We start from the raw sequence: 57671 nt of genomic DNA, 5'->3' as shown, positions 1-57671 counted from the left end.
CTAATCTTACTCAGTTTAAAAAATTAATGGAAGCTGATAATTTTGAAGAAATTTATAAGGAAATGGAAGATACTAATCATATCAAATCAATCCTTAAAGGAATAAGTTAAAAAATAGAAATAAAACATAAACGATAGAAAATAATAAAAAATGGAGAATAAGAAAGAACTTAGAAACTGGTTGGATGAATACAATTTAGATCATCCATTAGTAATAGGAGGGCCTTGTAGTGCAGAAACCGAAGAGCAAGTTGTAAAAATAGCCCATCAATTGAAAGATTCTGATGCTACAGTGCTAAGAGCTGGAATCTGGAAACCAAGAACAAGACCTGGAAATTTTGAAGGAGTAGGAGCACTTGGATTGAAATGGTTGCAAAGAGCCAAAGAAGAAACCGGGATGAAAATAGCTACTGAAGTAGCAAATCCTCATCATGTAGAGTTGGCGTTAGAACATGGAGTAGATGTATTATGGATTGGTGCTAGAAGTACAGTTTCTCCATTTATAGTTCAGGATATTGCAGAGGCGTGTAAAGGAATTGATAATCCTGTTTTGATTAAGAATCCAATCAACCCTGATCTTTCATTATGGTTAGGTGCTGTTGAACGTTTTTATACTTGTGATGTTAAAAACCTGGGGGTGATTCATAGAGGATTTTCTACTTATGAGAAAACAAAATATCGTAACATTCCTGAGTGGCAGATTCCAATTGATTTGCAGAATCGTTTTCCTGATTTGCCTTTGATTTTGGACCCTTCTCATATTGCAGGAAATAGAGAGTTGATATTCGATTTATCTCAGACTGCATTGGATCTTAATTTTGATGGATTAATTGTAGAAACACATTACGACCCAGATAATGCATGGAGTGATGCTGCACAACAAATTACACCAGACACATTAATTCAACATATGAAAGACTTAAGAATTCGTAAAGAAGTTGGAGTGGATGAAGCTTACCAAAGAACCTTAAGCGAACTACGCGCAAAAATTGATGTAGCTGACAATCAATTGCTAGATGTTTTATCAAAAAGAATGAAAATCTCTGATGAGATAGGTAAAGCAAAAGCTAAACAAAATGTAGCTATTCTTCAGTCTAAGCGTTGGAATGAAATTCTAGGAAAAATGATTCTTGAAGGTGAAGAAAAAGGACTGAGTGAAGAATTTATTTTAAGAATATATAAAGCGATTCATCAAGAGTCTATTAATCACCAGAAAAAAGTGGCTAACGCATAGTATGCACAAGATTTATTTGCATCTTTGTGTTTATGACAGGTACTGTATATAAATCTACCGGAAGTTGGTATATCGTGAAAACCGATAATAATAAGGTATACGAATGCCGTATAAAAGGTAAGTTTAGAATAAAAGGTATAAAAAGTACTAATCCAGTAGCTGTTGGAGATCTTGTTGATTTTACTTTAGAAACTAAAAATGATCAGGAAACAGGAGTTATAGAGCATATTCACGAACGCCAGAATTATATCATTCGTAAGTCCGTGAATTTATCAAAACAAACCCACATTATTGCTTCAAACATTGATGTGGTTTTTTTGTTAGTAACACTTAATAACCCTCCGACATTTACGGCATTTATTGATCGGTTTTTAGTTACAGCAGAAGCTTATGGGATTAAAGCTATATTACTTTTTAATAAGATTGATACTTATGACGAAGAAGAGCTTTTAGAAATAAAATATCTGGCTGCATTATATAGAGAAATTGGATATGAATGTATAGGTATTTCTGCCAAAACAGGAAAAAATGTAGATAAAGTAAAGGAGATGATGATTGATAAGGTGTCTATGTTTTCAGGCCATAGCGGTGTGGGTAAGTCTACTTTGATCAATGCTCTAGAGCCTGGATTGTCTCTAAAAACCGCTGAAATCAGTGATCAACACCAGCAAGGCCAACATACCACAACTTTTGCAGAGATGTTTGATCTCAGCTTCAATGCCAAGATTATAGATACTCCGGGGATAAAGGGTTTTGGAATAGTAGATATGGAGAAGGAAGAATTAGGAGGATATTTTCCAGAATTTTTTGAACTGAAACCAGAATGCAAATTCAATAATTGTTTACATGTTAATGAACCTAAATGTGCTGTGAAAGAAGCACTAGATAATGAGGAAATTGCTTGGTCTAGATATAAAAGTTATTTGCAAATGTTGGAAGGAGAAGAAGAACACTATAGAAAAAACACTTATGATGAGGAATAATTTTTTAAAATAAGGGGTAACAAAGCGTGATCAAATGACACATACTATATAAAAATAACAATGTTTTTTCTTATAATTTGATGATATTTTAATGAGAGCAGTGATTCAAAGAGTTTCTGAAGCTTCGGTAAAAGTAGAAGATAAAGTTGTTTCAAAAATCAATCAAGGACTTCTTGTCTTACTAGGGATTGAAGAGGTAGATACAGGAGAAGATATTAAGTGGTTGTCGGGAAAAATAGCAAGATTAAGAATATTTGGAGATGAAAACGGAGTAATGAATAAAAGTATATTAGATGTAGATGGAGAAGCTATAGTCGTTAGTCAATTTACGTTACACGCTAGCACTAAAAAAGGAAATAGGCCAAGTTATATCAAAGCCGCAAAGCCTGACATAGCTGTTCCTCTTTATGAAGATTTTGTAAAACAATTAGAAGTAGATTTGAAAAAAAAAGTAGGAACAGGTATATTCGGTGCCGATATGAAAGTATCATTACTTAACGATGGCCCAGTTACCATAATTGTTGATACCCAAAACAAGGAATAACAAACCACCCCAAAATAAATTTTATGCAAAAAACAATACAACTGATCTTAGTTGCAGTATTTCTATGTGCTTCAATAAAAATTTCTGCGCAGGATAACATTAATTTACAATCCATTATTATTGATTCAACACTTACCAAAGATGCAAATGCTGTGGTAAGATCAGAAGAAGTTTTAATAGAAATAAACTCCATCAATTCTGTAAGAGTAAAAACTAAAAGAATTGTTACCGTACTAAATAAATTTGGTAAAGGCTATGCAGATTCTTTTGAATGGTATAGTCCATCTACAAAAATAAAGAAACTACAAGCTACTATATATGATGGTTTCGGGAAAGAAGTAAAGAAATATAAAAAGAAAGATTTTAGTGATAGAAGCGTTTATGACGGAATTTCATTAATGAATGATGATCGGATGAAGTATTTTGAGTATACTCCTGTAGATTATCCATATACCTTAGTTTTTGAAAGCGAAGTGGAAAAGTCGTCTTCAGCTTTTATTCAGTCTTGGAAACCAGTTATTGGATATCGACTAAGTGTTGAGGAATCATCATATAAAATTTTAAATCCTACAAAGATACCTTTAAGGTCTAAGGAGACTAATTTTGGAGGCTATGCTATTGGAGTAAATAAATTAGATAGTGAAATTTCATATTCTATTAAGGGAGTAAAAGCAGAACTTCCGGAAGTGAATAGTCCATCATTTTATGAGATTTTTCCAAAAGCTATGTTAGCTTTAGAAAATTTTGCTTTGGAAGGAGTTGAAGGTTCTGCTACAGATTGGAAATCTTTCGGAAAATGGAGATATGACAATCTTTTAGTAGGTCGTGATCAATTGCCTGAAGAAACAATTCAAAAGATTAATAAGTTAGTCTCTAATGTAAATACTAAAGAAGAAAAGGTAAAGTTGATTTATGAGTATGTGCAAAATAAGACAAGGTATATTAGTATTCAGTTGGGTATAGGAGGCTGGGTTCCTTTTCCTGCGAGTGATGTGGATCGATTAGGATATGGGGATTGTAAAGCATTAACAAATTATACCAAAGCTTTATTAAGTACTCAAGGTATTCAATCATATTATACTGTGGTTTATGGCGATAGAAATAAAGAGGATATAGACTTTGATTTTGCTTCAATGCAGGGTAATCATATCATTTTAAATGTTCCAAATGAAGAAGAAGATATATGGTTAGAATGCACAAATCAGACTTTACCTTTTAACTTTATTGGGGATTTTACTGATAACAGAAATGTATTGGTCCTTAAGCCAGAAGGAGGGGAGATTAAAAGAACTAAAAAATATGGACCAGAAGAGAATATTCTTCATACCACTGCTACAGTAAATCTAACAGCTGATAAAGCCATGAATGCTACTATTCGAAGAAAATCAAAAGGTTTAGTATATAATTGGAAATATGGTATTCAGTTCAAAACCCCAAAAGATCAACAGTTACATTATAAAGAACATTGGGGTTATATCAATAATTTGGAGATCAATTCAATTAAGCATGGGGATGATAAAGATGCCATTAAATTTACTGAAGACCTAGAGGTCTCTTGTTCTTCATATACAAAAAAGGCTGGAAGTCGATTACTTGTTGCTCCTAATTTGTTTAGTTGTGATCAGAGTAACTTGCCAAAATATGAAAATAGGCAGACTCCATTAGTGATTTCCAGAGGGTATATAAATACTGATGAGTACGTTATTAACATACCAAAAGAGTATGCTATTGGCAATTTGCCAGAAAAGAAATCTATTGAAACAGAATTTGGAAGTTATACTTACGAATTAGAAAAAATAAATGAATCTCAGATCAAGTTTAAAAGGTTTCTAAAAATTATAGATGGAACTTTTCCTAAAGAAAAGTATGAAGAATACAGAAAGTTTAGATCTGAGATTAAGAAAATTGATAAATCCAAAATAGTACTAAAACAACAATAAAATTAACTGATTAATAAAATGAAAATTTTAAATAAAGTAATATTAGTAATCACTCTAATATTAACCACTAATACTTTTGCTCAGGACTATAAATTTGGTAAGGTATCCAAAGAAGAATTGTTAGAAAAATCTTATCCATTAGATAGTGCTGCAAATGCGGTAGTGCTTTATGAAAACAAGAAAGTGTATTATGAATATAATCCTACCGTAAGATGGTTTCTCTTAATCACTGAAGTGCATCGAAGAGTAAAACTGTATAACAAGAATGGATTTGATTATGCTTCAGATGATTTTTTATTGTATAAAAATACAAAGGCTGAAGAAAAAGTAAGTGACCTGAAAGGGATAACGTATAATATAGATGGGGATAAAATTATAAAGACCAAATTAAAAAAAGAAGGAATATTCGAAAATGAGTTTTCTGAAAATTATGATCAAATTAAATTTACGATGCCCGATTTAAAAGACAATTCGGTTATAGAGTATAAGTATAAAATAACTTCTCCATTTGTATATAATATAGACCGGTTAGTTTTGCAAGATCAGATACCTATTAAAAAGTTAGAAGTTAAAGTTGAATTGCCTGAATATTTTAATTTCAAAAAATTCACTACTGGATATTTACCTATAGATTTAAAAGAAACACCTTCGGATGGAAGTTTTATGTATACTCCAAATAGGGCAAAGTTTTTTGATGTTGAATCAAGATCTTATGGTTCTACAAAACCTAAAGAAAAAACTAGAGCAGTAGACTATAAGATTAATGTTAACACAATTTTATCAACTGATATTCCAGCATTTAAAAAAGAACCTTATTCAGGTAATACAAGTAATTATATATCTTCCCTAGTATATGAATTGCAGTTTACGAAGTTTGGGAATTCAGTAGAAAACTATGCCACCTCCTGGGAAGAAATTATTAGAAAGATATACTCGAATGCTAATTTTGGTGGAGAATTGGATAAGACTAATTACTATAAAGATGATGTCCAAAAATTGATTGGAGGTGTGAGTGATCCTGTAAAAAAAGCAAGTTTGATTTACAATTTTGTAAAAAGCAAAATGAGTTGGAACGGTAAACATAGTGCGGTAAGTAGAGCTGGAGTGCGAAAAGCATATAAGGAGGGAACTGGTAATGCTGCGGAGATAAATCTTATGTTAACCTCGATGTTAAAATATGCAGGAATAAAAGCTAATCCCGTATTGGTAACTTCCAATAGTAAGGTCGTTTCTTTGTTTCCTACATTAGATGGATTTGATTATGTGATTTCTCGTGTTAAATTACCTAATCAAGGTGCAGTTTATTTAGATGCTACAGATAAATATGGTGAGCCTAATGTGTTGCCTACAAGAGTGATACAAGGAGTAGCAAGGGTGATAGAAGAAAATGGAAAGACACAAAACATAAATCTTCGCCCAAGAAACCCATCTCTAAATAGAAATAGTATACAATACGAGATGGATGTCGATGGTATGGTAAAAGGGAAGTCAAATATCTATCATCTTGATTATTTAGCGCATAGTTTTAGAGAAAGATATGGGATATATGACCAAGGATCTCATATAAAAAGAATAAAAGAAAAGTACAAAATAACTGAGTTGTCCAATTATGAAATAAAAGGCACAAGTGAACTGGGAAAACCTGTGAATGAACGGTTCGAATTTATGCTTGATGATCAGGTAGAGGTCATAGATAATGAAATGTTCTTTTCTCCTCTATTATTTTTAAGTCATAAAGAAAACATATTCAAATCTGATGATCGAAAATACCCTGTGGATTTTGGACATGGATTTTCTAATATGTATATGGTCAATATAAAAATACCTGAAGGCTATGAAATTATAGAACTGCCGGAATCAGGAGGATTTAAATTACCAGATGATATGGGGTCTTTTTCATTTAATTCTAAATTAGTGAATGGAATGATTCAAATTTCGGTTACAGAAACCATTAATTCTCCAATTATTCTTCCAAGCTATTATCCTGTAATAAAAGAATACTATAATCAAATTATACAAAAGGAAAGTGATCAGGTAGTACTTAAAAAAATATAACTATGAATATTCAAACCCCACAATAAGCATTTGAATGGATAGATTAAAATTATTGGGTTTGATATTTTGATAAATTAAAGAACAGCCTTAAGTATAATAGACTAAAATAAGAATACACTAAAACAACAATAAAGTTAACTGATTAATAAAATGAAAATTTTAAATAAAGTAATATTAGTAATCACTCTAATATTAACCACTAATACTTTTGCTCAGGACTATAAATTCGGAAAAGTGTCCAAAGAAGAATTGTTAGAAAAATCTTATCCATTAGATAGTGCAGCAAATGCGGTAGTGCTTTATGAAAACAAGAAAGTGCATTTCGCATATATTAATAATCAGTTTCAATTGGTAACTGATGTGTTCAAAAGAATCAAATTGTATAATAAGAATGGTTTCGATGAAGCAAGTGAACAGATTTATTTGTATCAAGGGAGTAATGATAGAGAAAAAGTTAGTGGATTAAAAGCAATGACTTATAGTTTAGCGGGGGATGAAATTATTGAAACTAAACTAAAAAAAGATGGAATCTTCGAAAGTGAATATTCAGAGTATTATAATGAAGTGAAATTTACTATGCCAGCGCTTCAAGAAGGATCAGTGATTGAGTATAAATATAAAATCACTTCACCTTACATAAGAAATATAGATAAAATTTATTTGCAGCAGGATATTCCTATTAAAAAGATTGATATAGAGGTTGAAACTCCTGAGTATTATAATTTTAAAAAATATACCAGGGGGTATCTCCCAATTAGTTTAAAAGAATCTACAAAAAACAATAAGTTAAAAGGTAGAAGGGTAGAGGGTTCTGTATATGTTATAGATTATATATCTAATATGTACTCAATTAATTCTTCTGATATTCCTGCATTTAAAGAAGAGCCTTATTGTGGTAATCTTGAGAATTATCTATCGTCTATAGTTTTTGAACTGCAATTTACTAGGTTTCCTAATAGTGGCACGAAAAGCTATTCAAGTACTTGGGAAGATGTTGCCAAATCTATTTATGATAACCCTAGATTTGGTGATGAATTAAAAAAGAAAAATTATTTTAAAGAAGATATAGATCAATTGATTACGGGTATTAATGATCCTTTAAAGAAAACAACATTGATTTTTGATTTTGTAAAGAAAAAAATGACTTGGAATGACAAGTATAGAGTCGTTACTAGTGATGGTGTAAAAAAAGCGTATAAAGATGCTGTGGGTAATTCTGCTGAGATTAATCTTATGCTAGTTGCAATGCTTAAATATGCTAAGGTCAATGCGAACCCTGTATTAGTTAGTTCTAATAAAAGAACAATATCGTTGTTCCCTACACTAGAAGGTTTTGATTATGTAATTGCTAGAGTGAAGTCTGGTAATACTACAATGTATTTGGATGCAACAGATAAGTATGGTGAACCAAATGTGCTCCCGGATAGAGTTATACACGGATCTGGTAGGGTTTTAGCAGAAAATGGAACCTCACAACTGGTTAATTTTAGACCTGGTAAAGCATCTAGAGTTCAGCGGTCAATTATGTGTCAAATTGATTCTGGAGGTGTTATTAAAGGTAAGCAAAGTACAAGCCGATCATCGTATTTAGCTCATAGTTTTAGAGTTAGACACGGAGAAAAGGACAAAGAAACTCAGATTAAAAGAATTAAAGAAAGGTATGAACTTGATGATCTTAATGCCTATGAACTTAAGGGAGTAAATGAGTTAGGTAAATCTGTGGCTGAGCGTTTCGAGTTTACTCTAGAAAATGAAGCAGAAGTTGTTGATAATGAGATTTTCTTTTCTCCTTTGTTGTTTCTAAGGGATAAAGAGAATATATTCAAATCAGAAGAGCGTAAATACCCGATAGACTTTGGATATGGATATGCTAATACGATGATGGTCTCTATAAAAATACCTGAAGGTTATGAAGTTGTAGAAATTCCTGAGGGCTCAGCATTTAAACTACCAGAAAATATGGGTAAGTTTGTATATAGAACAAATGTAATAATGGGTAATACTATTCAGGTATCGGTTACAGAAACGTTAAATGCACCTTTTATACCGGCAGAATATTATTTAACAATAAAAGAGTTTTATAATCAGATTATTCAAAAGGAAAGTGACCAAGTTGTTTTAAAGAAAGTATAATTATGAACATTCAGAATGCACAACAAGCCGTAGATGAGTGGATTAAAAATCACGGTGTTCGATATTTTAATGAGTTGACTAATATGGCCCAGCTTACTGAAGAAGTAGGAGAGGTAGCAAGAATTATAGCACGACGATATGGGGAGCAAAGTGAAAAAGAAAGTGATAAAAATAAGGATCTTGGCGAGGAATTAGCTGATGTCATGTTTGTTGTATTATGTTTGGCTAACCAAACAGGAGTGAATCTTCAGGAAGCTTTTGATAAAAAACTAGATTTAAAGACGAAACGAGATCACGATCGTCATCATAATAATGAAAAGCTAAAATAATGCTCAAAGCAATCATTTCGTCAAAAAAATATTGGAAATCAGTACTTTTTATAGGTGTTGGTTTTATTATGATTTTCAGTCTTATTGAACATATAATGCAATATGGAGGATTAGCCTGGGAGATCTTTATTGAAGAGAAAATAAGTAATGGTCGTTGGTTGAGATATCTTGTTTCCAGACTTATGGGGGGATTGATGTATGGAATGATAATGGCGTATTATTTTGAATTAAGAAAGCACAAATCAAATCGATAAAATGAATCTTAAATTACCCCGTATTTCTAGTATAGAAAATAGCACATTGCAAATCACAGGGTCTAAAAGTGAAAGCAATAGATTGTTGATTTTACAAGCACTTTATCCTGATGTTAAAATTAAAAACTTATCTAACAGTGATGATTCCGAGGTCATGCAAAAAGCATTGGTCAGTGATGACATATTAATTGATATTCATCATGCCGGCACTGCCATGCGTTTTCTTACTGCTTATTTTGCAATAAAAGAAGGAAGAGAAACAGTACTTACAGGAAGTGAAAGAATGCAAGAAAGACCAATTAAGATTTTGGTAGAAGCATTGCAGCAATTAGGCTGTGACATCTCTTATGAAAAAAATGAAGGCTATCCTCCGATCAGGATTCAAGGAAAACAACCTTGTACAAATAAGGTATCTCTTAAAGCCAATGTTAGTAGTCAATATATATCGGCATTAATGCTTATTGCCTCGTCATTGCCTAATGGATTAGAAATTGTTTTAGAAGGTAAAGTTACTTCAGTTCCTTATATCAATATGACGTTAAGCTTACTTGCTGATATTGAAGTTGAAGGAACTTTTGAAAATAATAAAATAAGTATCAAACCTCAAAAAGGACTTGTTTCTAAAAATGTTGTTGTGGAGTCAGATTGGAGTTCTGCATCCTATTTTTATAGTATTGTAGCTTTAACAGCAAGTAATTCTGTGACATTAGGAAGCTATAAAAAACAAAGTTATCAAGGAGATTCTGCCTTAGCTGAAATTTATAGAAGTCTAGGAGTAGAAACTACCTTTGATAACGATACAATTACTTTATCTCGGATTCCAAATGCTACTCAGAAACTACCAGATGTTCTAGATTTATCGAATTCACCGGATATAGCTCAGACCATAGCAGTTACATGTTTTGGTTTAGGAATAGGGTGTAACCTTACAGGTTTGCATACACTAAAAATTAAAGAAACAGATAGATTAGAGGCACTAAAAACTGAAATCGAAAAGTTTGGAGGAAAAGTTCATATTACAGAAGATACTTTAAAATTAGAACCTTCCTCAATTTATAAAGAGGGTGTTTCTGTGGCTACTTACAATGATCATCGTATGGCTATGGCCTTTGCACCACTTGCATTAAGAACTTCATTTCGGGTGAATGATGCAGATGTGGTATCTAAATCGTATCCTGATTTTTGGTCAGATTTAGAACAATTAGGTTTTAAAGTATTGAAAGCATAAAATTTATATGTCGATTTACTTGACAACCCCTATCACGAGATTGTATATTTGCACCTTCAAAAAATAAACACTGATGAAGTTATCACATTTCAATTTTACCCTTCCACCTGAATTGCTGGCAGAATATCCAGCAGAAAATAGAGACGAAGCTCGTCTTATGGTTCTAAATAGAAAAGAGCAGACTATTGAACATAAAGAGTTCAAGGATCTTATTGATTATTTTGAACCAAACGATGTGATGGTAGTTAATAATACTAAGGTTTTTCCTGCCAGATTATATGGTAATAAAGAAAAAACCGGAGCTAGAATTGAAGTGTTTTTATTACGAGAATTAAATTCTGAAACACGTCTTTGGGATGTATTGGTAGACCCAGCTCGTAAGATACGTATTGGTAATAAGTTATATTTTGGAGATGATGAAAGTTTAGTGGCAGAAGTTATAGATAATACTACTTCCAGAGGGCGTACACTTCGTTTTTTGTATGACGGTTCTTATGATGAGTTTAGACAGAAACTTACTGATTTAGGACAAACTCCATTACCAAAGTATATTAAGAGAGAGACTGAACCAGAAGATGAGGAAAGGTATCAAACTATTTACGCTAAAAATGAGGGTGCTGTAGCAGCTCCTACTGCAGGATTACATTTTTCAAAACATCTAATGAAGCGTTTAGAAATCAAAGGTGTTGATTTTGCAGAAGTTACACTTCATGTAGGATTAGGAACATTTAATCCTGTGGAGGTAGAGGATCTCTCTAAGCATAAAATGGATAGCGAAGAAGCATATATTACGGCTAAGGCTGTAGATACTATTAATAGAGGTATCGAGCAAAAGAAAAGAGTTTGTGCCGTTGGTACTACAGTGATGAGAGCTTTAGAGAGCTCAGTTTCATCCGAAAGAACATTAAATGAATTCAGAGGATGGACAAATAAATTTATTTTCCCCCCTTATGATTTTAGTATTGCTAATTGTATGATTACCAATTTCCATACACCAAAATCCACATTACTAATGATGGTTTCTGCATTTGCAGGACATGATTTTATTAAAGAAGCATATGAACAAGCTGTAAAAGAGAAATACAAGTTCTACTCTTATGGTGATGCAATGCTAATTATATAGGTAATTTAGCAACGATTGAACAACATATAGACTCCATTTTTATATCAAAAAATGGAGTTTTTTTATAAAGTTTTCATAATTAACAGGTTAAATTTATTTTTTATAAAAAAAAAACTATTTTTGCCCCTGTTTTACGGTTAAACCGTAATCTGATTATGTATTTTATCGATAAATTATGTTTTTTGTCGAAAATGCAATTATAGTAAAACAAATAAAATGTAATTTTTGGCTACTAAATTCGTTTTTTTGTCAAGCCTTAAAAATGAACGTTAAAAAAAACCAACTTATGAAAAGAGTATTATACTTTTTTATAGTATTAATGAATACTGTTTCATTTTCTCAAACTAAAGTAGGAAATGTACAATTTAATGATGTAGATGTTTTTGGAGAAACAGAGTTAATGCTTAATGGTGCTGGAGAGCGAGCGAGATTATATGCTGCAGCTTTATATCTTGACCTTGATTTTAATCCTGATGATCTAGAAGATGGGATCAAAGTAGCGGAAAAAGATGCTACTATGGCACTAACCATCAAAATTACCTCCGGAACACTTACAATTGACGAATGGAAAGACCTTATTCGAGTAGGTCTGGAAAGAGCTACAGATGGTAATAGCTATGTTTTTGAAGAACAGATCAGGGATTTTTTAGGTCTAATGCCTAATAAAATTAATAGATTTGATATATTCAAGATAATGTACAAAAAAGGAGGTACAATATATCTTTACAAAAACAGAACTCTTCTTGGGACCGTAAAGAGTATAGAATTTAAAAAAGCATTCTTTAAGATTTGGTTTGGAGAAAATCCGGTTGATGAAGAGTTAAAAGAAGATCTGTTAGGAGGTACTCTAAATACTAATTTGGTGTTAGGTAAATGGAAAACTTTTGATAAAAGAACTGGAGTAGCCATTAATATAGTCCAAATATATATGTTAGATAAGATGGTATATGGAGCTATTGAAAGAATGTTACGTAATTCTGAAAGAGATGATGTCTGTTATGAATGTCAGGGAGAAGACAAAAATCAAAAGGTAGAAGGTTTGGTGATATTGAAGAGATTAAAGTCTAAAGGAGAAAATAAATATATTGGCGGAAAATATACGAATATAAAAGATGGTAAAATATCGGACTGTCAGATATGGGTAGAAGAGGATAAGCCCGATGTTCTTAAAGTAAAGTATAGAGGCGGAGGAGTTCAGGAATGGAAAAGAGTCAAAAAATAATTGACGACTTTATATAATATATAAAACTCCCGGTGGCAACATCGGGAGTTTTGTTATATGCTAGTTATAAAAAGAAAGAGTATCAATTATATAAGTAGAGATCATTTATCTTATTACTTTTGCATAAATATGAAGGCTAAGAAAAAGGATATAAGAGCATTGACCAAAGAGCAGTTGAGACGGTTTTTTGAAGAAAGCGGAGATAAAGCTTTTAGAGGAAATCAAGTCTATGAATGGTTATGGAGTAAAGGTGCACATAGTTTTGAGGATATGACTAATATTTCCAAAACTACTCGTCAGATGCTCGAAGATAACTTTGTTATCAATCACATTCGTGTAGATCAAATGCAGAGAAGTAGTGATGGGACGATTAAAAATGCAGTAAGACTTCATGATGGGTTAATCGTAGAATCTGTTCTAATACCGACTCCGACCAGAACAACAGCGTGTGTGTCTTCTCAGGTTGGGTGTAGTTTGGATTGTAAGTTTTGTGCAACAGCAAGATTAAAAAGAATGCGAAATCTCAATCCTGATGAAATTTATGATCAGGTTGTAGCCATTGATAATGAAAGTAGATTATATCATAATCGACCACTATCTAATATTGTGTTTATGGGTATGGGCGAGCCATTGATGAATTATAATAATGTATTAAAGGCCATAGATAAAATCACATCTTCAGAAGGATTGGGGATGTCTCCAAAAAGAATAACGCTCTCTACTTCTGGAGTGCCCAAGATGATTAAGAAAATGGCTGATGATGAGGTGAGATTTAAACTTGCCGTTTCTTTACACTCGGCAATTGATGAAGTGCGAACATCCATTATGCCATTTAATGATACATTTCCACTTTCCGAGCTAAAAGAGTCTTTAGAATATTGGTATGCAAAAACCAAAAGTAGAATTACTTACGAGTATGTGGTATGGGACGGGATTAATGATCGCAAAGAAGATATTAATGCCTTACTTAAATTTTGTTCTTATGTGCCTTGTAAGGTTAATTTAATTGAATACAATCCTATTGATGATGGAGAATTTCAACAAGCATCAAATAAGGCAATTGATAATTATATCAAAGCATTAGAATCCAGAGGTTTTGTGGTTAATGTACGCCGTAGCCGCGGAAAAGATATTGATGCAGCCTGTGGTCAGCTTGCTAATAAGTCATAAGTGGTTATTAGTAACGATTTTCGATTATTTTTAATAAAGATTTGCACTATCTTCGCATTATCGAATAAAACTGAATCAATTACTTCATATTGAAAGTCGTAGAGCAAATAAAACTACCGATCATTGATGAGATGGAGCTTTTTGAACAAAAGTTTACACAATCAATGTCATCCAAGGTGGCACTTCTAAATAGAATTACACATTATATTGTAAATCGAAAGGGTAAACAAATGCGCCCTATGTTTGTTTTTCTAGTGTCTAAAATGGTGTCTGGGGGAGAAGTAAATGATAGAACCTATAGAGGAGCTTCAGTAATCGAATTGATACATACAGCAACGCTAGTACATGATGATGTAGTGGATGATTCTAATCGCCGGAGAGGCTTTTTTTCCATAAATGCTTTATGGAAAAATAAAATAGCTGTATTAGTTGGGGATTATTTATTATCCAAAGGCCTTTTACTGTCTATTGATCATGGAGACTTTGATCTCTTAAAGATTATTTCTGTCGCAGTTCGTGAGATGAGTGAAGGAGAGCTACTTCAAATCGAAAAAGCCAGAAATCTGGATATCACAGAAGATGTATATTACGAAATCATACGTCAGAAAACGGCAACGTTGATTGCAGCCTGTTGTAGTTTAGGAGCCTGCTCTGTAGATCCTGATTCAGACGCGGTAGAAAAGATGAGAAAGTTTGGCGAATTGATAGGGATGGCTTTTCAGATCAAAGATGATTTATTTGATTATGGTGATACTGCAATAGGAAAACCTACCGGGATTGATATTAAAGAGCAAAAAATGACACTTCCATTGATTTATACTTTAAATCATTGTTCCAAAGAAAAAAAGAAATGGTTAATTAACTCTGTAAAAAATCATAATAAGGATAAAAAGCGAGTAAAAGAGGTTATTGATTTTGTAAAGATTAGTGGGGGACTTGAATATGCTATTAAAATTATGCATCAGTTTAAAGAAGAAGCTTTAAGTATCTTATCAAATTACCCTGATTCTGATTATAGGTCTTCTTTGGAATTGATGGTAGATTATGTTATTGATCGCAAAAAATAATTATAATTAGATTACGATTCTCTCTCTTTATTTCCAATGATTTTTTTATGGTCAGGCAACCTTTTTGTTTTTAATCTCGTCTATATTTAAAGTGAGATTTTAATCCTTTGAATAATCAGTTTAGAAAAATAAAAAAATATGATAAGAAATTTATGTTTATTTGCCCTCATTGTATCGTTGTCAAACTGCGGCTCAGTAGAGAAATACAATAAGCAGATTAGTAATTTGCACAGTGTAGAAGAAATTCATGAGGATATTGATTATGCTTATCACAAATTACAGAAACTACATCCTGATTTATATTGGTATACAAGTAAGGACTCCTTAGACAAAAAAATAAGTGATTTAAAAGAAAATATTAAAAAACCTATATCTAGTATAGAATTTTATAAGCAGTTAGCTCCTGTGGTTAGTAATGTTAAACAAGGGCATTTGTCTATTTACACTCCACAAAGAAGACAAACAAAAGCTGAGATAAAGGAAAAAGGAAAAAGAAGTTATCCGTTTAAACCATTAGCATTTAAAGGTATAGATGATAGGTTATATATTAAAGAAAATTACGGAAAGGATAGTACTGGTTCCCTTGTTGCTGATGTAGAAGTGTTATCGATAGAAAATGAAAAAGTAAGTGATTTGCTTACAAATTTTAAAAAATTACAAGCTAGCGATGGCTATAATACCACATATATTCCAGAATATGTAGTTGCTAGGTTTGGTGCCTTATATACTTATACTCATAAACAAAAAGACAGTATTTTATTAAAGTTGAAGAAGGAAGACAGTATATATTCTTATTACATAAGCGCTAACTATAATAAAAAAAATGAGTCACCTATAAAGAATGTAACATCAGTTACGGGAGCAAAAGAAATAAGTAAAGCGGATAAAAAGGAAGAAAAAGCAAAGCGTAAAAAAATCATAAAAGAGCAATATAAACACGGTTATAATAAATATACAAAGAAGAATAATCGGGATTTTAGCTTTATAACCCCAAATGAATCAGGAAGTATTGCTTATATGAAGATAAGAAGCTTTACAAAAGGAGTGTATAAAGATTTTTATAAAGAGAGTTTTACCAAAATTGACTCCTCTCAATGTAAGCATTTGGTTATTGATTTAAGAGGTAATTATGGAGGTCGACTAGCTGAGATTGATGAGCTTTATTCATACCTCACTGATAAAGAATATATTTTTTTAGAAGAATCTAAGATGACTAAACGTTTAAGTTTTTTATATCCATATTTTCATAGTAGATCCTGGTTGAAAAAATCGGCAGTAGTAGCGTTTTCTCCTCTTATCGCTACATATCAACTTTTTAAGGTCAAAAGATCAAAAGGTGATCCTTATTTTAAATTTAAATATAATAAGCTAAGAAAACCAAAGCCTAATTCATACAAAGGAAAAATATATGTCCTGATTAATGGCGAAAGTTTTTCTGCTAGTAGTATATTATCAACTCATCTAAAAGCAACCAAACGAGCCACTTTTATAGGTCAGGAAACAGGTGGAGCGTATAATGGTACGGTTGCAGGTTTTTTTACAGGGATAGAACTTCCTAATTCCAAAATAAAAATGAGGGTCGGATTACTAAAAATTAATACCCCTCATACTATGGAACCAGATGGATATGGTATTAAACCTGATGTTATAATTACCAAAGAACTTAGTGATAAAGACCAAGAACTGGATTGGGTGATAAACCACGTCAAAAAATCGAGTTAAATATTTTTTAACAAGCAGGTGTTTCTATTTGCTTGATTTAAAATGAATATAGAGGGATTAGTTTGTCTAAATAAAAGATTTCTTAATATTTTTTTTCTTCAGGCAACCTTTTTTAGTTTTATCTCGTCTATGTATATATAAGATCTTAATTAATTGATTTTTAACATTGAAAATAATTCAATTTTATAAAAACGAAAGGCAGCTTATTCGTCAGGCAGCAAAACAGCATCGTGATGCTCAGCATCGGTTGTATGAAGAACATGCGCCTAAGATGTTAAGTGTATGTAGGCAATATATAAAAGATATTCATTTTGCTGAAGAAGTAATGCTAAGCGGTTTTCTAAAGGTTTTTACAAACCTGGAAAAGTTCAAATTCCAAGGAAGTTTCGAAGGGTGGGTAAGAAGAATTATGATTAATGAGTCAATTTCATTTTTAAGAAAAGAAAAACAGATCTTTTTTACTGAAGAAGTAGCAAGTTACAAAGAAGAATCCTGGAATAATATCAATATAGAGTTAGAACTAGAGCAGATCCAGGAATTGATTGATAATTTGCCGGAAGGATATAGGATGGTGTTTGTATTGTATGCTGTTGAAGGATACAAGCACAGCGAGATAGCTAAGATGTTAGAGATTTCTGAAAGCACTTCAAAATCTCAATTGTTTAAAGCTAGAAAGATGTTACAGCAAAAGGTAAACCAACAAAATAGGATTAGTCATGGCGCCATTGAATTTTGAAGATAAAATAAAGGATAAGCTAGACCAACGCACAATAAAACCCTCAGGAAATTCTTGGGATAAATTAGCTTCAGCCTTAGATGAAAGTGAACAAAAAAAAGCAAATAAAAAAATCTGGTGGTATGCGGCGGCAAGCTTGGTAGGAATTCTAATTTTGAGTTCAGTGTTTTTTACCAATAGGTTTTCCGAAGAAAAAAATAGACAAGTTGTTGATCATAAAATAAAAGAACCTACTAAACAAATATTTAATAATACGGATGTGGTAGAAAATAAAGATCAAGAAAACAAATTTATTGACCCTAAAGAGCAGGTGCTGGAAAAGAATGAAATAAATAAGAAGACACAACAAAGGGTTGTGCAAACTCCAGAAAAACCTTCGGTTTTAAATAAACAGGAAAAAAAGAAAGGCATTCAAAATATTAATAAAACTACTCCGAGTATAATTAGTAATATATCTGAAAATGAAGGAATAGTAACTGCTATTACAGAAAACCTGGAGAAAGAAGAAGTTATAAAAAATCAAGAGTTGCCTGTGAGCAATAATGTTATAGATGATAAAATAGCTAGTGTAATTGCACAAGTACAAGAGATACAGAAGAATAATGGTGAAGTAACTAATGACGAGATAGATAAGTTGCTACGTCAGGCACAAAGAGAAATAACAACAAATAATATTTTAAAATCTAATAAGGTTAGTGCATCTGCTCTGCTTCAAGACGTTGAAGAAGAATTAGATGAAACTTTTAAAGACAAGGTTTTTGAAGCGCTTAAAACCGGTTTTCAAAAGGTTAGAACTGCCGTTGCAGAACGAGAAAATTAAACATTCATCAATCAATCTTGTAGATTTCCTTCAGTATACTCTGAAGGAAGCTACAAGAAATCAAAAATCAATACGTAAAATGAAGACTATAGCTACTATTGCCATTTATTTGGCCTTGGCATTTTTTGCTCAATTTTCAAATGCCCAAGAGAAAGAAAATATTACTAAAATTGAGCAGTTACAACAACAAAAAGAACAAGTAGTAACACTAGAAAAAGAAGCGCTCAAAAAAGAAGTAGAATCGATTAATGATAGACTTGCAACTAATCAAATAAGTAGAAAAGAAGCTCAGACTTTAAAAGAAGCGGCTGCTCAGAATCATGCGCTCAATATCGAAAATGCCGTCGCGATCATTGATAACAGAATTGCATTATTAGAACGTAATGGTACTGAGACTATAGGAACCGAAGACAGTAAAATAACTTTTGGTATTGGGAGTAAAAATGATGAAAATGGAGATGTGTTATTCGGGATTAATATTAAAACTGGAAAAGGTAGTGATACAAAGAAAGATATTGTATATGATAGAAGAACATCTTCTGGTATTATGGTTGCTTTTGGAGTCAATAATGCTATTGTAGATGGTCAGTCACTTGATGATTCTGATTATAAAATTGCAGGAAGTAGATTTTTTGAATTAGGATGGTTCTGGAAAACCAGGGTATTTAAGAATACTAATTTTATGAGAATTAGATATGGTATTTCATATCAGTCGAATGGTTTGAAACCTACAGATAATCGGTATTTTGTAGAGAATGGTAATCAAACTAACCTAGAGGAATTTAGAGTAGAATTGGATAAGTCTAAATTCAGGATGGATAATTTGGTAGTACCATTACATTTTGAATTTGGCCCTTCTAAAGTAAAAGAAACCGAAGATAAAATACGATACTATACTGCACGAAAATTTAAAATTGGATTAGGTGGCTATGTAGGGGCTAATATTAGTACACGTCAAAAATTGAAGTATAAAGAAAATGGAGATCGTATAAAGGATAAGATCAAGAGAGATTATAATACAAGTGACCTGATTTATGGTTTAAGTACTTACATAGGATTTGGTGACACCTCATTATATCTTAAATATGATTTATCTCCAATCTTTCAGGATGCTATTGTAGAACAAAATAATGTATCTCTGGGATTACGATTTGACTTATAGTTATAACGTTAATCAAACATAATATTAGAAAGAGCGATGTTGGAGAATATCGCTCTTTTATTTTTGCATTACTTCCAAAGTTTACAGATTTATAAAAAGTTATTATCACTATAGTTATTGATGATTAGAGGAAGGGTTTTTGGAGAGTTGAGAGTGGTTTAATATACTTTTTATAAGAACTATAAAACCTTAAACATGTTACGGTTTTTAAGTAACTAATTGATTTCGAGTATTTTGCTACAATTATTTTTTTGTTTCTTATTTAAATACCCTTATATTTAATCCTGTCATAATTGAAATAATTCTTTCTTTTTTTTGATAATGTTCATGTTTTTTCAAATGTGAACTATGATACGGCTTATACTAAATTTTTAAACATAACAATTAATCAAACTTTCACACAAATGAAAACAAAATTCTTTTATGTAACACTTTTTGTGTTTTGTAGTTTGGGGCTATTTGCTCAAAACAAACAAACAAAAGCAACCTTTTTGTCCCAGGCAACCAAGGTAACCGAAATCCCACCTTTATCTCAAATGAAAAATATCATTTCAGCAAAAGGTTTTGACCATAGTGCTCCACCTAAAAGGAGCGGTGCTAATACATTTGTTTCAGGAAAAGGTATTCCTGCTTATGGAGAAAATGACCCACTTATAATGCAGCAAAATAATGTAGCTAAAATGGCTGTTAGTACTGAGGTTGCTTCATTTGATGCACATATAGGAACTGTTTTAAATGATGCAACTGGTGCCATAGGGCCTAACCATTATGTATATGCGTTTAACTCAGGGTTTGGTATTCTGGATAGAGCAGGAAATGTATTGGTTCCTGAGGCTTCATTAGCTACACTCTTTCCTGGTCAAAGTGATGGAGATCCTATTGTTATTTATGATAATTTTGCAGATCGATTTTTGATTACTCAGTTCAGAGGGGTTTCCAGTAGTGTAGATGGTTTCTTAATAGCTGTAAGTCAGGGACCTGATCCGGTAAATGATGGTTGGTTTACATATGAATTTGTTACACAAACCTTTCCAGACTACCCTAAGTTTTCAGTTTGGTCTGATGGGTACTATATAACAAATAATAAAGATTCAGGCTCAGCATCCACTTCTGAGGTGGTTTATGCTGTTGAAAGAGATAAAATGTTAGTAGGTGATCCTAATGCGCAGATTGTCGGATTTCCACTTCCGGGAATTTCAACCAGTGGTTTTTATAGTCCAGGGGGATCTAATGCTACGGGTACCACATTACCTCCTGTTGGAGTTGGTCATACAGTATTGTATTTACAAGATGATGCTTGGGCTGGAGTCTCTCAAGATCACATAAAAGCCTGGACAACCAATGTAGATTGGGCTAATACATCAAATTCTACAATATCTCAACCACAAGAAATTATCACAACTCCATTTGATAGTGTGTTTGATAATGGTTCTTTTCAGAACTTAGATGAACCAGGTAACGGGCCTGATATAGATGCTTTACAAGCTACGATGATGTATATGACCAATTATCGACGTTTTGGAACACATAATTCAATGGTGCTAAATTTTGTAGTAGATTTAGATGGTACCGATAGTTTGGCAGGTATTCGTTGGTACGAATTAAGACAAACAGCAGATGGGCAACCTTGGACTATATATCAAGAAGGAACATATGTACAGCCTGATGGGTTGAGTGCATTTTGTGGTAGTATTGCACAAGATGCTCAAGGAAATATAGGCTTGGCCTATACCATAGTAAGTAGTACAGTATTTACATCATTAAGATATACTGGTAGATTAGCTAGTGATGCACTAGGAACAATGACCCTGGCAGAGCAAGTTTCCTCCAATGGTGACGCTCAAAATAATAGAGGGGATGGACGTTATGGAGATTATGGACAGATGACTATTGATCCATTGGATGATATGACCTTTTGGCATATTAGTGAGTATATGAAGGGGCCTTCTCCCAATGTAAGAAGAAGTCACGTCGTAGCATTTAAGCTTCAGCCAGACACTCCTGATACAGAAGCTCCCACTGCACCTGCTAATTTGAATGCTTCTGGTACAACAGATGTATCTACATCACTTAGCTGGGATGCATCTACAGATAATATAGGAGTGACTGCTTATGATGTATATCAGGATGGAGTTGTGGTTGCTACAGTTGCAACCACCTCTGCTGATATTACAGGGTTATCGCCTAGTACATCATATGATTTCTCTGTGATTGCAAAGGATGCCGCTGGAAATGAATCATCAGCAAGTGCTATATTAACAGTAACTACAGAAGCTCCCGATACAGAAGCGCCAACGGCACCAGCAAACCTTGTAACATCAAATCTTGCTGCTAATCAGGTGACAATAACTTGGGATGCATCAACAGATAATGTTGGAGTTACAGAATATGACGTTTTACAGGATGGAGTTGTAGTTGATACAGTAACAGGAACTAGTGCAACAGTTACAGGCTTAACTCCGGAAACTACTTATGCGTTTACAATTGTGGCAAAAGATGCAGCGGGTAATGCTTCTGCGCCAAGTAGTCCGCTTAGTGTTACTACACCTGCAGCAACAGGTTGTCTAAATGGAGTAGCTACTCCATATAATGAAGGCTTCGAAACAGGTATTGGTGCTTGGACACAGAGTTCTGGAGATGACCTGGATTGGACAAGGGATGCTAATGGAACACCTTCAAGAAATACAGGGCCATCAAGTGCAGTCGAAGGTTCATTTTATCTATATGTCGAAGCTTCAGGAAATGGAACAGGATATCCTAATAAACGTGCAATAATAACCTCTCCTTGTATTGATTTAGGTTCTGCAACTTCAGCTACCTTCTCGTTCAAATATCATATGTTTGGGGCAAATAATTTTGGATCCTTAAGTGTAGAGGCTAGTAATGATGAAGGAGTAACTTGGACTAATATCTGGAGTAGAAATGGAAACCAAGGAAATTCTTGGCAAACAGCAACAATAGATTTAGCAGCTTATTTGGGAACCGGAGTGCAATTAAGATTTAATCGTTTAACAGGAAGTACTTGGAGAGCAGATGCTGCTATCGACGATATTTCAGTTACGGCTGATGGTGGTCCAGGTGGATCTGATTGTGCTACAGGAGATCTAACACTTAGCATTACATTTGATAATTACCCTCAAGAAACTTCTTGGACTTTAGAGGATGCTGGTGGAGCGACAGTGGCTTCAGAAAGTTATTCTACAGCTAACCCAGATGGTTCTACAGTTACAGAAACTATTAGTGGATTGTCTTCTGGAAATTATACATTTACAATGTCCGATTCCTTCGGAGATGGTATCTGTTGTGGATTTGGTAATGGCTCTTATACATTATCTAGTAGTGCAGGAACTATTGTATCAGGAGGAGAATTCACGAGTTCTGAAGCAACTGATTTTTGTGTAGAAAATGCAGCCGTGAGGTTGAGCACATTTGATTTAAATGATGATGATGATTTATTTAAGCTATATCCAAACCCTGTTTCTAGTGGTGTCTTAAATATTTCTTTAGGAGAAAAATCAATTCAGAGTTTAGAGATTTTCTCAATGTTTGGTCAGTTGGTTCGTAGTATAGATAACCAAGGAACAAAACAACAATTAGACGTTAATGGTCTTTCTAAAGGAACTTATTTTTTAAGAATTACTGTAGAAGAACGTGTAATTACAAAAAGTTTTATTATTGGAGAATAATTTTTGATCCAATTTAAAATTGGTTTAAGAGGCTGTCTATATGGACAGCCTCTTTTTATTTCTGGTTTGAGTTTTGGGATTTATATTATTTTTGTCCTAGGTTTGTTGATTACTGCAAGTTTTTAAAATTAAATAATACTAATTAACCGATAATGATCCATAAATCGACTTTAGATGCTGTTTTTGAAACTGCCCGATTAGAAGAGGTAATTGGTGATTTTGTGCAATTAAAAAAAGCAGGTAGTAATTTTAAAGGGCTCAGTCCTTTTAGTGATGAACGAACACCATCATTTATGGTTTCGCCGGTAAAACAGATCTGGAAAGATTTTTCTAGTGGTAAAGGCGGTAATGTGGTGGCTTTTCTGATGGAGCATGAGCATTTTACATATCCTGAAGCTATAAAATATCTTGCCAAAAAATATAACATTGAAGTTGAGGAGACTGAACAGACAGATGAACAAAAGGAGCAGGCTAATGAGAGGGAAAGTATGTATCTGGTTAGTGAGTTTGCAAATACTTTTTTTCAAAACTCATTACATAAAACCGAAAAAGGTAAAGCAATAGGGTTAACATATTTTAAAGAAAGAGGGTTTACCGAAGAAACTATAAAAAAGTTCGCATTAGGATATTCACCTGATTTATGGGATGCTTTTACATCTGAAGCTATAAAAAAAGGATATAAACTAGATTATCTTGAAAAAACCGGGCTTACTATTGTTAAGGAAGAAAAACAGTTTGATCGTTTCAAAGGTAGGGTAATGTTTCCTATTCTATCGATGTCCGGGCGTGTGTTAGGTTTTGGCGGAAGAATTCTAACAAATGAGAAAAAAGCTGCCAAATATCTTAATTCACCAGAGAGCGATATCTATCATAAAAGTAAGGTTTTGTATGGGATTTATCATGCAAAACAGTCTATAGCCAAAGAAGATAACTGCTATATTGTAGAAGGGTATACAGATGTTATTCAGTTTTATCAAACTGGTGTACATAATGTAGTTTCATCTTCTGGTACTGCGTTGACCCCAGATCAAATTCGACTCATTAGCAGGCTAACTAAAAATATTACTGTTTTATTTGATGGAGATGCAGCAGGAATGCGAGCATCAATAAGAGGTGTTGATCTCATTCTGGAGCAAGGAATGAATGTAAAAGTGTGTAGTTTTCCCGATGGTGAAGATCCGGATAGTTTTGCAAAGCAAAACACTCTAGAAGAGCTAACTTTGTATCTAAAAGAGAACGCACAAGATTTTATTCGGTTTAAAGCCTCAATACTTCAGAAAGAATCCCAAAATGACCCTATAAAAAAAGCAGAGCTGGTTAGGGATATGGTAACTAGTATTTCCAAAATTCCCGATGTGATCAAACGTGAAATCTATGTGCAGGAATGCTCTCGTATTATGGATATTTCTGAAGAAGTATTGTTTAATACATTAGCACAGATCCGAAATGTAGATCATAAAGATCAGCGTAAACAACAAAAAGAGGATAAAAAGAAACTCGAGGTAGTAAAACCGGAAGCCAAACAAACTCCTAAAGTAAATGAGCAGTACGAGCTAGAACGCAAAATCATTGAAATTCTAATACTCTATGGACATCGAGAGGAGGAGTTTGAAGATTTAGTTTTAAAAGAGAATGATGATGGAGAATTGGTTATGGAACCTGAAATACATACATCTAAAGTTTTTGAAAAGATATACCTCGATTTGCAAGACGACGAAATTGAGTTTGCTAATGATGGTTTTAAAGGAATATATACTGTTCTGATAGAGCAATTAAATCAAAATAACGATTTTAAGGTCGAAAATTTCATCAATCAAATCGCTCCTGAATTGGCTTATGAGATTACTTCGATTATCATGAAAGAAGAGCAATATGCCCTAGCTAGATGGCATGATATGGAGATTCATGTAAAGCAAAAGGATTATACCGTTTCTCAATATGTAAATGATATCATTCTTAATTTAAGGAGGTATTTAATTGGCCAAAAAGTAAAAGAGCTCTCACAAGAAGTGAAAGCTCAGGATGCTGATAAAGAAGATAATCAAGAAACCCTTCAGGATATCATGGATTACCTTTCTTTAAAAAGAATATTATCAGAGAAGCTAAACCGTGTGGTTTAGCTTATATGCAATAATCTAGATTGGTGAATTAGGTCAGCAAGATTATCTACCTTAAGTTTTTTCAGCAGACGAGTTTTATACGTACTTACTGTTTTTTCATTAATAGATAAAGTAGTTGCTATATCCTTGTTTCTTTTTCCAGAAGATAAAAGATTCAGAACTTCTATTTCTCTAGAAGAAAGCTTTTTATATTTCACGACCATATTATTCTCACTGGCATTACCATTAGCTAGTTGTTGAGTCAGGTTGTCATTAAGATAGATTCCTCCTCTAGCAACACGCTCGATGGCTTTTCTAAGTGTTTTTGTAGCAACGGTTTTAGATAAATAAGCAGAAGCCCCGGCTTTAATAGCACTTAGAGCATACATTTCTTCAGGATGTGAGCTAAAGATAATGACTTTAATACCTGTGAATTCTTTCTTGATGGTTCGTAATGCCATTATTCCATTGATCTGAGGTAGATCCAATTCCATAATGAGTACATCTGGGGTATTGGCTTTTAAAATGTCATACATCTCGTTTCCATTACTTACTTTCCCAATAATCTCATATTCTTCAGAATTGCGAAGTAACGAGACTATCCCTTTCCTAGTAATCGGATGATGATCAGCAATTAGTACGGTTGTCATTCTTGTTTACGATTGTTAATGTGTTAGTTTATTAATTTTAAAGAGTTTAACATCTCTAGGCTAGGGGTAACTTTTTATCTCCCTGCAAAATTAATAAGAACTACCTCTTGTAAACTTTTTTTTATGAAATTATCGATAAAGTGTTGATTATAATAGATTAACGGGTATTTTACACACCGGAATTGGTATCATTTTATGTTGATTTACCGTATTTAAGCGATTGTAAATGTGAAATACCTCCTTTTCTCTTCCTGTAAAATCATCTAAATTTTTCCCCTGATCTTTCATTTTCATGGCCCATTCTAATTCATCATAACTTGCTCCAATTTGATCTTCATCACTTCTACTATCTCCAAATAATCCATCGGTTGGTGCAGCAATAAGAATAGATTCTTGGACTAATAATGCCTTTCCTAATTCGTATACTTCACTTTTTAGTAGATCGGCAATTGGGCTTAGATCTACGCCACCATCGCCATATTTGGTATAAAAACCAACTCCGAAATCTTCAACTTTATTACCGGTTCCAGCAACTAAGTACCCTTGTGTTCCGGCTAAATAATACAACGCGGTCATTCTTAAACGCGCTCTGGTATTAGCTAAGCTTAAATCAAGTTTGGCTTTTGAATCTGTACTGGGAGCCACAGTTTTAAACTCCTCAAAGACAGAAGTGAGATCTATTCTTTCATCAGAAACATTAGAAAATCGTTTTTTTAGCTGTGCAATATGTTCTTGAGCTCTGGTTACTTGACTAGGAGCTTGGTGAATTGGCATTTCTACACAAATTGTGTTCAATCCGGTTTTAGCACATAATGAAGAAGTAACTGCACTATCAATCCCACCACTAACGCCAACAACAAACCCTTTGATATTTGCTTTTGTAGCATAATCCTTTAGCCAATTTACAATGTGGTCAATTACTTTTTCTGTATGCATATTATATTATTTATCGTTGTTATAAATTTGTAATTTGATATATTAACTTTGCGATTATAAAATTAATAAAAAAAGATGGCGTTCTTCAATAGTAAAAATTATTTAGAAAGATATTATAATTTAAGAATGGATATTATTAGATTTTCAAAGTTTGCTATTGTTTTTTGTGTTTTTACATCTTGTGTAAGCGAAAACAAACTGGAAAAAGAAATTACAAAAATCCCGGTAGAAGTTAAAATAGAACGTTTTGATCAATTGTTTGCTAAAGTAACAGAGGAAACACTTCCGGAGTTAAAAGAAGGCTTCCCTTTTCTATTTCCTAAACAATATTCGGATAGCACATGGATTAAAAGGGCTAATGATACACTTCAGATCGAAATAAATAGAGAGGTAAAAAAAACGTTTCCTGACCTTTTGAGTGAAGAAGAAGACCTTCGTTCTTTGTTGCAACATATAAAATATTATTTCCCTGAGGTAACTGTTCCTAGGGCAATTGCAATTACATCAGATGTTGATTATCGCAATAAGATAGTGTTGTCTGGTAATTTGCTTATTATTTCTTTGGATACTTATTTGGGTGAAGACCATTATTTTTATGAGGGTATTCAGGCATATCTAAAACGAAATTTTAAGAAAAGTCAAATAATGCCCGACATAGCTACAATGTATGCCAAACAACTTGTAGAATTACCTAAAAATCGAACTTTCTTAGCTAACCTTATTTACTACGGAAAAGAGATGTATCTAAAAAAAATATTTCTACCCAATCAGTCTGATGCTGAGAAAATGGGATATTCTGATGAGCAATATGCTTGGTTAGAAGCCAATGAAGAACAAATATGGAGGTATTTTATAGATAGACAGTTATTGTATAGTACAGGTAACAATTTGATGCCTAGGTTTTTATATCCAGCACCTTTTTCTAAGTTTTATTTAGAAGAGATAGATAAAGAGGCTCCTGATCGAGTAGGTCAATATATAGGTTGGAGGATTGTAGCTTCTTATATGAAAAATAACAATGTATCTTTGCGGCAATTATTAATGGCAGATGCTGAAACAATTTTTAACACTTCAAAATATAAACCCGCAAGATAATGGCAAGTACACATAAATCTGAAATAAATATAGATATAGAACTGGATGAAAATCGAGTTCCCGAAAAATTACAATGGACAGCAAAAGATGGTGGTGTAGAAAATGAAGAAACAAAAGCTTTATTGTTATCTGTTTGGGATAGTAAAAATAAAGAAAGTCTTCGTATTGATTTATGGACTAAAGATATGCCTGTGGACGAAATGAAAATATTTTTTCATCAAACATTAGTTTCTATGAGTGATACTTTTCATCGAGCTACGCAGGATGAGAAAATGTCTGCAACGATGAAAGATTTTTGTGATTATTTTGCTGAGAAATTAGAGCTCAATAAAAAGTAATGTTTTAAGTATGATTTGATTGAAAAATGTTAGCTAGCTAACATTTTTTTTGTTTTAAAAAAGTTACTTTCCAATAGAAATATTACACAAATATTCTTATTTATTAACTAAATCAAATCTAAAATGAAAACAAAATTACCAGGCGTAAACGTATCTCTGAAGATAGTTTACGCTTTTCTTTTTTTTATTGGAACAGTTTATAGTGGCTTTGCGCAGGCAAACCCTCGTTTGACAATGGTTTATCCCGTAGAAAATTCGGCAACAGTTACATTAACCAATTTTGGTGACTCTGCAGTTGATTTAAATGATTATTGGCTATGCTTACGCCCGGGAACTTATAGGCAATTAAAATCATTAACTAATGCTAGTGGTGATTTAAATGTAATGCCTTCTGGTTCTGTAACGGTTTCTTATAACGTAGAAGTAGGTGTAGCAAGTGATGGATTATCGTTATATCTTCCTAATACACCTTCTGATGGAGGCTTTGGGATTGCTACTAATTTAATTGATTTTGTTCAATGGGGAGCAGCTGGAAATATTCGTGAGCCTTTAGCTGTAGCTCAGGGATTATGGACAGAAGGGGATTTCATTGTTGGACCAGGGCCTTATACCTATGCTGGAAATGGCACACAGAATGGATTAGGTTTTTGGTCTGCTTGTACAGCAGATGGAGGAGAAATTACTAGTGGTCCATTTAGTTTTACAGTAGATGGTATTCCTGATAATGTTAGTGGGGTTTCTGTTTCGGGTAGTTCTGGGAGTAATGCTAGTTGGGTGATTACCGATGATCGTGGTACAATATTAGGTTTACCTCCAACGGTAACAGCTTTAGAAGGAGTTGATTTTGATGGAGCTGGAGTTGGTACTTGTTTAATCTGGTATATTCGATATGAGGATGGTTTAGAAGGTTTGGAGCCAGGAAACAATGCCTTGACTGATCTAGATGGATGTTATGATTTGTCAAATTCGATAGAAGTTGTTCGTAATGAAGCAGTAGATGGAGGTGAAATAGAAGGAGGTCCGTTTACATTTTGCGTTGATGGTGAGGTAGATAATGTGAGTGATATATCATTATCAGGTAATGCAGGTAATAATTCGACTTGGGTGATTACTGATGACCAAGGATTGATATTAGGACTACCGCCAACAATTGAAGCAGTAGAAGGAGTTGATTTTGATGGAGCTGGAGCAGGTGTATGTTTGATTTGGCATTTGAGTTATGAGGATGGATTAGAAGGACTAGAGCCTGGGAATAATGCATTGACCGATTTATCAGGGATATATGATTTGTCAAATTCTATTAGTGTAACACGTAATGATCCTGATGGAGGAGAAATTACTGGTGGTCCATTTAGTTTTACAGTCGATGGTATTCCGGATAATGTTAGTGGGGTTTCTGTTTCAGGTAGTTCTGGGGGTAATGCTAGTTGGGTGATTACCGATGATCGTGGTACAATATTAGGTTTACCTCCAACGGTAACAGCTTTAGAAGGAGTTGATTTTGATGGAGCTGGAGTTGGCACTTGTTTAATCTGGTATATTCGTTATGAGGATGGTTTAGAAGGTTTGGAGCCAGGAAACAATGCCTTGACTGATCTAGATGGATGTTATGATTTGTCAAATTCGATAGAAGTTGTTCGTAATGAGCAAATTGAGTTAAATGCTGTTGTTTTTCCTAATCCAGCATCTAGATTTGCATACGTGATTATAAGAGGGTTAAGGAATAGTAATTTAACAACACAATTGTTTGATATGTCAGGAAACCCTGTTGATGTAGAAATATTTCAAAGAAGGAATTTTGTACGAATTAATGTTGGTAATTTGCAATCTGGAGTGTATTTGGTTTTGGTTAATGATAGTATTACTGGAGGTTCTGCAGTTAGGCAAATTGTGGTAAGGAACTAGGTTAAAAATATTTTAACTTTTGAAGAAGAGTTGTAGTGATTAATTACAACTCTTCTTATTATCTTATTTGTTTTAATGAGAGCACTTATTTTCGTGTATAACGCAAAATCCGGATTCTGGAATAAGTCAATAGATATGGTACATAAGATCCTTAGTCCGTCTACGTATTCTTGTGATCTATGTAGCTTAACACATGGTAATTTTTCTGAAAACCAAATCTGGAAAGAATTCAGAGAAAATTCTAACTATGATTTCGCTTTTATATATAAAGATGAGTTTTTAGATAAATATCAAATACCAAACTTGAAGCTTCCTGTAATTTTTGAAAAAGATGAAGGAGATTTAAAGCTTTTGATTGATGATGAAGAATTATCAAAATTAACTTCAGTAGAAAGTTTGATTTCTCTTGTTAAACAGAAAACAACTTAAGAATTCTTAAGTTGTGCATTAATTTCATCTATGTAGTTAAGTACTTCATCTTTTCCTAATCCAGATGAAGAGGAAGTGATAAAATAATTTGGCATTTCTTCCCAATACTTTAGCATTTCTTCAATGTAGCTATTGATTTGAACGGGTAATTTATTTTTAGATAGCTTATCTGCTTTAGTAAAAATGATAGAAAATGGAATTTGATTTTCGCCTAACCATTGCATAAATTCCAGATCAATTTTTTGTGGTTCATGACGAGAATCCACTAGAACAAAAGCACTTACTAGTTGAGTTCTTTTAGAGAAATATGAAGTAATAAATTTCTGGAATACTTTTTTTGCTGATTTAGAAACTCTGGCATATCCATAGCCAGGTAAATCTACTAAAAACCAATTTTTATTGATTAAAAAATGATTGATTAGTTGAGTTTTTCCGGGTCTTCCAGATGTTTTGGCTAAACTTTTACGATCTGCGAGCATATTGATCAATGAAGATTTACCAACATTAGACCGTCCTATGAAAGCATACTCAGGGAGTTTGTCTTTAGGACATTTGGCGACATCGCTGTTACTAATCACAAATTCAGCGCTGCTAATTTTCATTGTTTTGTCTGTATAATTTAATAGTTACGCTCCTGTAACCAATTATGCAATAGTTTGTTGAATTCTTCAGGATGTTCCATCATTGCTGCATGTCCACATTTGTCAATCCAATATAGATCAGAATCCGGTAATAATCGGTTAAAATCATCAGCTACCTCAGGTGGAGTTACGTTGTCATTCTTTCCCCAAATAATACAGGTAGGAGTCGCCATATTAGGTAGGTCTTTAGCCATATTATGTCTGATAGCACTTTTAGCGATAGCTAAAGTTCTTATTAATTTGTTTCGATCATTGACAGTTGCATAAACTTCATCTACAATTTCTTTCGTTGCTATAGCAGGGTCATAAAACACATTCTCAGCTTTAGCTTTTATATATTCATAGTCACCTCTTTTAGGGTAACTTTCACCCATAGCACTTTCGTATAAACCTGAACTTCCTGTTATGACTAACCCTTTTATTTTTTCAGGAAACATTTTTGTGCATAGCAGTGCAATATGTCCGCCAAGTGAATTACCTAATAAAATCACTTCTTTATCATCATAGCCTAAATGATCTATAAAGTCTTTCAGGTATTTGGCGTATGTGCTAACCTTAGTTTTTACTAAAGATAAAGTATATATGGGAAGTTCCGGAATCAATACTTTGTAACCTTGTTTAGGAAAGTATGAGCCTACACCTTCAAAATTGCTCAGCCCACCCATCAATCCGTGTAATATGATGATTGGCGTGCCTTCCCCTGAATCTAGATAACTAAATTTTCCGTCTTTTTTTAATTCGTGCTTCATTAATACTTCTTACAAGAATTAAAAGCAAATATAGCATTTTCATAATTAGTTTGGATATTTTTTATTAATACTACAGAGCTAATCTTTATATTTTTTTTCATCATTAATTTTTAGGTACTCTGATATCATCAAAACCAGCCTTTTACAAGCTCTGATACATGGTGTTGATAAACGAAAATTGGTTTTTTTTAATGAGTTCAAAACCAATTTTTTGAAGACAACTTATTAACAATGTGGTATATTGTGGTAAAAAGTGGTAAATTTTTCAATATATTTGACTAATTAAACACTTAGGGAAATAGAGTGGTAAATCTAATCGGCACATACGAATGTAAGGCAGACGCCAAAGGACGTCTCATGATGCCTATTGCTTTTAAGAAGCAACTTTCACCTGTGTTACAAGATGGATTTGTGTTAAAAAGAGCTGTATTTCAGTCATGTTTGGAGTTGTATCCAATGGAAGAATGGAATCTTTTGATGCAGAAAATAAATAAGCTAAACCGCTTTAAAAAGAAGAATAATGATTTTATCAGAAGGTTTACTGCTGGTGTAAAAGTAGTAGAGATTGATGCTGCTGGTCGTCTTTTGATTCCAAAAGATTTAATCAGTTTTGCAGGTATAACAAAAGAACTAGTGTTGTCATCCGCTGTTAATATCATTGAGATCTGGGATAAAGATCAATATGAAAAAGCAATTGATGAGACTGCTGATGATTTTGGAGATTTAGCTGAAGAAGTAATGGGATTTGACGATGCAACAGACGGAATATCATAACCCGGTTTTACTCAAAGAAACCGTAGATGGATTAGCAATGAAACCTGATGGGGTTTATGTTGATGTGACATTTGGTGGAGGAGGTCACTCTAGGGAGATTTTGAAAAGATTAGGACCACACGGGAAGTTGTTTGCCTTTGATCAGGATCAGGATGCCTTGGATAATGTGATTGAAGATGATCGATTTACACTGATCAATGAGAATTTTAGATTTATTAAGAGGTTTTTGAGATTCCATGGTCAAAAAAAAGTAGATGGTATCCTTGGTGATTTTGGAGTTTCATCGCACCAATTTGATGTTGCAGAGAGAGGTTTTTCAACTAGGTTCGAAGGAGATCTGGATATGAGAATGGATCAGAATAAAAAATTATCCGCCTACCATGTGATTAATGAATATGAAGAAAATGATCTAAGAGCAGTGTTTTTTAATTATGGAGAGTTACGAAACGCACCAAAATTGGCAAGAACAATCGTGGGAGCGAGAAAAAATGACCCTATTAAAACTAGTGTAGAATTAAAGGAGGTGTTAAGCCCTTTTTTACCAACACATAGAGAACACAAAATATTAGCTCAGATTTATCAGGCAATTCGGATTGAGGTTAATCAAGAGATAGAGGTGTTGAAAGAGTTTTTGTTGCAAACACCGGAATTGTTGGATGTAGGAGGTAGAGTTAGTCTTATATCATATCATTCTTTAGAAGATAGACTGGTAAAAAGATTTATAAGAAGTGGAATGTTCGAAGGAGAACCGGAAAAAGATATGTACGGTAATATTTCGGTACCCTTTAAAAAAGTTGGGAAACTAATAGTTCCAACTGCAGAAGAGATTGCAATAAATAATAGAGCACGAAGTGCTAAGCTTAGAATAGCAGAGAGAATATGAAGCAGACTATTTATGATATATTAAAAGGAAAGTTTCTAATTGCAGATGATGCAATGAAGAATTGGAGAATGTTGCTTTTTCTTTCCTTTTTAGCAATAATAATGATTGCAAGCTCTCATAATGCAGAAAGTAAGGTTCATAAAATAGCAAAGCTAAATAATGAAGTCCGCGAGTTGAGGACTCAATTTGTAGACGGCAGAACAGAGTTGATGCAGTTAAAAATGGAATCGTCAGTAATTTATAAGATGACGCGAAAAGGAATTAAAAGGCCTACAACACCTCCTAAAAAAATAATAGTAAAGAATTAAAAAGTTTTGGCAATAAAAGAAAAAAACATATTAAACAGGTTGTATTTCATTGCTGGCTGTATGTTCTTCTTTGCTGTAGCTGTTGGAGTGAAGTTGACTAATATACAGTTTGTTGAAGGGGATGAATATCGAAAGAAAGCTCAGGAAAGAGTTTTTAAAACTTTTGATATTCCGGCCAATAGGGGTAATCTATATGATAGTAAAGGCAATTTGCTAGCTACTTCTGTGCCTAAGTATGATATTCGATTCGATGCAGTTACTGTTACGGATAAAGATTTTAGAGAACACATAAAACCCCTTTGTGAAGCACTTTCTAAGGAGTTTCATAAACCAATATCTTATTACGATAAAATTATAAGAACTGCTAGATCTAACAAAAATAGATATGTGTTGATTCGCAGAAATTTGGGATATTCTCAATATATGCGTGTTAAAGAGTTTCCACTATTTAAGCTTGGAGCTAATCGTGGCGGGCTTATAGTAGAGCAACGTACAGTAAGAGAGCATCCAATAGGTAAGATTGCTGAACGTACCGTAGGGTATGAGCGTCGTGATGATCAAGGGTATTATACCAGAGTTGGTCTAGAAGGTGCCTATGGAGCATTTCTAAGAGGAAAAGATGGAAAGCGTAAAAAACAAAAAATTGCTAAAAATCAATGGAAACCAATAGGTGATGATAATGAAGTAGAACCTCAGGATGGATATGATGTAGTTTCTACTATTGACGTAAATATTCAGGATATCGCACATCATGCTTTACTAGGTCAGTTAGAAGAATTCGAAGCTGAACATGGAACAGTAGTAGTTATGGAAACTAAAACTGGTGAAATTAAAGCAATTTCAAATTTAGGAAGAACCAAAGCAGGTAAGTATTACGAAAAACTCAATTATGCAGTAGGAGAATCCCACGAACCAGGATCTACATTTAAGTTAATGACTATGGTTGCAGCTTTAGAAGATAGAGCGATTGATTCTAGTCACGTAGTAGATACCGAAAACGGAAGAGTAAAATTTTATGATAGAACTGTAAAAGATTCTCGTTGGGGTGGTTATGGTAAAATATCAGCAGCAAAAGCTTTTGAAGTATCTTCTAATACAGCTTTTGCTAAAATCATCAATGAAAAATATAAGGATAATCCTAGAAAATTTGTGGATCGATTGATCAATATGGGGCTAGCAGAGCGATTGGGATTGTCAATTAAAGGAGAAGGGGTTCCTAAAATCCCTTATCCTGGAGATAAAGATTGGTATGGTACAACACTACCTTGGATGGCGCACGGATATGGTGTTTCGCTTACTCCTTTACAAACATTAGCATTTTACAATGCAATTGCTAATGATGGCGAAATGGTAAAGCCAAGATTTATTAAAGAAGTAAAAGCTTGGGATCGTAGTAAAGAAAGGTTTGATAAAGAAGTCCTAAATGCTGCTATATGCTCTAAGAAAACAGCAAAGATTGTTCAGAAAATGATGCTTAATGTAGTGAAAAGAGGAACTGCTGATAATATTCATACAGACAATTTTTTGATAGCAGGTAAAACAGGTACTTGTTGGGGTAATTACGGAAAAGATAAAGAGAGAGAATATATTTCCTCATTTGCAGGCTATTTCCCTGCTGATAATCCTAAATATTCAAGTATTGTAGTAATTCATAAGCCCAATAAGGAAAAAGGGTACTATGGTAGCACAGTGGCAGCTCCGGTTTTTAAGACTATTGCGATGAAAATCTATAATGATATACCAGTAGTTGATGAGGTTTCTTCGTCTATAGTAGAAAGCCCAACTGTGATAGAAAGTTATGAAGATTACTATACAAAAGCGCAAAAGTATAAAACCATAATGCCTGATGTGAAAGGGATGCCTGCAATGGATGTGATTTCATTGTTGGAAAATATGGGACTTAAAGTAGAAGTAAAAGGATCAGGAAACGTAGAGAATCAAAGTATAGAGCCAGGAACCAAAGTACAAATAAATCAAACCGTCAGATTAGAATTATCGTGATTGAGCTAAAAGACATATTATATAAGGTTGCGATTAATGCTGTAGTAGGTAATACCAATGCTGCTATTAGTAAAATCGAATTTGATTCTCGTAAAGTAGTAGATGATAGTTTGTTTGTAGCAATTGTTGGAACACTGTCTGATGGACATGAGTATATTGAAAAAGCAATCAACCAAGGTGCGATAGCTATTATTTGTGAAAAGATACCTGATGTTACTGTTGATGGGGTAACATATGTAGAGGTAGAAAACACGCAGTCAGCATTGGCGATGATGGCTTCTAACTATTATGGTTCACCTTCTGATAATCTAAAATTAGTTGGTGTTACAGGTACTAATGGTAAAACTACCATAGCTACTTTATTGTATCAATTGTTTAAAAAGGCTGGCTTCAAAGTGGGGTTACTGTCTACGGTAAAAGTTTTAGTAGATACAAAAGAATATAAAGCAACGCATACAACTCCGGATTCTTTGACCATTAATTATTATCTCAAAGAGATGAATGATGCAGGGGTTGAGTATTGCTTTATGGAAGTAAGCTCTCACGGGATTCATCAAAAGCGAACCGAAGGTTTGTCTTTTGCTGGTGGAATTTTCACCAACTTATCTCATGATCATTTGGATTACCATAATACCTTCAAGGAGTATCGAGATGTAAAGAAGTTGTTTTTTGATGGTTTATCATCCAAAGCATTTGCGATCGTAAATAAAGATGATAAGAATGGAGCTTTTATGCTTCAGAATACTAAAGCAAAACAATATAGTTATGCTTTGAAATCCTATGCTGATTTCAGAGGGCAAATATTAGAAAATAGTTTAGGGGGATTATTGTTGAAGCTGAATGATCATGAAGTATGGACTAAACTTATAGGAAGCTTCAATGCTTATAACCTGTTGGCAATTTTTGCAACTGCAGAATTACTGGGTCTGGAAACTCTTGAGATTCTTCAACTAATCAGTGATTTACAAAGTGTAAGCGGAAGATTTCAATATTTAATTTCGGAAGGGAAAATCACCGCTATTGTTGATTATGCACATACACCTGATGCATTAAAAAATGTTTTAGAGACCATTAATGATATAAGAACCAATAATGAAACTCTGATTACGGTTGTGGGGTGTGGCGGAGATAGAGATAAGATGAAAAGACCGGTAATGGGTAATATCGCTGCAAGACTGAGTAATAAAGTCATTTTTACTAGTGATAACCCCAGAACAGAAAATCCTGATCAGATTATTGAGGATATAGAAAAAGGGGTCGAACCGCAGGATTATAAAAAGACATTATCTATAACTGATAGAAAACAAGCTATCAAAACAGCATGTCAGTTAGCAGAAAAAGATGATATCATTTTAATTGCTGGAAAAGGTCACGAAACCTATCAAGAGATTCATGGAGAACGAACTGATTTTAATGATTTTGAGATTGTTAAAGCAGAATTAAAAAAAATGAATAAATAAGGTAAAACCTATGCTATACTATCTATTTGAATATTTGGAAAGTGAATACCAGTTCCCTGGAGCTACACTGTTTCAATTTATAACGTTTAGAGCTGCGATGGCAATCATTTTGTCTTTATTGATCTCTACAATTTATGGTAAGCGAATCATAGGTTTTTTACAAAAAAAACAAATGGGTGAGAGTATCCGTGAATTAGGTTTGGATGGTCAAGCTGAAAAAGCAGGTACTCCAACAATGGGTGGAGTAATCATTATTCTGGCGACATTGGTTCCAGTGTTGTTATTTGCAAAGTTGGATAACATATATGTGATTATGCTTATTGTTACCACATTATGGATGGGTGTAATTGGTTTTACAGATGACTACTTAAAAATCAGGAAGAAAAATAAAGAAGGATTAGCTGGGAAATTTAAGGTTTTTGGGCAAGTAGGTTTAGGACTTATCGTTGGTTGTACCATGTATTTTCATGATGATATCCAAGTACGTCAAGAAAGAGTTTTTGATGATTCATTAGGGATTGTTATTTCTAAAGAAGATCAATCTGATTTTAAACCAGCTGTTAAATCAACAAAAACGACACTCCCGTTTTTTAAAAATAATGAATTCGATTACGCTAGTTTGATTACTTGGATAAGTCCAGGTCTGGTAAAATATGCGTGGTTAATTTTTATTCCTATTGTGATTTTTATAGTTACTGCAGTTTCTAATGGAGCAAATTTGACAGATGGTATAGATGGATTGGCAGCAGGATCTTCTGCTATCATAGTATTGACTTTAGCCTTGTTTGCATGGGTATCGGGTAATATCATTTTCTCAGATTATCTCAATGTAATGTATATACCTAATTCAGGTGAAATGACAATTTTTATAACTGCATTTGCAGGGGCTTTGGTTGGATTTTTATGGTATAATACCTATCCAGCACAGGTGTTTATGGGAGATACAGGTAGTCTGACTATTGGGGGAATAATAGCAGTTATTGCAATTGCTATTCGCAAGGAGTTCTTGATACCTATTCTTTGTGGAATCTTTTTTATCGAGACCTTATCAGTAATGATGCAGGTGAGTTGGTTTAAGTATACTCGAAAGAAATACGGAGAAGGTAGGCGAATATTTTTAATGTCGCCTCTACATCATCATTATCAGAAAAAAGGTATTCACGAAAGTAAAATTGTAGCAAGATTCTGGATCATAGGAATTTTTCTAGCAATTATAGCAGTAGTAACATTGAAAGTGAGGTAGAGTGAAAAGATTAGTGGTTTTAGGCGCAGGAGAAAGTGGGGTAGGAACTGCTATTCTAGGTAAAAAAGAAGGATACGAAGTTTTTGTTTCTGATAAAGGGACAATTACTGATCATTATAAGGAGGTTCTTAGAAATTTTGAAATCGAATGGGAAGAGCAACAACATACAGAAGATAAAATTCTGAATGCGGATATGGTAATGAAGAGTCCTGGAATTCCAGATAAAGTGGATTTAGTTCAAAAACTGAATGGAAAAGAGATTCCGGTAATATCAGAGATCGAATTTGCTTCTAAATACACGTCTGCAAAGATCATTGGAATAACTGGTAGCAATGGAAAGACTACCACTACAATGCTAACACATCATGTATTGAAGAATGGAGATTTAGAGATAAGTATGGCTGGTAATATTGGGGATAGTTTTGCGATACAAGTAGCAGAAAATGATACTCCATATTACGTGTTGGAGTTGAGTAGCTTTCAGCTGGATGGTATTATTGATTTTGCACCTCATATTGCAGTGCTAACCAACATTACACCGGATCACTTGGATCGATATGAATATAAGTTTGAAAATTATATCGCTTCTAAGTTCAGGATCACAATGAATCAAACTGAGGGTGATTATTTCATTTATGATGCTGATGATGAAGTGATAGTTCATTATTTAGAAAAACATCCTATTCGATCAAAATTATTGCCTTTTTCATTAAATAAAAAGGTAGAAGAAGGGGCTTATATAGAAAACGAAAATATAAACATAACAATAGATAACAACAAATTCACCATGCCAACATCAAATTTAGCTTTAAAAGGAAATCACAATGTAAAGAACGCTATGGCCGCAGCCACAGTAGCACAATTGTTGAAAATTAGAAAAACAACAATCAGAGAAAGCATGGAGAATTTTCATGGGGTAGAACATAGATTAGAGGATGTATTGAAAATCAACAATGTACAATACATCAATGATTCTAAAGCTACTAATGTTAATGCTACTTTTTATGCATTGGATGCTATGAAATCGGCTACAGTTTGGATTGTCGGAGGTGTGGATAAAGGGAATGATTATACAGAGTTGTATCCTTTGGTAAATGAAAAGGTAAAAGCGATCATTTGTCTAGGGGTTGATAATAGCAAGATCATTAACGCCTTTGGTAATTGTATAGATAATATTGTAGAAACACAATCTATGAAAGAAGCGGTGAAAATTGCATACAAAATAGCAGAGCGTAATGACAATGTGTTGTTGTCTCCTGCTTGTGCAAGTTTTGATTTGTTTAAAAATTACGAAGAAAGAGGAAGAGAGTTTAAAGAAGCAGTAAGAGAATTATAAAAAATAAGAATAATTAATATCAATTAATGGCAAAAATATTTGCAAACATAAAAGGCGATAGAGTGATATGGGCGGTAGCGGCATTGTTGGCTTTGTTTTCGTTTCTACCCGTGTATAGTGCTAGTAGTAATTTAGCATACCTATATGGTGATGGTAATACGTTTGTGTTTTTGGTAAAGCATTTTGCTCATTTAGTATTAGGATTTTTGATAATGTATGGTGTGCATAAGATACCTTATCATTATTTCAAGGGGCTTTCTATAATTATGATACCTGTCATAATTGTGCTGCTGCTGGTGACTATGGCTCAGAATACAACAATAGGAGGAGCTAATGCAAGTAGATGGATTAGGGTGCCGTTTGTTGGAGTTACTTTTCAGACATCAACTTTGGCTGCCGTGGTTTTGATGGCTTATGTAGCAAGGTACTTGTCTAAAATAAAGGATAAAACGGTTACGTTTAAAGAAACCTTGATTCCGCTTTGGTTACCCGTGTTTATTGTCTTGATGTTGATTTTACCAGCGAACTTTTCAACCACGGCGATCATTTTTTCTATGGTTATTATGCTAGTGTTTCTAGGTGGTTATCCTTTTAAATACATCCTTACCATATTAGGCTCCGGATTATTAATACTTACCTTCTTTATTTTATTTGCAAAAGCATTTCCTGGAGTATTTCCAAACAGAGTAGATACCTGGGTAAGTAGGGTTGAGAACTTTACTGACAATAAAGATACGCAAGAGGACTATCAAATAGAACGTGCAAAAATAGCTATTGCCAGAGGGTGGATATTTGGTAAAGGGCCAGGAAAGAGTGTACAGAGAAATTTTCTTCCCCAATCCTCTTCAGATTTTATTTTCGCAATTATTATTGAGGAATGGGGCCTTTTTGGAGGTGTTTTTCTATTGCTTTTATATCTAATGCTGCTTTTTAGGTTGGTGATTGTCGCTCATAAGAGTGTGGATACCTTTGGAAAACTCTTGGTGATTGGAGTTGGTCTTCCTATTGTATTTCAGGCATTGATTAATATGGCGGTTGCTGTAGAGTTATTCCCGGTAACGGGGCAAACACTACCATTAATTAGTAGTGGAGGAACATCTATCTGGATGACTTGTTTGGCAATAGGGATTGTACTAAGTGTAAGTAGAAATAGAGAAGCTATTATAGAAAGAGAGCAGAAAGACGAAGAAAAAAATTTTAATAACGAAGTAGAAAGCCCATTAGAGGTGTTGAGTGAAGTGATATGAGTAAACAACCAAGAATCATATTGTCCGGTGGAGGAACAGGAGGTCATATCTATCCTGCTATATCAATTGCTAATGAATTGAAGAATAGATACCCTGAAGCTTCAATCTTATTTGTTGGAGCCAAAGACCGCATGGAGATGCAAAAAGTACCTCAAGCGGGATACGAGATTGTTGGATTATGGATTAGTGGTATCCAGAGAAAATTTTCATTGAGCAATCTTTTGTTTCCATTGAAGCTGATAAGTAGTCTTTGGAAATCAAAAAAGATCATTAAAGATTTTAATCCTGATGTGGTAATAGGTACGGGAGGTTTTGCAAGTGGACCATTGTTGAAGGTTGCGAACTCTAAGGACGTTCCGACAGTTTTACAAGAACAGAATTCGTTTCCTGGGATTACTAATAAGTGGCTGTCAAAAAAGGCAGATAAGATCTGTGTGGCATATGATCATATGGAACGTTTTTTTCCTGAGGAGAAGATTATTAAAACCGGTAATCCTGTTCGTCAGGACCTATTAGAGATAGATACTAAAAGAGATCTGGCAATAACTAAATATAATCTTGATGTAGAAAAGAAAACTGTTTTAGTGTTAGGTGGAAGTTTAGGAGCAAGAAGAATTAATCAATTGATTGAGCAAGAACTTGATTTTTTTACTAAAAAAGAAATTCAAGTGATCTGGCAGTGCGGCAAGTTGTATTACAAGGAATATAAGAAATATGACAGTAAGAAAGGTATACAAGTTCATGAATATATAGATACGATGGATTTAGCTTATGCTGCTGCTGACGCTATTGTTTCTAGAGCAGGAGCGGGTTCAGTTTCAGAATTATGTATAGTTGCTAAACCTACGTTGTTTATTCCTTCGCCTAACGTGGCAGAAGACCACCAAACGAAGAATGCAGAAGCTGTTGTGGAGAGAAAAGGAGCCAAAATGCTTAAAGAAAGTGAGTTGGAGGAGAGGTTTCAGAAAACAGTTACTCAGCTTTTAGAGTTAGAAGCCATGAAAATAAAGCTCGTACTTAATATTAAGAAGATGGCTTTGCCAAATGCAACTTCTGATATCGTAGATGAGATTGAAAAATTAATAGAAAAAGGTTCATTGCAGAACTAATATGAATAAGAGTTTAGAAGAAATACAAAACATTTATTTTATCGGTATTGGCGGTATCGGTATGAGTGCTCTTGCGCGTTATTTTAAATTCTTGGGAAAGAAGGTGGCAGGATATGATAAAACACCTAGTCAGATTACTGTAGATTTATCCGAGTTAAATATTGAAATTCATTATGAAGATAGCGTAGATAATATACCTGATATATTTCTAAATAAAGAAGAAACATTGGTAGTCTATACTCCAGCTGTTCCAAAAGACCATAATGAGCTTAGCTATTTGATAGATAATGGATTTAGTGTAAAAAAACGGGCAGAAGTATTAGGGATTATCACTAAAGATGTATACACTCTTGCAGTAGCTGGAACACATGGCAAAACAACCACTACAGCTATTTTGGCTCATTTACTTAAAGAAAGTGGAGCTAAAGTAACTGCTTTTTTAGGTGGAATTAGTGAGAATTATAATTCTAATTTGATTTTAGAAGGAAATGAGGTTGTCGTAGTAGAAGCTGATGAATTTGATCGATCATTTTTACAGTTATACCCGGATATTGCTGCGGTTACTTCTATGGATGCTGATCATTTAGATATCTACGAAAAGGCAAACGCATTAGAAGAATCATTCATGGAGTTTTCATCAAGATCAAAAGATCATTTGTTAGTGTGTAACGGACTACCGCTTTCAGGGATTACTTTTGGAGTAAATGACGATTCAGATTACTGCGCTCAAAATATAAAAATAAACAACGGGACATATATTTTTGATTTAAAAACTCCACATAAACTCATTAGGGATTTGCATTTAAACCTGCCAGGTAAACACAACTTGTTAAATGCTGTTACAGCCTTTGCTATAGCGATGCTATATGGCTCCCCAACCAACACTCTAGCAAAGGCTTTATTTTCTTTTAAAGGAGTTCAGCGTAGGTTTAGTTATAAGATTAAAACGGATGACTTGGTATATGTTGATGATTATGCACATCATCCTACAGAGATTAATGCTTTGCATCAGGCGGTGAGAGAGATGCACCCTGATAAAAAGGTGTTGGCAATTTTTCAACCACATTTATATAGTAGAACTAGAGATTTTGCATCAGATTTTGCTAAAAGCCTCAGTCAGTTTGATCAGCTACTGTTATTGGATATTTATCCTGCTAGAGAATTACCAATAAAGGGTGTGACTTCAGATTGGTTACTTGGTATGGTAGATATTAAGGATAAGAAATTAGTATCTAAGAATGATCTGACAAAAGAAATATTGAATAGTGATGCTCAGGTGGTGGTAACGATTGGAGCAGGAGATATCGGAGAAGAAGTAAGTAGTATAAAAGAAGCATTATTAGCATGAGAGGGAAAATGTTGACATATATAAAATTTATAAGCTTAACTGGATTAATTGTTTTTCTTTTTGCATTTACAAGCAAGCGAAATGAGGGAAGAAAAATACATCAAGTTCAGGTGGAATTTGTTCAGGAACAGAATCCTTATGTAAATGAACAAGCGGTTAATAAATTGTTAATACAAAATCCAGAACAGGTGACGAGCGTAGGTAAAGAAATTTTAGTTTTGAATACTGTAGAGAATGAGTTGGATGCACACAAAATGGTAGAGGATTCTGACGTGTATCTTACTGTAAACGGAGAACTTAGGGCGAGAATAAAGCAGCGCACCCCAATTGCTAGGGTGGATGCGATTACACCTTTTTATGTAGATGTTACCGGTAATATGATGCCGTTATCTACTAATTATTCTGCTCACGTACCATTAGTTCATAATGTTTCGGAACGAGAAGTTTCAGAAATTTATCCATTGTTGAGAAAGATTCAGGATGATGAGTTCTTAAAAAAACACGTGGTAAGTGTATATAGAAATAGTAAAGGGGATTATGAACTGGGGTTACGAGTATATTCGTTTGCAGTAGTTTTTGGAAAAATAGAAGAATTAAATAGTAAGGTCAAAAACTTTAAAGCTTTTTACCAAAAAGCATTAAAAGATCAAAGTTTGGATCGATATAAAAAAGTCAGTTTACAGTTTAGTAATCAAGTGGTGTGTACCATAAAATAATGCCAATATGAAACCAGAAGTAAATGATATAGCGGTAGGATTAGATATAGGAACAACTAAGATTGTTGCTATGGTCGGCAGGTATAATGAATATGGCAAGATGGAAGTGCTGGGTGTTGGTAAATCCAAAAGTTTAGGAGTACACCGTGGAGTGGTAAATAATATTACACAAACGATACAGTCTATTCAACAGGCTGTTCAGGAAGCCGAAAGTGTTTCAGGACTAAAAATTAATGATGTTACCGTGGGTATTGCAGGGCAGCATATCAGAAGTTTACAACATAGTGATTATATCACAAGACCTAATGCAGATGCCGTTATTGATGAAGATGATATCGATAAACTATGTAATCAGGTACATAAACTGGTGATGTTGCCAGGAGAAGAAATATTACATGTATTACCTCAGGAATATAAAGTTGATGGTCAGGCCGAAATTAAAGAACCTGTTGGGATGTATGGAGGAAGGTTAGAAGCGAATTTCCATGTAGTAGTAGGGCAAGTTACTTCTATTCGTAATATCGGAAGATGTGTCAAAAGCTCAGGATTAGAGCTGTCTGATGTTACTCTGGAACCTTTAGCTTCTGCCAATGCAGTATTAAGTCAGGAAGAAAAAGAAGCAGGGGTAGCATTAATTGATATAGGTGGAGGTACTACAGATTTAGCAATTTTTAAGGATGGAATTATCCGTCATACTGCTGTAATTCCTTTCGGAGGAAATGTAATTACCGAAGATATTAAAGAAGGATGTTCTATTATCGAAAAGCAAGCTGAATTGCTAAAAATTAAATTCGGTTCTGCCTGGCCAGGAGAAAATAAGGATAATGAAATTGTTTCTATCCCTGGACTAAGAGGAAGAGAACCAAAGGAAATTACACTAAAGAATTTGTCTAAAATTATTCACGCTCGAGTAGTAGAGATTGTAGAACAAGTTTTTTTAGAAATTAAAAATTATGGGCACGAGTCACCAAAGAAAAAGCTGATTGCCGGGATTGTTTTAACAGGTGGAGGAGCTCAGCTGAAGCACCTTAAACAATTGGTAGAATATATCACTGGGATGGATACACGTATAGGATATCCAAATGAACATTTAGCAGGAAATAGTGATTCTGAAACTACAAGTCCGATGTATGCTACGGCAGTTGGATTGGTAATGGATAGTTTGGCATATATGCAAAAGCAGAAAAAAGTAGCTGTTAAAGATACTACCGCAGAAAATCAACTGAAACACCAGGAGGTTAGTAATGATATCGACGTCGATGAGGTGGTGGATGAAGAAGTAAGAAGGGAAGTTAATGCAAAACCAAGGAGAAATATCCTAGAAAAGTGGACTGAGAAGTTCAAAGAATTCCTGGATAATGCCGAATAGTTTTGATAGGGGGATATATAAAAGAATAAAAGTAAGAGAACCAGAAAATTAGCAATTATGAGTAATAACGAAGAGTTCGAGAATATTTCGTTTGATTTACCCAAAAATCAATCAAATGTGATCAAAGTAATTGGTGTTGGTGGCGGAGGTAGTAATGCTATCAATCACATGTTCCAGCAAGGAATCAAAGGAGTTGATTTTGTAATCTGTAATACTGATGCACAAGCATTAGAAAACAGTCCTATACCTAATAAGATACAATTGGGAGTATCTTTAACAGAAGGCTTAGGAGCAGGAGCTAATCCCGAAGTCGGAGAGCAATCTGCTGTAGAAAGTTATGAGGAGATCAAAACAATGTTGGATACCAATACAAAAATGGTATTTATAACTGCAGGTATGGGAGGGGGAACCGGTACCGGAGCAGCACCTATTATTGCTAAAATGGCAAGAGAATTAGATATTCTTACTGTAGGTATTGTAACGATTCCATTCCAGTTTGAAGGAAAAATGCGTAATGAGCAAGCACAATTGGGTGTAGAAAAGTTGCGTGCTCATGTGGATTCTTTGGTGGTTATCAATAATAACAAACTAAGAGAAGTTTATGGTAACCTCGGTTTTAAAGCTGGTTTCTCTAAAGCCGATGAGGTACTTGCTACTGCTTCTCGTGGTATAGCCGAAGTTATTACACATCACTATACACAAAATATTGACTTACGTGATGCTAAGACAGTTCTTAGTAATAGCGGTACAGCAATCATGGGTTCTGCTAATGCCTCTGGTGCTAAACGAGCTCACGATGCAATTGTTAAGGCGTTGGATTCTCCATTGCTTAATGACAATAAGATTACCGGTGCTAAAAATGTATTGTTACTTATTGTTTCTGGTAAAGAAGAGATTACTATCGATGAGATTGGTGAGATTAATGACCATATCCAGCAAGAAGCAGGACACGGGGCTAATATCATCATGGGTGTTGGAGAGGATGAGGCTTTAGAAGATGCTATTTCTGTGACTGTTATTGCAACTGGGTTTGACGTAGAACAACAAGATGAAATCGTTAATACGGAAACAAAAAAAATCATTCATACTCTTGAGGATGAGCAGAAAGCTGCTACTCATGATTTGATTCCTAAATCTACTGGAAAAGTGACTCCAATATTAACTCCAATACCTAAGAAAGAGGAGATAAAAGAAGAGCCTAAAATCATTAAGCATGAATTGATTGAAGATGACGAAGAAGTTAATGTTGAAGAGTCACTATTGATTCCGACAACTGATTTTTTAAAGAATATTGATGTAGAATACGAAGTAGTAAATCCTGTTGTTCCGGAAAATGATTTCGTGATTATTAATGCTCAAGATATCATTAAAGAGATTGAAGTAAAAGATGCTGAGGAGGTTGAAGCTGCAAATGCGGCTAAAAAGAAAGAAGAGGAAGATCAGTTTACTTTAGCTTTCGATATGCCAGTAAATGATGCTCAGGATGTGTCTGAAGAAGTTGCTTCGCAGAACATAACTCCAATTCAGGAAGAAGAGGAAGAGAAGCCGATTATTTTTGATTTAACCGAAGATATCCTGGATGTAGAAGTTAATGATCCTATAGAGGTTATTCCAACAGGCGAAACTGTTTCAGGAGGTGTTCGTAAATATAGTCTGGAAGATTATATGGAAGAAGAAAAAAGGCTTACCGAAGCTAAATCAGCAGAAGTGATGGAGGAAGAAGAAGAGATTGTTTTCGAAAAGAAAACAATTGCTCCGACTCCAGAAGAAGAGACACCTGAAGCAGATGTTGATCCATTAAATCAGCCTATTTCAGAAACGCTAAAAGCTAGAGCGGCAGAAAGACGTGCTAAAATGAAGGAGTTCAACTATAAGTTCAGAAATAATTCTAATATCGATGATATCGAAAAAGAACCGGCTTATAAACGTGCGGGAATAGATGTAGATGCTAAACCAGAAGATTCTGGTTTATCTAGAACATCTATAGGTACTGATAGTAATGATGATATACAATTGCGAAAAAACAATTCGTTCCTTCATGATAATGTGGATTAGTTTTTTGGCATAAAGCCAGAAACCATAAAATAATTGTATAAACCGATAATCTAAACTAAGATTATCGGTTTATTTTTTATCTTCGCAATCCAAAGATTAAAATCTATTAATTATGAGTTTACAGCAAAAAGTGATGACCTCAATGAAGGAGGCAATGAAAGCAAAAGACACCAATGCTTTAACATCGTTAAGAGCTATAAAATCAGCTATTTTGTTGGCTCAGACAGAAAGTGGGGCAAAAGAAGAACTTACAGAAGATCAAGAGCTAAAACTATTACAAAAACTGGTGAAACAACGTAAAGATAGTGCTACTATATTTACAGAACAAGGTCGAGATGATCTTGCACAACCAGAATTAGATCAAGCTAAAGTAATCGAGCAGTTTTTGCCGGAGCAAATGAGCGAGGAAGAGATTGAAGCAGTAGTTGCAGATATCATTGCTAAAACCGGTGCTGCAGGAATGAAAGATATGGGTAAGGTTATGGGTATGGCATCTGGACAATTAGCTGGTAAAGCTGATGGAAAAACGATTTCTACAATTGTAAAAAGTAAATTATCATAGAATATAAGACCTGTCAGGTTTCTAAAACCTGACAGGTCTATAAATAATATATTATAAACCGGCCGTGTGGCGCAACTGAATAGCGCATCAGATTTCGGCTCTGAGGGTTGGGGGTTTGAATCCCTTCGCGGTCACTCGAGAGGACAAGTGAAATTTTCACTTGCCCTTTTTTTTATTTAGTTTCTGATAATCAGTATTTTAAATGAATTTTTGTGAAATTTGTTTAAATCTTAATTTAACAAAATAAAATTTAATTAATTGATTTTTAGTAATATAAGGGGTTTGAATCCTTTCAGAGGTCACTTTGTGAAAAAGAAGTTGAGTATAGCCTATTGTAGAAAAGTTTTAGAAAGATCTGGTAAAGAAAATCTTACCGATGAGCAAGTTGAACGTATCCGAGATGCTCTATATGTAATCGCTGATGTTCAGATAAATCATTCTAAATCTAAGAATGGTTTTGAATAGCAGATTCAGAATAATTATAAGAAAAGGATACATTATTAGCGCCAACCGGCCCTTTATCGAACTTTTGGATCGCAGTTCTAACTTAATTCTCTCAAAACCAATTGATTTACAAAAAGTCTGTTTTACATAGTTATTATTGTTTTTTTACTAGTATATTTAAATAATAACGAACCTGTGACCTTCGGGCTATGAACCGAATTTCTTAATTTCACAACCCTTGGTTTATTAAGCTTTTATGATTTTGGAGTACACAAACACCTATATATACCTACAAAAGGGTACGGCAAATGGGTACTCTGTTATGGAGTACCTATTCAATACTTTTTACTTAAAATTACTATTTCATTCATACAAATATTTATCAAAACATTGAAGTAATTTTCCGATGCAGAAATTAGCAAAGATGTTAGGTGGTAAGTAAATCAATACTTTTTACTAAATCTCATTTTATTGAGATACAAATAAAGTACAAACCTTACCTAATTATGCTCCAGTGGTTCCAATAATAATCAATAGGATTGTCTAAAGTACCTGTATAAATTACTGTTTTACCACATTAAATATGTGTTTTAAACTTTTTTGTAATGGGGAATTTATACTTATATTTACAATGTTAATAAAATCTTAAGAAGCTAATCAGTAGTAATTATTAGATAGATTTAGAAAAGAAAATTATTGAAAGAAATTACTTTACCCCAATTACATTCCTCTATTATAGAGTTGTTTTTTTAAAGGATAATTACTCCTAGCGACGGATTGAAAAAATGATGAACCTACTTTATTATGGATTCTTCCATATACAGTTTGAACACTATCAAACTAAATTAAGTATGATTATATTTTAGTATCCAATTTCGAAAGTCTTTTTAACAGGTATACACTTTAATTATATGATTAATATATACTATTAAAAAACAACCCCGCAATTGTGTGACTTTGGCGAGACAACAAAAGCAGGGCCTGAATAACGATTAATTTATAAATAAATCAACCCTTATGCGCATATCTATATGTGATGAGCTTGTTAATTGTACGAAAGATAAATTTTTACTTTTTACGGTGAAGATCTTCTTCTTTCAAAATTTTAACAATTGTTTAATTTTATTCCCAATTTCGAAATATAAGAATTTTAATGCTCTTTTTACGGAAAAGCGTAGGTTTTTTACGGATCGATACTTCATTTTAAAAACTTCGAAAGGTTCTTTTATAAATCATGTTTATACTTTCTTTCGCTATTGTAAAAAGACAATAGCTTCTTTCATTTCTAAATATAGGATAGGTATTGGTTCTTTAGACAGAACAATATCTACACATTCTACTTTTATCAAATACTAAATGCTATGAAAATCAATACCCAATTTTTAATGCGACCAATACTATTTTTTCTTGCAATTTCTTTATATACCCTACAAGGAAATGCCCAAACGGACCTCTGGTGGACAGGAGCCAATAACAATAATTGGTCTGAGGGTCCTAATTGGAGTACAACCGATCCTGCCTTGGGTCCTGCAACTCCGGCAGTATCTGCTCCCAGTGGTGCTGTGGATGTACATTTTAATAATGGTAGTTTTCCCAATGCTGCTGCGTATACCATTTTGGTAGATTCTGACGTCAACTGTAAGTCGTTGTTATTTGAAGGCGATGGGAATGCTACATCCATTATATTGAATGGAGGAGGTGAGCTTTCTGTATTTGGTGATTTGATCTTTTTACCAGAAGCTCCGGGTTCGGTATTAAATGTAATACTGACGAATAGGATTGTAATGACAGGTACAAGCACAGGGAATCTTGTAGATTTTCAGAATCAAAGTATCGGAGCAGATCTTGAATTTGATGGTATAGGAGCTAGTTGGATCTTTCAATCACCTGCACAAATTTTAGATGACATTATTTTAACCAATGGTACATTAGATTTTAACAGCCAAAGCATAACTTTGAATGCTTTCTTGTCTAACGAGGGAAATTTAGGTAAAAACATCCTATTTGACAATGCCATCCTTAATTTTAGAACAGGAAACGGTGTTGGTATTATTGGTGAGTTTGCCACACTCTCTGGTAATCCCGAGTTTTTATTTGATTTACCTACTACTGGTGGGAATGGGAGTATTAGAATGGGAACCACAGGAGCAACACCTACGCTTTCTATAAAAAAGATACGCTCAGAAAATGTGATATCGCTTTGGCTTGATGAAGAAAATGATGCCTTTTTTGAAGATATAGAAACGGGTGGAATTAATGTAAGGAATAGCGCGCCTGTTGATATTGGGAACCTTTCTTTAAAATACGGGAGTCTCTCTCAAAGAACCGGTATCGGTGGAGCAGCAACAGCCAGAGTGGATAATCTAACCATAACTGGAGATGGTTGTCTCACGCATTCTTTTTCATTAGTTAATTTAGACTTTGATACAAGACCGACCTTAGAAAGATTGAGTCTTTCTAACTCTGATGCTTTTATAGCAGGAGTTGCAGCAGCTCCCCCAATTACGGTTACAGGTAGTTTTGATAATGGCGGTAATGATAACTGGGATATTGTAGGCCCTATTACCAAAAACTATTATTGGATCGGAAACTCTGGCGATTGGAACACGCTTACCAACTGGTCCAATACTTCTGGCGGAACACCATTAGATCCCTTATCAGATTGTTTACCAAGTCAGGCAGATGATGTGTTTTTTGATGCCAATTCTTTTAATGCTGATGGACAAGCCATGAATATTGATGCAGCAGCGATTTGTAGAAATATGACTTGGCAAGGTTTGGACCAGATTGCTATTGATTGGACAGGCGTGGCTAGTTTAGATCTTTGGGGAGATTTGACCTTAGATAAAAATATGGTTGAGGATATTAGTTATGATCAAATATTGAATTTAAGAGATGCTGTGGAAGGCTTGTTTGATTTCCAGAGTGGCGCGGACAACCGTAATATGCCTAATGTATTTTTATTTTGGCCAGATAATAATGTAACATATCGACAACTTTCTGATGAAGTATATGTGGGGTATATACGAAGTATGGGGCGAAACAATAGTAGAGTATACGATATTGGTGGTAATCAAAATTCTTTTAGAACCCGATTGGGCATCAGAGATGCAGGTACTATTAATATGGAAAATGCCAATCTCTATAATGAAGGTTCATCTACAGCTATAACTGGTTCTGGTATTAATATAATTTCTGATGCCGACTCTCATTATTACTCCACTAATCCGGGTACAATCATTCATTTTAGGGGAAGTTCATTATTTCCTGATTTTACACAAACAGAACCTACGGCGACTATAGAATTTTTTCAGAGTAATTTTGTTTCTACGGGAGATGCGGTGTTTAATGGATCTTTTGATGGAGCAACAAGTAATAATGGTGCAACAGTTACTACAGTAGCGGGTAAACTAACCCTTTCTGCAGGAAATACCCATCAGTTTTTAGGAAACATTACAGCAAACGAAATTGAAGCTAAAGGCACCTCTTGTGGAGATGGACCTATAATAAGAAGCAAAACAGGAGCCCAAATAGATCTAGATGTACCACAAGGTAATGCCGATTTTCAATTCGCTACTATTAGCGACCTGAACTATGTTGGTGATACCAATCCTCTAGATCTAGATGGTCAAGAGGCTACCGATGCCGGAAATACTAATAATATTGATTTGGGAGGCATCGTATCCAATGTATATTACTGGCGTCCTAATCCCGATGACAATAGCTATTCTGGCAATTGGAACAATCCAAAATATTGGGCATTAAATAAGGCCGATACCAATGGTCAAGCTACAGCGGCAGGCTGTGTGCCCAAAGCACAAGACAGCGTAGTGTTTGATAATCAATCTGGTAATGGTAGCTTAGTGAATGTGCTATTAGATGACTCACAGGCCGTAAAAAGTATTACATGGGTCAATACTGGTGCAGATGCCATCCCAGCAAATATGAATTTTGAAGTAGCGTCTACAGGAGTTCTGGATATCAAAGCCAATCTAAATCTTGCAGATGCCATGACTACCGCATGGGGTGGTGCTACTAATTTTAATGGAGCCGATACCACTCGTATTGATACCAGAGGAAAAGATGTAGGTGGTTTGGTAACCTTCCAAAACGGCGTTAGTATTCTACAAAGTGATTGGAATGGAGACGCTAACATACAGTTAGATAATGGTGAGCTAAACACCAATGAAAATGATCTTACCATCAACAGCTTTTTTTCAAGAACTACAGATGCCAGAAAATTGATCATAAAAAATAGTACTATAAATATCACAGGAGTGGAATTGACAGTCGCTGGTAATAATGGTTCACCAAGGACAAGCTGGATCATACAAAATGCACAAACATCCCCACTAGAGTTTGATGGCGAAAACTCCATCATAAATATTACGGCACTTATAGGAGAAAATAATTTTTATGGGGATGGACTTACCTATAATTCTGTAAACATTAATCCCAGTGATGGTAGTACTGCACGAGTCATAAATTTTTATGGTGAAAATACGTTCCTAGAAAATTTAGATGTAGTGGGTACGGGGAATTTTTTTGATAGTTTCACCGTGAATAAATTTAATTTGTCAACGGATGTTAATCATGAATTTATAGCGGGTAATACCACTACTTTTTTAGAAGAAGGAAACCTGGAAAAGAATGGTGATTTATCAAAGTTTTTAAATTTAAATTCTTCCATCAATGGAAGCTTACACAATTTTGTGAAAGCAACTGGAGGTAATATCTTTATCTGTAATCTCAACATTGTAGATGTACAAGCTACAGGAGTACCGTTCAAAACGAATGACGTAAGTACTTATAATGGGCTAGCAGGTGCTGCAGCGGCACCGCCTACCCCAACTGCCTGGGATTTTACCGCAGCTTCAACACCAGCAACCATAGATCTTACAGATCCTGCAGATATACACATTAACTTAGGAGATGATGCGCTAATAAATTATTCGATTACAGGAAATGACACAGGACCATATCGCGCAACACTCGATGTTGTAGGCATATCTACCGAATTCGAAATATTAAGTGTAGGAGACCCCACTACCGGTGTTTTTGACCTTGAACCATCTGCCACAGATGACATTGAGGTAATCAATTTTGAATATTTTGACTGCCCAGGGAGTTTTAATGTAGGTTCAGGTATTGGTGAAATCACACCAATAAAGATACCATCGGTAACTGGTAAAACCTTAGCCGCAGATGGCGCTACAGAAACTTATCCTTTCAACAATAAACAAGGATTTATTTATGTGATGGATGGCGCTGATCGTACAGATTTAGTTAATTTTGAAACACGTCTTCCACAGGTAGCCATACAAGATGGATTAAGCGATACGGATACCGATATTTTGGGCGATGTAACTGTAACAACCACTATTGATCCTACAAATATTGACAACAGTCCTTTTGTATACCTCACTCGTAGATGGGAAATTACCAATACAGGAGCCAATAGTGGCGCCAATGTGCGATTTTATCTAACACAAGCCGAATTAGTAGCCCTAAAAACGGCAGCTAATAAGCCTAGTGTTCCAGACTTAGAATTCTTGGAATCCTTATCCTTATTCAAATTAGCGAATGGCGCAACGCCGGGTGCAGGTGTCGATCAAACACAACAACCACGACTTAATGCAAGAGTTGCTACAGAAATTAGTGCTACAACTTATGTATACGAAGCTTTCATAGACGGAATTTCAGGGTCTTACGCTTTAGGTACTTCTATCTCTCCAGGTGGAGTTGCATCCAGTATCAAATTATGGATCAAAGCCTCAAAAGATGTAACCGATACAGCCGGTGAAGTAACCAATTGGGCAGACCAATCTGGTGCTGGGGTTGATTTTGTCAATACTGGTTTGGCAACAGGAATTACATCTGGGCCTACATATAATACAACAACCAATCTTTGGAACTATAACCCAACGGTTTCTTTTGATGGAACACAAGGTTTATACGAAGCTACCAAATCTGTTTTAGATCCGAATAACCTATATACAATATGGTTAGTAGTACAAGGAACTCCCGCAGGCGTTGTATGGTCTCAAGAAGCAGATTTAACTTTACCGACAGCGGGTACAAACCCTTCTATTACGGTAGATGGTCAAACGGACCAAGTTAATTCTGCTGCAGCAGGAGGTGCAGATAATGCATTAACAGGTGGTTTGGATGTCACAGAACCCACACTCATTGTGGCCAGTAGAAATGACAGTGGCAGCTTTAATTGGACACTAATAAATTATAGAAACGGTACTCAGGCAAATACGGCTACTTTTACAGGAGAATTAGAAACTGTTTTAAGTGCTATGTCTCTGGGGTATCGACATAAAACAGATAATACCTCAGAATCTCCTTTTATAGGAAGCCTTGCAGAAATGATTGTGTATGGTCAGGTACTTTCTGAAGCAGACAATATCAAAGTAGCTACTTATTTAGCTCAAAAACACGGAATCACATTATCCCATGATTATGTAGCTAGTGATGATGTCACTTTATTTGATACTGATGGAATAGATGCCACCTATGCTAACGACATCGCAGGTATTGGAAGAGATGATCAATCTTGTCAAGACCAGCGTCAATCCAAATCCAATAATACAGATGCAATTATTGCGATGGGATTAAGTGCTATCGAAACCACAAATGCTGCGAATACTACGGCATTTACCAACGATCAAGAACATCTATACTGGGGTAATGATAATGGAGCAGTTACTTGGACTGCAACTGGTGCACCAGAAAACTATCAAGTACTTACCAGAACTTGGAAAGTTAAAGAGGCCGGAGCAGTAGGTGCAGTAAAAGTTCAATTTGATGTAGCAGATGGTGATTTTGATGTACCAAATTTGATAAGCGGAACAGCTTATTTTATTGTAGTAGATACCAATGATGATGGTGAGCTTTCGGATGAAACACCAACGGCTTTAACAAACGTTTCAGGAGATCTTTGGGAAGTAGATGTAGATTTTGCCAATAATGCTTTGTTCTCGATTGCTACTTCTTTTATAGATACAGATGGAGACAATATTCCAGATGTAACAGATGTAGATGATGATAACGATGGAATTTTGGATACTGAAGAAGATAATTGTGATATCAATAGAACAATTGTTACCACAACAATAGCGTCAGGTTCTGGAGATCCTCAAGTATATACTGCTACAGATGGTTCTACTGTAACTTTAGAAAACCTAACAGATAATCTTGTAACTAATGATGTCGGTTTAGGGTATCGTTTTGGAACATCTAATGGTACTATTGATAGAGATTATCGAATGACTTTTTCTGCTCCTGTGAATGCGATAATATTAGATCTAAGTTTTGTAAACAACAATGTTGACGGAGAAGAAGCTCTTAGAAATTTTGCTATTAATGGTGGTGGAAATTTATCGATTACTCATACCGATACAAGTACAGGTGTGTCAACAAACTTTAATAGTGGTGTTTTTTCCGCAGATCTAGGTGGAGCCGATGCCAGTACAAGTGGTTTGTTAAAATTTGTAAGTAACTTGCCATTTACAGAGTTAACATTCACTTTCGATTTTATAGATACCAATGGCGGTGGTGGTGCGAATAACCCTTTCGGAATTATGCTTGGGGAGATTTGTATCTTAAAAGATACAGATGGAGATCAAATTACAGATAGTTTAGACTTAGATTCAGACAATGACGGAATCCCCGATAATGTAGAAGCACAAACCACAACAGACTATATAGCACCAACAGTAACCACTCCAGCGCAATACATTACAAATAGTGGTGTAAACAATGCTTATTTAACCACCAATGGAGGTAATCCTGGACTTGATCCTGTAGACACCGATAACAATGCAACGGAAGATCTGCCTGATTATTTAGATACAGATACAGATGATGATACGGTATTAGACATCGCAGAGAATGGAGATCCCGACAATGCCATTGTCACATTTACAGATGATGATGGGGATGGTATTGATAATCTTTTTGATACTGTAGATAATACCACAAATTGGGATGTTAATGATAAAGTAACGACAGGAGATATTGCCAATTTACAATCCAGTTTTGGAGATTTTGATAGTGATGCTGCCCCAACTCCAGTGCCCCTGGATAGTGATTTATCTTTTAGGGATAATTGTCAAATTAATGTTGGTGTTATTGCCGGAGACCAAAATGTTTGTGCCATCGATGATCCAGTAGCTTTTACTGTCAATACTGTAACCAGCGTGGATTCTGGTACGGTAACCTATCAATGGCAGAGCAGTACCACAAGTGCTACAGCAACCGACTTTGCTAATATTACAGGAGCAACTAGCGCAACCTATGACAGCCCTACTGTTACACAAGACACTTGGTTCAAACGTATAGATACAAATACATTGAATGGCGTTTCCTGTTCTCTGGAAACCAATGTTGTAGCAATCACAGTACAGATACCACCCGAAGCAGGAACAACAACAGACTTTGCTATTTGTGCAGGAGACACAGTGACCTTAGCACAACTAAATGCTTCCTTAAGTGGAGCCGATACTGGTGGAACCTGGACTCCGACACTCGCAGGTGCAGGTGTCTATACCTATACAGTA

General features: G+C 34.4%; 43 protein-coding genes, 1 tRNA gene and 1 pseudogene (1 of these 45 running past the window's edge). 41 read left to right on the top strand and 4 right to left on the bottom strand.

Translation table 11 applies throughout. From position 1 onward, the window contains the following. From J8M14_RS00225 to dnaG, 20 genes are all read left to right on the top strand, one after another. A protein-coding gene (locus J8M14_RS00225; RefSeq protein ID WP_211072333.1) for a prephenate dehydrogenase crosses the window boundary here: on the top strand, positions 1-110 show its 3' end. The gene continues 739 nt to the left of window position 1, outside the view; 110 of the gene's 849 nt are visible here — the last part of the coding sequence; the start codon falls outside the window, past its left edge; the stop codon is at positions 108-110. Positions 111-150: 40 nt separating this feature from the next. Further along, complete coding sequence (locus J8M14_RS00220) at positions 151-1233, top strand: bifunctional 3-deoxy-7-phosphoheptulonate synthase/chorismate mutase type II (RefSeq protein ID WP_211072332.1); 1083 nt, start codon at positions 151-153, stop codon at positions 1231-1233. Between the two features lie 32 nt (positions 1234-1265). Then, complete coding sequence (gene rsgA / locus J8M14_RS00215) at positions 1266-2216, top strand: ribosome small subunit-dependent GTPase A (RefSeq protein ID WP_211072331.1); 951 nt, start codon at positions 1266-1268, stop codon at positions 2214-2216. Positions 2217-2307: 91 nt separating this feature from the next. Beyond that, complete coding sequence (dtd, locus tag J8M14_RS00210) at positions 2308-2760, top strand: D-aminoacyl-tRNA deacylase (protein WP_211072330.1); 453 nt, start codon at positions 2308-2310, stop codon at positions 2758-2760. A 23-nt stretch (positions 2761-2783) separates the two neighbouring features. Further along, complete coding sequence (locus tag J8M14_RS00205; RefSeq protein ID WP_211072329.1) at positions 2784-4700, top strand: DUF3857 domain-containing protein; 1917 nt, start codon at positions 2784-2786, stop codon at positions 4698-4700. A gap of 18 nt (positions 4701-4718) precedes the next feature. Then, positions 4719-6755 carry a DUF3857 domain-containing protein gene (locus J8M14_RS00200; protein ID WP_211072328.1) on the top strand — a complete coding sequence of 679 codons (2037 nt, stop codon included), beginning with the start codon at positions 4719-4721 and terminating at the stop codon, positions 6753-6755. Between the two features lie 150 nt (positions 6756-6905). Beyond that, positions 6906-8888, top strand: a complete 1983-nt coding sequence (locus tag J8M14_RS00195) for a DUF3857 domain-containing protein (RefSeq protein ID WP_211072327.1) — start codon at positions 6906-6908, stop codon at positions 8886-8888. Between the two features lie 2 nt (positions 8889-8890). Beyond that, positions 8891-9217 carry a nucleotide pyrophosphohydrolase gene (locus J8M14_RS00190; protein WP_211072326.1) on the top strand — a complete coding sequence of 109 codons (327 nt, stop codon included), beginning with the start codon at positions 8891-8893 and terminating at the stop codon, positions 9215-9217. Then, entirely contained in the window at positions 9217-9471 is a 255-nt protein-coding gene (locus J8M14_RS00185) for a hypothetical protein (protein WP_211072325.1), read from the top strand. The genes J8M14_RS00190 and J8M14_RS00185 overlap by 1 nt, the downstream gene beginning before the upstream one ends. 1 nt (position 9472) lies before the next feature. Continuing rightward, positions 9473-10699, top strand: a complete 1227-nt coding sequence (locus tag J8M14_RS00180; protein ID WP_211072324.1) for a 3-phosphoshikimate 1-carboxyvinyltransferase — start codon at positions 9473-9475, stop codon at positions 10697-10699. A 73-nt stretch (positions 10700-10772) separates the two neighbouring features. Beyond that, on the top strand, positions 10773-11822 hold the full coding sequence (queA, locus tag J8M14_RS00175) for a tRNA preQ1(34) S-adenosylmethionine ribosyltransferase-isomerase QueA (protein ID WP_211072323.1): 1050 nt from the start codon (positions 10773-10775) through the stop codon (positions 11820-11822). A 286-nt stretch (positions 11823-12108) separates the two neighbouring features. Further along, positions 12109-13044, top strand: coding sequence for a chalcone isomerase family protein (locus J8M14_RS00170; protein ID WP_211072322.1), 936 nt, complete (start codon positions 12109-12111; stop codon positions 13042-13044). A gap of 129 nt (positions 13045-13173) precedes the next feature. After that, positions 13174-14214, top strand: coding sequence for a 23S rRNA (adenine(2503)-C(2))-methyltransferase RlmN (rlmN, locus tag J8M14_RS00165; protein ID WP_211072321.1), 1041 nt, complete (start codon positions 13174-13176; stop codon positions 14212-14214). Between the two features lie 89 nt (positions 14215-14303). Further along, positions 14304-15281 carry a polyprenyl synthetase family protein gene (locus tag J8M14_RS00160; protein ID WP_211072320.1) on the top strand — a complete coding sequence of 326 codons (978 nt, stop codon included), beginning with the start codon at positions 14304-14306 and terminating at the stop codon, positions 15279-15281. Between the two features lie 138 nt (positions 15282-15419). Beyond that, positions 15420-17003 carry a S41 family peptidase gene (locus tag J8M14_RS00155; RefSeq protein WP_211072319.1) on the top strand — a complete coding sequence of 528 codons (1584 nt, stop codon included), beginning with the start codon at positions 15420-15422 and terminating at the stop codon, positions 17001-17003. Positions 17004-17169: 166 nt separating this feature from the next. Next, positions 17170-17739, top strand: a complete 570-nt coding sequence (locus J8M14_RS00150) for an RNA polymerase sigma factor (RefSeq protein WP_211072318.1) — start codon at positions 17170-17172, stop codon at positions 17737-17739. Further along, positions 17729-18559 carry a hypothetical protein gene (locus J8M14_RS00145; RefSeq protein WP_211072317.1) on the top strand — a complete coding sequence of 277 codons (831 nt, stop codon included), beginning with the start codon at positions 17729-17731 and terminating at the stop codon, positions 18557-18559. The genes J8M14_RS00150 and J8M14_RS00145 overlap by 11 nt, the downstream gene beginning before the upstream one ends. Before the next feature lie 79 nt (positions 18560-18638). Further along, entirely contained in the window at positions 18639-19721 is a 1083-nt protein-coding gene (locus J8M14_RS00140; protein ID WP_211072316.1) for a hypothetical protein, read from the top strand. A 404-nt stretch (positions 19722-20125) separates the two neighbouring features. After that, the gene (locus J8M14_RS00135) at positions 20126-23407 is read left to right on the top strand and encodes a T9SS type A sorting domain-containing protein (RefSeq protein ID WP_211072315.1); all 3282 of its coding nucleotides are present in this window, start codon (positions 20126-20128) and stop codon (positions 23405-23407) included. A 152-nt stretch (positions 23408-23559) separates the two neighbouring features. Then, entirely contained in the window at positions 23560-25527 is a 1968-nt protein-coding gene (gene dnaG / locus J8M14_RS00130) for a DNA primase (protein WP_211072314.1), read from the top strand. On the opposite strand, the gene J8M14_RS00125 is transcribed toward dnaG, so the two are convergent. Together J8M14_RS00125 and nadE are read right to left on the bottom strand one after the other, a co-directional pair. Beyond that, positions 25524-26156: a response regulator transcription factor gene (locus tag J8M14_RS00125; RefSeq protein ID WP_211072313.1), complete on the bottom strand. Its 633-nt coding sequence runs from the start codon at positions 26154-26156 to the stop codon at positions 25524-25526. The genes dnaG and J8M14_RS00125 overlap by 4 nt on opposite strands. A gap of 147 nt (positions 26157-26303) precedes the next feature. Beyond that, entirely contained in the window at positions 26304-27092 is a 789-nt protein-coding gene (gene nadE, locus J8M14_RS00120) for an NAD(+) synthase (RefSeq protein WP_211072312.1), read from the bottom strand. 126 nt (positions 27093-27218) lie between these two features. Between nadE and gldB the strand changes: the two genes are divergently transcribed. The 4 genes from gldB (at position 27219) to J8M14_RS00100 (ending at position 30859) form a co-directional block, all read left to right on the top strand. Further along, entirely contained in the window at positions 27219-28187 is a 969-nt protein-coding gene (gldB, locus tag J8M14_RS00115; RefSeq protein WP_211072311.1) for a gliding motility lipoprotein GldB, read from the top strand. Beyond that, entirely contained in the window at positions 28187-28525 is a 339-nt protein-coding gene (gldC, locus tag J8M14_RS00110) for a gliding motility protein GldC (RefSeq protein WP_211072310.1), read from the top strand. Before gldB ends, gldC begins: the two co-directional genes overlap by 1 nt. 123 nt (positions 28526-28648) lie before the next feature. After that, positions 28649-30430 (top strand): T9SS type A sorting domain-containing protein, encoded by a 1782-nt coding sequence (locus J8M14_RS00105; protein ID WP_211072309.1) that lies wholly within the window; start codon positions 28649-28651, stop codon positions 30428-30430. 75 nt (positions 30431-30505) lie between these two features. Then, the gene (locus J8M14_RS00100; protein WP_211072308.1) at positions 30506-30859 is read left to right on the top strand and encodes a GTPase; all 354 of its coding nucleotides are present in this window, start codon (positions 30506-30508) and stop codon (positions 30857-30859) included. Here J8M14_RS00100 and yihA read toward each other — a convergent pair. Continuing rightward, positions 30856-31461, bottom strand: a complete 606-nt coding sequence (yihA, locus tag J8M14_RS00095; protein ID WP_211072307.1) for a ribosome biogenesis GTP-binding protein YihA/YsxC — start codon at positions 31459-31461, stop codon at positions 30856-30858. The genes J8M14_RS00100 and yihA overlap by 4 nt on opposite strands. Positions 31462-31478: 17 nt before the next feature. Continuing rightward, entirely contained in the window at positions 31479-32249 is a 771-nt protein-coding gene (locus tag J8M14_RS00090; RefSeq protein ID WP_211072306.1) for an alpha/beta hydrolase, read from the bottom strand. A gap of 303 nt (positions 32250-32552) precedes the next feature. Between J8M14_RS00090 and mraZ the strand changes: the two genes are divergently transcribed. From mraZ to J8M14_RS00005, 17 genes and pseudogenes are all read left to right on the top strand, one after another. Then, entirely contained in the window at positions 32553-33023 is a 471-nt protein-coding gene (mraZ, locus tag J8M14_RS00085; RefSeq protein WP_211072305.1) for a division/cell wall cluster transcriptional repressor MraZ, read from the top strand. Continuing rightward, complete coding sequence (gene rsmH, locus J8M14_RS00080; RefSeq protein WP_211072304.1) at positions 33001-33906, top strand: 16S rRNA (cytosine(1402)-N(4))-methyltransferase RsmH; 906 nt, start codon at positions 33001-33003, stop codon at positions 33904-33906. Before mraZ ends, rsmH begins: the two co-directional genes overlap by 23 nt. Next, positions 33903-34214, top strand: a complete 312-nt coding sequence (locus tag J8M14_RS00075) for an FtsL-like putative cell division protein (RefSeq protein ID WP_211072303.1) — start codon at positions 33903-33905, stop codon at positions 34212-34214. The genes rsmH and J8M14_RS00075 overlap by 4 nt, the downstream gene beginning before the upstream one ends. 6 nt (positions 34215-34220) lie before the next feature. Then, a complete protein-coding gene (locus J8M14_RS00070; protein WP_211072302.1) occupies positions 34221-36215 on the top strand; it encodes a penicillin-binding protein in 1995 nt (664 codons plus the stop codon). Beyond that, positions 36212-37675: a UDP-N-acetylmuramoyl-L-alanyl-D-glutamate--2,6-diaminopimelate ligase gene (locus J8M14_RS00065; RefSeq protein ID WP_211072301.1), complete on the top strand. Its 1464-nt coding sequence runs from the start codon at positions 36212-36214 to the stop codon at positions 37673-37675. The genes J8M14_RS00070 and J8M14_RS00065 overlap by 4 nt, the downstream gene beginning before the upstream one ends. Before the next feature lie 10 nt (positions 37676-37685). Then, on the top strand, positions 37686-38918 hold the full coding sequence (gene mraY, locus J8M14_RS00060) for a phospho-N-acetylmuramoyl-pentapeptide-transferase (RefSeq protein WP_211072300.1): 1233 nt from the start codon (positions 37686-37688) through the stop codon (positions 38916-38918). A 1-nt stretch (position 38919) separates the two neighbouring features. Beyond that, positions 38920-40254, top strand: coding sequence for a UDP-N-acetylmuramoyl-L-alanine--D-glutamate ligase (murD, locus tag J8M14_RS00055; protein WP_211072299.1), 1335 nt, complete (start codon positions 38920-38922; stop codon positions 40252-40254). Positions 40255-40280: 26 nt separating this feature from the next. Continuing rightward, on the top strand, positions 40281-41501 hold the full coding sequence (locus J8M14_RS00050) for an FtsW/RodA/SpoVE family cell cycle protein (protein WP_211072298.1): 1221 nt from the start codon (positions 40281-40283) through the stop codon (positions 41499-41501). Continuing rightward, the gene (gene murG, locus J8M14_RS00045) at positions 41498-42610 is read left to right on the top strand and encodes an undecaprenyldiphospho-muramoylpentapeptide beta-N-acetylglucosaminyltransferase (RefSeq protein WP_211072297.1); all 1113 of its coding nucleotides are present in this window, start codon (positions 41498-41500) and stop codon (positions 42608-42610) included. The genes J8M14_RS00050 and murG overlap by 4 nt, the downstream gene beginning before the upstream one ends. 1 nt (position 42611) lies before the next feature. Beyond that, positions 42612-43958, top strand: coding sequence for a UDP-N-acetylmuramate--L-alanine ligase (gene murC, locus J8M14_RS00040; protein ID WP_211072296.1), 1347 nt, complete (start codon positions 42612-42614; stop codon positions 43956-43958). Next, complete coding sequence (locus J8M14_RS00035) at positions 43955-44674, top strand: hypothetical protein (protein ID WP_247672514.1); 720 nt, start codon at positions 43955-43957, stop codon at positions 44672-44674. Before murC ends, J8M14_RS00035 begins: the two co-directional genes overlap by 4 nt. Positions 44675-44681: 7 nt before the next feature. Next, positions 44682-46043, top strand: coding sequence for a cell division protein FtsA (gene ftsA, locus J8M14_RS00030; RefSeq protein ID WP_211072295.1), 1362 nt, complete (start codon positions 44682-44684; stop codon positions 46041-46043). Between the two features lie 57 nt (positions 46044-46100). Then, the gene (gene ftsZ, locus J8M14_RS00025) at positions 46101-48098 is read left to right on the top strand and encodes a cell division protein FtsZ (protein WP_211072294.1); all 1998 of its coding nucleotides are present in this window, start codon (positions 46101-46103) and stop codon (positions 48096-48098) included. A 112-nt stretch (positions 48099-48210) separates the two neighbouring features. Continuing rightward, positions 48211-48660: a GatB/YqeY domain-containing protein gene (locus J8M14_RS00020; protein WP_211072293.1), complete on the top strand. Its 450-nt coding sequence runs from the start codon at positions 48211-48213 to the stop codon at positions 48658-48660. A 60-nt stretch (positions 48661-48720) separates the two neighbouring features. After that, positions 48721-48794 (top strand) — tRNA-Arg (locus J8M14_RS00015). Positions 48795-48942: 148 nt separating this feature from the next. Further along, positions 48943-49125, top strand: a complete 183-nt coding sequence (locus J8M14_RS00010; RefSeq protein ID WP_211072292.1) for a hypothetical protein — start codon at positions 48943-48945, stop codon at positions 49123-49125. A gap of 1340 nt (positions 49126-50465) precedes the next feature. After that, a pseudogene (locus J8M14_RS00005) lies at positions 50466-57671 on the top strand (hypothetical protein); the annotation flags it as partial.

This window comes from Aquimarina sp. MMG016, assembly GCF_018100805.1.
Lineage (GTDB): Bacteria > Bacteroidota > Bacteroidia > Flavobacteriales > Flavobacteriaceae > Aquimarina.
Note: the sequence above shows the minus strand (reverse complement) of the source record. Positions and strands in the feature narration are given on the sequence as shown.

Excerpts from the sequence above, each read along its gene's own strand:
- J8M14_RS00220 (WP_211072332.1), top strand. The coding sequence starts at position 151 with ATGGAGAATAAGAAAGAACTTAGAAACTGGTTGGATGAATACAATTTA.
- rsgA (WP_211072331.1), top strand. The coding sequence starts at position 1,266 with ATGACAGGTACTGTATATAAATCTACCGGAAGTTGGTATATCGTGAAA.
- dtd (WP_211072330.1), top strand. The coding sequence starts at position 2,308 with ATGAGAGCAGTGATTCAAAGAGTTTCTGAAGCTTCGGTAAAAGTAGAA.
- J8M14_RS00205 (WP_211072329.1), top strand. The coding sequence starts at position 2,784 with ATGCAAAAAACAATACAACTGATCTTAGTTGCAGTATTTCTATGTGCT.
- J8M14_RS00200 (WP_211072328.1), top strand. The coding sequence starts at position 4,719 with ATGAAAATTTTAAATAAAGTAATATTAGTAATCACTCTAATATTAACC.
- J8M14_RS00195 (WP_211072327.1), top strand. The coding sequence starts at position 6,906 with ATGAAAATTTTAAATAAAGTAATATTAGTAATCACTCTAATATTAACC.
- J8M14_RS00190 (WP_211072326.1), top strand. The coding sequence starts at position 8,891 with ATGAACATTCAGAATGCACAACAAGCCGTAGATGAGTGGATTAAAAAT.
- J8M14_RS00185 (WP_211072325.1), top strand. The coding sequence starts at position 9,217 with ATGCTCAAAGCAATCATTTCGTCAAAAAAATATTGGAAATCAGTACTT.
- J8M14_RS00180 (WP_211072324.1), top strand. The coding sequence starts at position 9,473 with ATGAATCTTAAATTACCCCGTATTTCTAGTATAGAAAATAGCACATTG.
- queA (WP_211072323.1), top strand. The coding sequence starts at position 10,773 with ATGAAGTTATCACATTTCAATTTTACCCTTCCACCTGAATTGCTGGCA.
- J8M14_RS00170 (WP_211072322.1), top strand. The coding sequence starts at position 12,109 with ATGAAAAGAGTATTATACTTTTTTATAGTATTAATGAATACTGTTTCA.
- rlmN (WP_211072321.1), top strand. The coding sequence starts at position 13,174 with ATGAAGGCTAAGAAAAAGGATATAAGAGCATTGACCAAAGAGCAGTTG.
- J8M14_RS00155 (WP_211072319.1), top strand. The coding sequence starts at position 15,420 with ATGATAAGAAATTTATGTTTATTTGCCCTCATTGTATCGTTGTCAAAC.
- J8M14_RS00140 (WP_211072316.1), top strand. The coding sequence starts at position 18,639 with ATGAAGACTATAGCTACTATTGCCATTTATTTGGCCTTGGCATTTTTT.
- J8M14_RS00135 (WP_211072315.1), top strand. The coding sequence starts at position 20,126 with ATGAAAACAAAATTCTTTTATGTAACACTTTTTGTGTTTTGTAGTTTG.
- dnaG (WP_211072314.1), top strand. The coding sequence starts at position 23,560 with ATGATCCATAAATCGACTTTAGATGCTGTTTTTGAAACTGCCCGATTA.
- J8M14_RS00125 (WP_211072313.1), bottom strand. The coding sequence starts at position 26,156 with ATGACAACCGTACTAATTGCTGATCATCATCCGATTACTAGGAAAGGG.
- nadE (WP_211072312.1), bottom strand. The coding sequence starts at position 27,092 with ATGCATACAGAAAAAGTAATTGACCACATTGTAAATTGGCTAAAGGAT.
- gldB (WP_211072311.1), top strand. The coding sequence starts at position 27,219 with ATGGATATTATTAGATTTTCAAAGTTTGCTATTGTTTTTTGTGTTTTT.
- gldC (WP_211072310.1), top strand. The coding sequence starts at position 28,187 with ATGGCAAGTACACATAAATCTGAAATAAATATAGATATAGAACTGGAT.
- J8M14_RS00105 (WP_211072309.1), top strand. The coding sequence starts at position 28,649 with ATGAAAACAAAATTACCAGGCGTAAACGTATCTCTGAAGATAGTTTAC.
- J8M14_RS00100 (WP_211072308.1), top strand. The coding sequence starts at position 30,506 with ATGAGAGCACTTATTTTCGTGTATAACGCAAAATCCGGATTCTGGAAT.
- yihA (WP_211072307.1), bottom strand. The coding sequence starts at position 31,461 with ATGAAAATTAGCAGCGCTGAATTTGTGATTAGTAACAGCGATGTCGCC.
- J8M14_RS00090 (WP_211072306.1), bottom strand. The coding sequence starts at position 32,249 with ATGAAGCACGAATTAAAAAAAGACGGAAAATTTAGTTATCTAGATTCA.
- rsmH (WP_211072304.1), top strand. The coding sequence starts at position 33,001 with ATGCAACAGACGGAATATCATAACCCGGTTTTACTCAAAGAAACCGTA.
- J8M14_RS00075 (WP_211072303.1), top strand. The coding sequence starts at position 33,903 with ATGAAGCAGACTATTTATGATATATTAAAAGGAAAGTTTCTAATTGCA.
- mraY (WP_211072300.1), top strand. The coding sequence starts at position 37,686 with ATGCTATACTATCTATTTGAATATTTGGAAAGTGAATACCAGTTCCCT.
- J8M14_RS00050 (WP_211072298.1), top strand. The coding sequence starts at position 40,281 with ATGGCAAAAATATTTGCAAACATAAAAGGCGATAGAGTGATATGGGCG.
- murG (WP_211072297.1), top strand. The coding sequence starts at position 41,498 with ATGAGTAAACAACCAAGAATCATATTGTCCGGTGGAGGAACAGGAGGT.
- murC (WP_211072296.1), top strand. The coding sequence starts at position 42,612 with ATGAATAAGAGTTTAGAAGAAATACAAAACATTTATTTTATCGGTATT.
- J8M14_RS00035 (WP_247672514.1), top strand. The coding sequence starts at position 43,955 with ATGAGAGGGAAAATGTTGACATATATAAAATTTATAAGCTTAACTGGA.
- ftsA (WP_211072295.1), top strand. The coding sequence starts at position 44,682 with ATGAAACCAGAAGTAAATGATATAGCGGTAGGATTAGATATAGGAACA.
- ftsZ (WP_211072294.1), top strand. The coding sequence starts at position 46,101 with ATGAGTAATAACGAAGAGTTCGAGAATATTTCGTTTGATTTACCCAAA.
- J8M14_RS00020 (WP_211072293.1), top strand. The coding sequence starts at position 48,211 with ATGAGTTTACAGCAAAAAGTGATGACCTCAATGAAGGAGGCAATGAAA.